47 protein-coding genes and 3 pseudogenes are annotated in these 55,016 nt (G+C 60.1%); 14 read left to right on the forward strand and 36 right to left on the reverse strand.

Going from position 1 to position 55,016, the window contains the following annotated elements:
* The 3 genes from E1N52_RS36755 to E1N52_RS36765 form a co-directional block, all read right to left on the reverse strand.
* The coding region (locus tag E1N52_RS36755) for a transposase (protein ID WP_484217453.1) at positions 1 to 205 on the reverse strand (205 nt) is incomplete at its 3' end.
* A 189-nt stretch (positions 206 to 394) separates the two neighbouring features.
* On the reverse strand, positions 395 to 2,131 hold the full coding sequence (locus E1N52_RS36760; protein WP_133189195.1) for a hypothetical protein: 1,737 nt from the start codon (positions 2,129 to 2,131) through the stop codon (positions 395 to 397).
* Positions 2,132 to 2,348: 217 nt separating this feature from the next.
* The gene (locus E1N52_RS36765) at positions 2,349 to 2,705 is read right to left on the reverse strand and encodes a hypothetical protein (RefSeq protein ID WP_133189197.1); all 357 of its coding nucleotides are present in this window, start codon (positions 2,703 to 2,705) and stop codon (positions 2,349 to 2,351) included.
* Between the two features lie 738 nt (positions 2,706 to 3,443).
* On the opposite strand from E1N52_RS36765, the gene E1N52_RS36770 reads away from it, so the two are divergent.
* From E1N52_RS36770 to E1N52_RS36780, 3 genes are all read left to right on the forward strand, one after another.
* Positions 3,444 to 4,508, forward strand: coding sequence for a trypsin-like serine protease (locus tag E1N52_RS36770; RefSeq protein WP_133189199.1), 1,065 nt, complete (start codon positions 3,444 to 3,446; stop codon positions 4,506 to 4,508).
* 139 nt (positions 4,509 to 4,647) lie between these two features.
* Entirely contained in the window at positions 4,648 to 5,871 is a 1,224-nt protein-coding gene (locus E1N52_RS36775; protein WP_133189201.1) for a hypothetical protein, read from the forward strand.
* 96 nt (positions 5,872 to 5,967) lie between these two features.
* Positions 5,968 to 6,819 (forward strand): glycosyltransferase family 2 protein, encoded by an 852-nt coding sequence (locus tag E1N52_RS36780; protein ID WP_133189203.1) that lies wholly within the window; start codon positions 5,968 to 5,970, stop codon positions 6,817 to 6,819.
* 184 nt (positions 6,820 to 7,003) lie between these two features.
* Here the strand turns inward: E1N52_RS36780 and E1N52_RS36785 are convergent, their stop codons facing one another.
* The 20 genes from E1N52_RS36785 to E1N52_RS36880 form a co-directional block, all read right to left on the reverse strand.
* Positions 7,004 to 10,021, reverse strand: coding sequence for an LPD7 domain-containing protein (locus E1N52_RS36785; protein ID WP_246089380.1), 3,018 nt, complete (start codon positions 10,019 to 10,021; stop codon positions 7,004 to 7,006).
* Between the two features lies 1 nt (position 10,022).
* On the reverse strand, positions 10,023 to 10,424 hold the full coding sequence (locus tag E1N52_RS36790; protein WP_133189207.1) for a plasmid mobilization protein: 402 nt from the start codon (positions 10,422 to 10,424) through the stop codon (positions 10,023 to 10,025).
* A 62-nt stretch (positions 10,425 to 10,486) separates the two neighbouring features.
* Positions 10,487 to 10,822 carry a killer protein gene (locus tag E1N52_RS36795; RefSeq protein WP_246089381.1) on the reverse strand — a complete coding sequence of 112 codons (336 nt, stop codon included), beginning with the start codon at positions 10,820 to 10,822 and terminating at the stop codon, positions 10,487 to 10,489.
* Between the two features lie 39 nt (positions 10,823 to 10,861).
* Entirely contained in the window at positions 10,862 to 11,353 is a 492-nt protein-coding gene (locus tag E1N52_RS36800) for a hypothetical protein (RefSeq protein WP_133189209.1), read from the reverse strand.
* Entirely contained in the window at positions 11,350 to 12,078 is a 729-nt protein-coding gene (stbB, locus tag E1N52_RS36805) for a StbB family protein (protein WP_246089382.1), read from the reverse strand. Before stbB ends, E1N52_RS36800 begins: the two co-directional genes overlap by 4 nt.
* 41 nt (positions 12,079 to 12,119) lie before the next feature.
* On the reverse strand, positions 12,120 to 14,723 hold the full coding sequence (locus tag E1N52_RS36810) for a DUF5710 domain-containing protein (RefSeq protein ID WP_133189211.1): 2,604 nt from the start codon (positions 14,721 to 14,723) through the stop codon (positions 12,120 to 12,122).
* Entirely contained in the window at positions 14,716 to 17,037 is a 2,322-nt protein-coding gene (locus E1N52_RS36815; RefSeq protein ID WP_133189213.1) for a type IV secretory system conjugative DNA transfer family protein, read from the reverse strand. Before E1N52_RS36815 ends, E1N52_RS36810 begins: the two co-directional genes overlap by 8 nt.
* 97 nt (positions 17,038 to 17,134) lie before the next feature.
* Positions 17,135 to 18,286 (reverse strand): ATPase, T2SS/T4P/T4SS family, encoded by a 1,152-nt coding sequence (locus tag E1N52_RS36820; RefSeq protein ID WP_133189215.1) that lies wholly within the window; start codon positions 18,284 to 18,286, stop codon positions 17,135 to 17,137.
* A 21-nt stretch (positions 18,287 to 18,307) separates the two neighbouring features.
* Positions 18,308 to 19,516: a type IV secretion system protein VirB10 gene (gene virB10 / locus E1N52_RS36825; RefSeq protein WP_133189217.1), complete on the reverse strand. Its 1,209-nt coding sequence runs from the start codon at positions 19,514 to 19,516 to the stop codon at positions 18,308 to 18,310.
* Positions 19,509 to 20,345 carry a TrbG/VirB9 family P-type conjugative transfer protein gene (locus E1N52_RS36830; protein ID WP_133189219.1) on the reverse strand — a complete coding sequence of 279 codons (837 nt, stop codon included), beginning with the start codon at positions 20,343 to 20,345 and terminating at the stop codon, positions 19,509 to 19,511. Before E1N52_RS36830 ends, virB10 begins: the two co-directional genes overlap by 8 nt.
* Positions 20,342 to 21,244 carry a VirB8 family type IV secretion system protein gene (locus E1N52_RS36835; protein WP_133189221.1) on the reverse strand — a complete coding sequence of 301 codons (903 nt, stop codon included), beginning with the start codon at positions 21,242 to 21,244 and terminating at the stop codon, positions 20,342 to 20,344. The genes E1N52_RS36830 and E1N52_RS36835 overlap by 4 nt, the downstream gene beginning before the upstream one ends.
* Positions 21,245 to 21,429: 185 nt before the next feature.
* A complete protein-coding gene (locus E1N52_RS36840; RefSeq protein ID WP_246089383.1) occupies positions 21,430 to 21,819 on the reverse strand; it encodes a hypothetical protein in 390 nt (129 codons plus the stop codon).
* The gene (locus tag E1N52_RS36845) at positions 21,812 to 22,744 is read right to left on the reverse strand and encodes a TrbL/VirB6 family protein (protein WP_133189223.1); all 933 of its coding nucleotides are present in this window, start codon (positions 22,742 to 22,744) and stop codon (positions 21,812 to 21,814) included. Before E1N52_RS36845 ends, E1N52_RS36840 begins: the two co-directional genes overlap by 8 nt.
* A gap of 14 nt (positions 22,745 to 22,758) precedes the next feature.
* Positions 22,759 to 23,409, reverse strand: coding sequence for a TrbJ/VirB5 family protein (locus E1N52_RS36850; RefSeq protein WP_133189225.1), 651 nt, complete (start codon positions 23,407 to 23,409; stop codon positions 22,759 to 22,761).
* Positions 23,410 to 23,895: 486 nt separating this feature from the next.
* On the reverse strand, positions 23,896 to 26,295 hold the full coding sequence (locus E1N52_RS36855) for a VirB4 family type IV secretion/conjugal transfer ATPase (protein WP_133189227.1): 2,400 nt from the start codon (positions 26,293 to 26,295) through the stop codon (positions 23,896 to 23,898).
* 180 nt (positions 26,296 to 26,475) lie between these two features.
* Positions 26,476 to 26,904: a VirB3 family type IV secretion system protein gene (locus E1N52_RS36860; protein WP_133189229.1), complete on the reverse strand. Its 429-nt coding sequence runs from the start codon at positions 26,902 to 26,904 to the stop codon at positions 26,476 to 26,478.
* A 6-nt stretch (positions 26,905 to 26,910) separates the two neighbouring features.
* Entirely contained in the window at positions 26,911 to 27,255 is a 345-nt protein-coding gene (locus E1N52_RS36865; protein ID WP_133189231.1) for a hypothetical protein, read from the reverse strand.
* Positions 27,256 to 27,267: 12 nt separating this feature from the next.
* Entirely contained in the window at positions 27,268 to 27,936 is a 669-nt protein-coding gene (locus tag E1N52_RS36870; protein WP_165979535.1) for a lytic transglycosylase domain-containing protein, read from the reverse strand.
* Between the two features lie 40 nt (positions 27,937 to 27,976).
* On the reverse strand, positions 27,977 to 28,195 hold the full coding sequence (locus tag E1N52_RS36875) for a hypothetical protein (RefSeq protein WP_133189235.1): 219 nt from the start codon (positions 28,193 to 28,195) through the stop codon (positions 27,977 to 27,979).
* Between the two features lie 3 nt (positions 28,196 to 28,198).
* The gene (locus E1N52_RS36880; RefSeq protein ID WP_133189237.1) at positions 28,199 to 28,411 is read right to left on the reverse strand and encodes a hypothetical protein; all 213 of its coding nucleotides are present in this window, start codon (positions 28,409 to 28,411) and stop codon (positions 28,199 to 28,201) included.
* 699 nt (positions 28,412 to 29,110) lie between these two features.
* On the opposite strand from E1N52_RS36880, the gene E1N52_RS36885 reads away from it, so the two are divergent.
* Complete coding sequence (locus tag E1N52_RS36885) at positions 29,111 to 29,503, forward strand: helix-turn-helix domain-containing protein (protein WP_133189239.1); 393 nt, start codon at positions 29,111 to 29,113, stop codon at positions 29,501 to 29,503.
* A 13-nt stretch (positions 29,504 to 29,516) separates the two neighbouring features.
* Here E1N52_RS36885 and pxpA read toward each other — a convergent pair whose 3' ends face one another.
* The 4 genes from pxpA to E1N52_RS36905 form a co-directional block, all read right to left on the reverse strand.
* Positions 29,517 to 30,293 carry a 5-oxoprolinase subunit PxpA gene (gene pxpA / locus E1N52_RS36890; RefSeq protein WP_133189241.1) on the reverse strand — a complete coding sequence of 259 codons (777 nt, stop codon included), beginning with the start codon at positions 30,291 to 30,293 and terminating at the stop codon, positions 29,517 to 29,519.
* 129 nt (positions 30,294 to 30,422) lie between these two features.
* A complete protein-coding gene (gene dctP, locus E1N52_RS36895) occupies positions 30,423 to 31,400 on the reverse strand; it encodes a TRAP transporter substrate-binding protein DctP (protein ID WP_165979536.1) in 978 nt (325 codons plus the stop codon).
* A 223-nt stretch (positions 31,401 to 31,623) separates the two neighbouring features.
* Positions 31,624 to 32,664: a helix-turn-helix transcriptional regulator gene (locus E1N52_RS36900; protein WP_133189245.1), complete on the reverse strand. Its 1,041-nt coding sequence runs from the start codon at positions 32,662 to 32,664 to the stop codon at positions 31,624 to 31,626.
* The gene (locus tag E1N52_RS36905; RefSeq protein WP_133189247.1) at positions 32,664 to 34,928 is read right to left on the reverse strand and encodes a bifunctional diguanylate cyclase/phosphodiesterase; all 2,265 of its coding nucleotides are present in this window, start codon (positions 34,926 to 34,928) and stop codon (positions 32,664 to 32,666) included. Before E1N52_RS36905 ends, E1N52_RS36900 begins: the two co-directional genes overlap by 1 nt.
* 730 nt (positions 34,929 to 35,658) lie before the next feature.
* On the opposite strand from E1N52_RS36905, the gene E1N52_RS45055 reads away from it, so the two are divergent.
* Both E1N52_RS45055 and E1N52_RS45385 read left to right on the forward strand, forming a co-directional pair.
* Entirely contained in the window at positions 35,659 to 36,054 is a 396-nt protein-coding gene (locus tag E1N52_RS45055; protein WP_246089384.1) for a PIN domain-containing protein, read from the forward strand.
* A gap of 130 nt (positions 36,055 to 36,184) precedes the next feature.
* Positions 36,185 to 36,307, forward strand: a complete 123-nt coding sequence (locus E1N52_RS45385) for a hypothetical protein (protein ID WP_281282816.1) — start codon at positions 36,185 to 36,187, stop codon at positions 36,305 to 36,307.
* Positions 36,308 to 37,521: 1,214 nt separating this feature from the next.
* On the opposite strand, the gene E1N52_RS36920 is transcribed toward E1N52_RS45385, so the two are convergent.
* Entirely contained in the window at positions 37,522 to 38,511 is a 990-nt protein-coding gene (locus E1N52_RS36920; protein WP_133189249.1) for a ParB/RepB/Spo0J family partition protein, read from the reverse strand.
* Positions 38,508 to 39,713 (reverse strand): ParA family protein, encoded by a 1,206-nt coding sequence (locus E1N52_RS36925; protein ID WP_133189279.1) that lies wholly within the window; start codon positions 39,711 to 39,713, stop codon positions 38,508 to 38,510. Before E1N52_RS36925 ends, E1N52_RS36920 begins: the two co-directional genes overlap by 4 nt.
* Before the next feature lie 1,107 nt (positions 39,714 to 40,820).
* On the opposite strand from E1N52_RS36925, the gene E1N52_RS36930 reads away from it, so the two are divergent.
* Positions 40,821 to 42,215 (forward strand): replication initiation protein, encoded by a 1,395-nt coding sequence (locus tag E1N52_RS36930; protein ID WP_133189251.1) that lies wholly within the window; start codon positions 40,821 to 40,823, stop codon positions 42,213 to 42,215.
* Positions 42,216 to 42,933: 718 nt separating this feature from the next.
* Here the strand turns inward: E1N52_RS36930 and E1N52_RS36935 are convergent.
* The 4 genes and pseudogenes from E1N52_RS36935 to E1N52_RS44375 form a co-directional block, all read right to left on the reverse strand.
* Positions 42,934 to 43,224 carry an XRE family transcriptional regulator gene (locus E1N52_RS36935; protein WP_133189253.1) on the reverse strand — a complete coding sequence of 97 codons (291 nt, stop codon included), beginning with the start codon at positions 43,222 to 43,224 and terminating at the stop codon, positions 42,934 to 42,936.
* A gap of 908 nt (positions 43,225 to 44,132) precedes the next feature.
* A complete protein-coding gene (locus E1N52_RS36940; protein ID WP_133189255.1) occupies positions 44,133 to 44,363 on the reverse strand; it encodes a DUF3717 domain-containing protein in 231 nt (76 codons plus the stop codon).
* 63 nt (positions 44,364 to 44,426) lie between these two features.
* Positions 44,427 to 44,735 (reverse strand): hypothetical protein, encoded by a 309-nt coding sequence (locus E1N52_RS36945; RefSeq protein ID WP_133189257.1) that lies wholly within the window; start codon positions 44,733 to 44,735, stop codon positions 44,427 to 44,429.
* 51 nt (positions 44,736 to 44,786) lie between these two features.
* Positions 44,787 to 44,939: pseudogene (locus E1N52_RS44375) on the reverse strand (DUF932 domain-containing protein); the annotation flags it as partial.
* Positions 44,940 to 45,076: 137 nt separating this feature from the next.
* Between E1N52_RS44375 and E1N52_RS36950 the strand changes: the two are divergent.
* Genes E1N52_RS36950 through E1N52_RS36960 form a run of 3 tightly spaced genes read left to right on the forward strand, consistent with a single transcriptional unit; the run spans position 45,077 to position 48,274 of the window.
* A complete protein-coding gene (locus E1N52_RS36950) occupies positions 45,077 to 46,309 on the forward strand; it encodes a tyrosine-type recombinase/integrase (RefSeq protein ID WP_165979537.1) in 1,233 nt (410 codons plus the stop codon).
* On the forward strand, positions 46,290 to 47,255 hold the full coding sequence (locus E1N52_RS36955) for a tyrosine-type recombinase/integrase (RefSeq protein WP_133189261.1): 966 nt from the start codon (positions 46,290 to 46,292) through the stop codon (positions 47,253 to 47,255). The genes E1N52_RS36950 and E1N52_RS36955 overlap by 20 nt, the downstream gene beginning before the upstream one ends.
* Complete coding sequence (locus tag E1N52_RS36960; protein WP_133189263.1) at positions 47,252 to 48,274, forward strand: tyrosine-type recombinase/integrase; 1,023 nt, start codon at positions 47,252 to 47,254, stop codon at positions 48,272 to 48,274. Before E1N52_RS36955 ends, E1N52_RS36960 begins: the two co-directional genes overlap by 4 nt.
* A gap of 174 nt (positions 48,275 to 48,448) precedes the next feature.
* Here E1N52_RS36960 and E1N52_RS36965 read toward each other — a convergent pair.
* Both E1N52_RS36965 and E1N52_RS36970 read right to left on the reverse strand, forming a co-directional pair.
* Positions 48,449 to 49,129 (reverse strand): annotated as a pseudogene (locus E1N52_RS36965) (DUF932 domain-containing protein); the annotation flags it as partial.
* A gap of 51 nt (positions 49,130 to 49,180) precedes the next feature.
* Complete coding sequence (locus tag E1N52_RS36970; RefSeq protein WP_133189267.1) at positions 49,181 to 49,597, reverse strand: antirestriction protein; 417 nt, start codon at positions 49,595 to 49,597, stop codon at positions 49,181 to 49,183.
* Between the two features lie 218 nt (positions 49,598 to 49,815).
* On the opposite strand from E1N52_RS36970, the gene E1N52_RS36975 reads away from it, so the two are divergent.
* Positions 49,816 to 51,855 carry a ParB/RepB/Spo0J family partition protein gene (locus E1N52_RS36975; RefSeq protein WP_133189269.1) on the forward strand — a complete coding sequence of 680 codons (2,040 nt, stop codon included), beginning with the start codon at positions 49,816 to 49,818 and terminating at the stop codon, positions 51,853 to 51,855.
* 102 nt (positions 51,856 to 51,957) lie between these two features.
* Here the strand turns inward: E1N52_RS36975 and E1N52_RS36980 are convergent, their stop codons facing one another.
* Positions 51,958 to 52,545 (reverse strand): hypothetical protein, encoded by a 588-nt coding sequence (locus E1N52_RS36980; RefSeq protein WP_133189271.1) that lies wholly within the window; start codon positions 52,543 to 52,545, stop codon positions 51,958 to 51,960.
* Positions 52,546 to 52,792: 247 nt separating this feature from the next.
* Here E1N52_RS36980 and E1N52_RS45060 point away from each other — a divergent pair, with 247 nt between their 5' ends.
* The 3 genes and pseudogenes from E1N52_RS45060 to E1N52_RS36995 all read left to right on the forward strand — a co-directional run.
* On the forward strand, positions 52,793 to 53,404 hold the full coding sequence (locus tag E1N52_RS45060; RefSeq protein WP_246089385.1) for a helix-turn-helix domain-containing protein: 612 nt from the start codon (positions 52,793 to 52,795) through the stop codon (positions 53,402 to 53,404).
* A 7-nt stretch (positions 53,405 to 53,411) separates the two neighbouring features.
* Entirely contained in the window at positions 53,412 to 54,746 is a 1,335-nt protein-coding gene (locus E1N52_RS36990) for a hypothetical protein (protein ID WP_133189273.1), read from the forward strand.
* Positions 54,747 to 54,774: 28 nt separating this feature from the next.
* Positions 54,775 to 55,016 (forward strand): annotated as a pseudogene (locus E1N52_RS36995) (IS256 family transposase); the annotation flags it as partial.

The raw sequence follows: 55,016 nt of genomic DNA on the forward strand, positions 1-55,016 counted from the left end.
TGGCTCGCAGCAACTTCTCTGGCGCGATGCTCGGCCGCCCGCCCTTTATGTCCGCTTCGTACATCTGGGCGAACTGTCGATCCATCTTCGCCAGCGCTTCATTCGCCATCACGCGGATCGAACGCAACGGATGCGACTTGGGGACGAAGTCGTCCAGCTTGCGCATGGAAAACAGACTCTCGGTGAATGTGTCGGCGCCGCGCATGATCTCCAGGGGACAAGTAGTGGTCCATCTATCAACGCCTCACGAGCTCTGCGCGATGACGTGTTTAAGCGGTATTTCAGCGGCCTGCTAAGCGACGTTTGTCTGACAGGATGGTGGCCGCGAACGAACGAAATTTTCACGGTTCGTTGATGCCGACGAACTCAGATCCGTAAGCGGCGTGTGAAATCTCTACGCCGCTTTCCGGGAGAATGCGAGCGCTTCTTCGAGGGTCTTGCAGCCTGTCTGCTTCAGGATTGCGTCCCGGTAGCCGTTGATAAGCGGCGTCTTGATGCCCTTTTTCGTGAGTTCTATCAGATAGCTGATACCATCCCGGTTCCCCGTTTTGAGGTGTTTCGCACTAGCAATGGCTCGGGCTGCCAGTTGATCGAGATTCAGTGGTTCAACCGCGCCGTCAAATGTCACGTAAAACACCAGCGGGATCCCGTGGAAATTGACAAGCTCCTGGACGGTAACGTCTTTAACGGACATGATGCCAACCTGTGGATGCTCACGCAGTACTTGGGTTTCCTGCTCAAAGAGCATTTTTACCACCTGCCTTGCATTGACGTCGCGTTTTAGCAATACGATTGTAGCGGGAATCATCGCGCCGCCCTTTTCAACTGGAGCCAATACGGGGCCACCGGCGCGTGCGTGAGAACATCGGGCCAACTCCACAGGGAACGGAGTGAAAACGTTCTCTGTGACGGTACCGACTGCAAATTCCTGAAAGCTTGAGTCGTACGGATTGTCAAGGGCGCCATATCTCAGAAGACCAATACGTGGCTGACCAGGGTCGATCCAGGTTTCGACATAGAACGTGGTAAATGGATCATACGCAATCTGTTTGAAGCAATTCAGTACGGTCGAGTCATCCTGCTTCAGCGTCTTGGCGATGGCTGGTAACGCTTCGCGTGCGCGCTTGCGATCGAGCTCCTGCGCGACCGACAGGTTAGTATCTGGAAGGTCGTAGTGCTTGAGATACCATCGAATCTCACAGGCACCCCTGAGGCCGAATGGTTTGATCAGCGCCAGCTGGTCCCGTAGATATAGCCACGCAATGGCCTGTCCGGCGATATCAGAAATAAAAATGAAGCTCAGGTTCGAACGCATCGCGAGACGAATCGGATCGCAGTACGCAATTTGAGTCACGGTGGTAATGTCCTCCTTTCTGAGTCGTTCGCGGATCTCTCTGTCCACGCCCTCGAGTTTGGAAATGGAGTCTGCCGCTTCATCAGATTCTTGCGCGACGTCAAGCTGCTTTTCGAATCGGCGCTGCATGAAGGAGATCAGGGCTGACAACGGAAAGGCACCCAAGGTGAAGGCGATGAAGGGGCTAATCCTGTCGGTAAAGAGCGAGGCGAAGGCATAGCCCATTGGGATCGCGACGAGCAGCCGCAAGGTACCCCATGCAACATCTGCAGGCGCGAAGTCAAGGCGTCGGGCACGCGAGATGAAGTCATTCGTCACCCACATGTAGGCACCCGTCGCCGCAGCAATAGCGGTGAATGGCAACTGAAAGAACGGATTGTGGATTCCGGTCTCCCGATTGAGTTCGCCAGGCTCACTGAGCACGGAAATAAAAACCAGGAACACAAAGATTAGCGTGACAAAACAGTGGATGATCATCGGTCCGATAAAAAATTTTCGACCGTACCATTTCTCGTAAAAACGCATAAATGCTGCGTTCATATCTGAGCCAGCGTTGAAGGGCTTGTCGAAACCAAAGGGCTCGTCGAAACCAAAGCGCTTGAAATACTCATGGCGCGCATGTTGATCCAGACCACCCATAATGTCCTTGCGCTTGGCGAACCAGCCGTATCGATAGTACCGGACCGGGCCCATCATGTTGAAGAAGACGCCAAGGAATGTCGCGCTCGCAAGCAGCCACCCACAGGGAGAAAGCAAATCGCGGAAAAATGCGTTCATTTGCTGTTTCATCCTCCGATAGTGGAGTGACATGAGGATGCGACATGGGATCTATGGCAAAACAATAGTAGGTCCAGTCAAATGGGGACATGATTTCCCGGTAGCTTTGTGCGCTTTCCCACACAAGCAAGGGCTCTCACTCCCGATTTCCTGAGCGGCAGGCATGGTGTCGATGGCCAGTGCGCGAGCACGAACGTGCCTTGGCCACTAACGGTGGCTATCGGGTTATGGCCCCGTACGGGATGAAGGTGACGATTACATTTTCCTTTGCGCTCAGGGTGCCGTCGGCATTGGCCATAAGTTTCCGTGCGATCCCGAGTTTTGTCGATCGGTCCAGGAGCGTGACCGCATTCAGGTTCTGCGCTCCTCCCAGGCCCGAGGCGACGAAGCTGATCGCATCGTTGCCATAGACGTCCGTCAGGGTCGAGGTGATCGCCGACATCGAGACGGCTCTGGTGAAAATAGCCGGTGGCGTGTAGATGCCTTCAGTAAATAAGGCATCCTTACTTTTAGAATCCTCCCGATCCGTTCGATGACGCAGGCGAAGCGACGGCAAGACCGCCATGCCATCCAAGAGCGAATGCTTCTACGACTAGGCAGTGATGCCTCAGCGTGTCGGACGGACGATCGCTGCAGTTCAGTGGCATCCGCGGAGTATCTGACCTCCCTCCCCTTTGCCGATCGGTTTATGGCGAAGCGGTCGAGTCAGACAGGCCGCCTGCGGGTTCGTTGTATCTGACGGCGCTGATGTGAAATTGTTCATTCATTGCGTTCCCAGTGAAAACGAAAGTGTCGCCGCGATCTCTCAGTACCGTGTGCTTCCGGAACAGCGGCAGTGACACGTTCACTGCGGCTTACATCTATCCGTGATTTTTGGTCTAACTAAGATTCCAGATCAATTTAACATAAGCTTTAATATCTCTGGAGAAAAGACGATTAGCTGACTCGCACATACCTGCTAGTGCTGGCCGTCTTCAGCATTCTCGGCATCAAGGAATATGTCAGCTTGTCACTTCGCATACGCAGCAATTTCTCAGTCGAATCAACTGTGAGCTTGATGCGAGGCATCAACTCATCGGTACAGCGGATGCCGGATATATATAGTCGTTTGTATTCATTCCTGCCAAGCGCAAGCGCTTCGAAAGACTACGAAAATCGAGATGGCTTTAATCGATAAACTGTGCGCTACACAACATAACCATTGTGCTTTCTCTATCGCCTCCGGCATTATCCGCTAGCTTTCCTATTAGTAGACTCCGACGCTTCAACAACGAAGCAAGGGCAAGCCCCTCCAATACTGGCGCTTCGGATCATGAAAATACTCAACTATCTCGCCGTCACTGCATTGATGCTGGCACTAGTGCCTGGCATCGCAATGAGTGATGCAATCGCCCCTCCCCTTACTAATCTCCCGACTACGCCCAGCGAAGCGAAAGCGCAAGCGCTCGCCGTTGCCAAGAAGTTTGCTACCCCGGGGACTCCCGCCTATCTCGACGCAGTCATGGCGGCGTATCAGCACCTGAAAGAGAACAAATCTCTCAATACACTTACGAAAGCCGAAGTGAGTCAGACGCGATTCTCGGCTGCGATCAAGAACCCGCAGGTCCTAAAGGAACTCATCTACAAGCCGGAAATGATCAATCCGGATCTGTCAGTTGACACCGATCAGGACTACCCTACTGTCGTAAAAATTGTCGCGCCTTCTGGCGCCTGGTGTACCGGTACGTTGATTGGCCATCATGCGGTATTAACCGCCAACCACTGTAGCTGCATCGGTTTGCCAGCGCAGATTGAGACAGGTGCGTCGCCGACTGTCGTTGGAAACGTGACTGCATCACATCAGTTCAAACCGCTTGATTGCGCGAGTTTCATGAGTCTCACCGGACCGCAGCAAGTGGCCGCTCTAGATAAGTTGGGCGGAGACATCGCGGTCTTGACCGGAAGTGACGAATTGAATCCAGGAAGTTATCCCCTCTATCAATTGGGATGGAGTGCCGGTGACGGCCCACAGTTCACGATGGTTAGTTATGGCACCGTCTTCCCGGCGTCATCCGAAGCGAAATGGCAAGGTACCGTGATTGCCGCGCCATGCGTACCGCCGACAGGTACACAGGCAGGTTGCGGCCAGAGTGAACTACTGGGACACCCCACTCGCTTGGCGTCTGCCAATGGAGGCGCAATCGCAGACATCTGCTCGGGTGACAGTGGAGCGGGCTTATTGACCGGTCCTTTAAGTCAACCAAATCGCATCAGTGCGATCGTGTCCCGTTCCGCATCGGGAGTTCCAGCGATCAACAATCAATGTGCTGGTGGAGGCGGGGTATACGAGGAGATTACCCCGGCGGTAGTGAGCTGGTTAAAACAATTTACGAACTGAGAGAAAGGCTATGAAGACAATAATGGCCGTCATATTCTTCACGTGCGCAGTGCTTGCTGGCTGCGCAAGCGGGCCTAAAAAGGCAGACCCGAGGGTTGTCTACATATGGCCCATGGACAGGTGCCCCAGTGAGGCCGCCGTGGGTGGTGCAGCGCCGAAGTTTGCAGCGGCGCCGGCGATACTCGCCGCACTTGGTGGTGACTTAATCAACGCGGCACTGGCAGTCCCCTTCGCTGCATTGAATAAAGCCGCGCAGGCAGATGCTGGGGGATTCTCTGTCAGCAACTCGGAGAATCGCAACTTTTATACCCTTAATACAAAAGCCACAGTAACAGCGCCGGGCTGCTTTATCGTCGCATATGCCGCTCCCGGTGGAGGAAAGAGTTGGTGCGACGATCCCAATTTCAGTGCTTCGGTACCCCGATGCAAAACCGCAGACCAGGCAACTCCGGAATTTGATATCTTACCTGTGCGCGAGCCATTGTTCATTGCGTCTGATAGCGGTGGGGCACCAAACTACGCGTTGGATCCGCTTCTGGCGACTGGGAACGATATCAAATCACATCTCGCGTTACCGGAATTCTATGTCGAACTTGCAATAAGAAGTTCTCCTGGAGCCAGCAACATTGTGGCGTTGGAGCCAGTCGCTATGTTCTACCCACATAGCCTCTTAACTGGTGATAGTTGCTCGCAGGAGAATGGGCAAGATTGCAGTCGTCGACTGCTGACGGTGACGATTTCGCTCCTGGGTGCAACAGCCGGGTCCTCAACTACAGCTGCCAAGTTTGGCGTCGTATTCCCGGCGATAGCGCCAAGCCCGCAGCTAACGAATACTACCTGGTCACTTTCTAGCTCGCTTGCGTGGTCAGCACTCCCCTCATTTGATGCAACGGCAATCGAGAAAAGCTTTACAGACGCCAGCTTCCAATCGTTGGCAGGTGCCTATCCGAAAGGGAATTCTATCCGCGTCTATCCCATTATCCTTAGCGTGGTTCTTTCAGAGGCAAAAGATCCGAACATATATCTGCAGGCGCTAAACGGGGCATTCAATCAACAAGCACAAACTCAGCTGGCTACCGCCATCACTAATGGCATTCCCTATGGTGGTATGCCTTCCGTAGATGCCCAGGCAACGGCGAAAGCAGCAGGCCTGGTATTGACCGACCAAGCCAGTGTAGCCACAGCGCAAGCTGCCCTTTACAAGGATTGCGCAACACCTCAGGTTGCGAATACCGATCTCGCCATCCTGATTACGAAGGAAAAACAAGCGAATCTCGATGCCACACTCGCCGGCCAGCCGCAGCCGTACCCGGATCTACAGAAGGCTGGTACTGAAGCATGCAAGACAGCAAAGGCCGAATGAACGTTGCTTCGCCGCAGCATGCTCTGATATTTCACTCGAGATGCTACGGTGCTGCTTTCGCGCGCCATTCGGCCTGCAAACCCACCACACTTCGCCATGCCTACCGTTTCCATCGTTGTCCCCTGCTTCGATCAGGAGGCGTTCATCGCTGAGGCCCTTGATTCCTTGCTCGCGCAGTCATACACCGACTGGGAGTGCATCGTCGTGAATGACAGCTCGACCGACGGCTCCAGGGCCATCGTCGACGCCTACGCGCAGAAAGACAGCCGCATCCTGGCATTGACCAAGGAAAACGGCGGCGTCGCGGCGGCGCGCAACTTCGGTTTCTTCCAGGCGAGAGGCTCGCTCTTTGTGCCGCTCGATGGTAACGACAAAATCCACCCTGACTACCTCAAGCGCGCCGTCGAGTGTTTCGAGGCGTTCCCCAATACCGTGCTTGTGCATACCGGTACGCAGAGCTTCGGTGAAAAGCGCAAGGTCTGGCGGTCGCCGGAGTACAGCTACGAAAAGCTCCTCTGGCAAAACCTGATCGTCAACACGACCATGTACCGCCGCGAGGCGTTTCAGCGCGCGGGTGGCTATGCGCCGGAAATGGTGCATGGGTTCGAGTACTGGGAATTCTATGTGCGCCTGCTCGGCCCGGATGCGCATGTGCAGTACATCCGGGAGCCGCTTTACCTCCACCGCATCACGAAAAGCTCGCGCTCGACCGAACTGGTGGAACAGGGCAAGGTCGAGGAGTCGCAACGCCTCATTTACGAGCGCAACCGCGAACGGTATGCCGATCACAATGCGAACCCGATCAGCATATTCGACAAGCGCATGAAAGACTTCGCACCCATGCACGCCACGCGCTACAAGCGGCAGGCCCGCTATCTGCACGCCGGATATGGCGTGCTCGTCGTGGTTCTGCTTGGCGTTATCGGCTTGCTCGTCGCGGCAGGCTAGAACAACGATTCGGGTGTGGATGCCACGTCGACGTAGCCAGCATGTGATAGGGCCGCAAGGAAAAGGCTCGCCAGGCTTGAGTCGCTGTAACCAGAAAAATGCACGAAACGCAAAGGGACCCCTTAACAACGGCGTCGCACACTCAGAACGGCGTTTGGGCAAACGGGTTGTGGCCGTTCGAGCATCAGAGGGTCGGCTTGCCGTCGTCGGAGGGCTTCGGCCAATCCTGTGCCAGTCGATCGGGCTGCGGCTGTGGCAGTGGATCGGCGGGTGGGCGGGCACCAGGCGTCGCGAGCATGTGCTGCACCTGCTGGTCGACGCGCGCGTGGCGATAATGATCCATCGCCCGGTTCAGTCGCTCGTCGCTGAACTGCACGCGTAGCCCGGCATCCACGGCCACCCTCGCGGCCGCCAACTGGTGTGCGTCTTCGCCAGTCAGTTCGAGCGTGCGACCGAACTTGCTCTGCGCAAGCCGCAGCCCGGTTTCGATGGCGGACCGCTCCGCCTGCAGCACCTGAACACTGGTGCCACGATCACGAACAATGTCGCGGCCATCATACCGATAGGTGACGTGGCCACGCTCGTTGACCGACCAGGACAGACCAGGCGAGCGGAAAATGATCGCGTTGTATTCGTCCTGTGCGTGACGCCGCGGCGTGTTCGGCCGGATCACATTGAAGGCTTCGCCGCTGAGGTCGGCATTGACCTCGACCGCACCCGATACACGCTCCGGGCCCGCAGTGCGTTGCAACTCCTCGAGCGCGCGCTCATCGCCCTGCTCCGCCCGTGTGCGCAGCCAGCCGGAAAAGCTCGGGCCGCCTGCGGCTCCGAATTTTTCCTTGAGTGCCGCCCGCTCGCGTGCGATCGACTCCCGCAGCGCGTCGTCGCGGCCCAGTTGCCCGGCGCGTGCGAGTGACGTCGCCGCTCGTCGGCCAACCGGTGTGAGCCGCACATCCTGCCGGATTTCCGCGCGCCTGGCGTCGAACGCTGCGCGGATCTCAGCGCGGCGCCACTGTTCATTTGCGCGCTGTGTGAGCCACGCGTCGCTTCGGGCCAAGACATGCGCTTCGCGCGCGACCGAGTATTCGCGCCAAAGTGCCGCGCGTGGCAGCTCGCGCGGATCCGGAACCGGCTCACCGGCCTGCTGTCGCTCATACACTGCGCGTAGCAATGGTGCGGCTTCACGCCACGACAGATTCAGTTCTTTAGTCAGGAAGTCCGACACGTTGAGGTTGCGCGAGCCCGCGCGGATGCGATCGGCGCCGTCGCGGCCCGTCGTGACCGCATATTTCGCGGGCCGCACGCCGTGCGTGTGCGACAGTTCGGCAAGCAGGCGACTGGCATCGAGACCCTGGCGAATCTCACGAAACTCAGCGTGCTGACTACCTGACTCATCGCGCTGCCGAAGCTCGCGCGCGAGTTGCGAGACCACACTGTCCGAGACGCGGCCAGTGTGTCGCGGTGTGGCATACGTGGCGTCGTCGGCGCGAGAGCGGCGCGACCGGTACGGTGGAACATCAACCGCGAATGCGTGCGGCGTCCGCAGCATTGGCAGGCTTGCCTCGAACTCGAACGACGCGTCGATCGAGTCGAACCGGTCTGGAAACGCGTCTCGCCGGTTGCCGGAAAACCAGCCTGGCGGCGACGTGCCGGATGGTGTCCATGCCGGATGCTTCCGCATCACTGGCAGGGTGTCGAACGGATCGCCGAACGCATAGTGCCTCTCAAGCGCACGGTGGTACGCGTCCAGCCCGACTGGGGGAGCTGCGTGCCCTACTCGTTGCGCTGCAGGCTCTCCATCGCGATCTGTAGCCCGTCGCAGGCCGTGCGCGGATACGGCGCCGTCTGGCTCCAGCTGGTGAAACGCATGATGCGGCAATAGCACTGCAGATCGATGTCCGATGCCGTCCACAGGGCGGCCGGGCACGTTTCGCACAGCGTTGAAGGGTTCGGGCGCCGGGTACGCCCCACCTGGGATAAGGTCAAACTCGGCATCGAGCCCGCCGTATCCATCGTCGAAGGGTTCGGACGTGTCGAGTTCTGTTTCGCGCCCGCCTGGCCCGTCGACTGAGTCGGGCGGCTGGGCGCCGAATTCAAATGCGCGTCCGCTTCTGTGAAGATGTCCTCCGAGGCTTGGGAGGGAGTCGTCTGCTCGTTCATGATGTGCCTTCAGATGTTGTGCGTAAAAGCCGCGTTCAAGATCCACAAGCATCAGCTCGCGGTCGTGGGGAGAGGATTCCTGATAACGCTGGTACTGACGGCTGCCGCTGTTGAGATACTTCACTTCGCGCGCGCGGGTGGTGTACCACTCATCCAGCACGGCCGCTATGTGCGCTGGTGTGCGTCTGGGCGCAACGCCAGCCTCATAACGGTCGGCCGCATCTGCCGACAGCGCCTGCAGCTTTTCGGCGGTCGGCAGTGCGATGAATTCAGGCGTGAATACATATTCCTTGAGGTTCACCCCCTTGGCGGCGCCAGCCGGCTTCACATTCAGGTAGGCGCTGTCGAGACCGGCATTGCGCATGCGCACGGCACCGTGCTCGTGCAGCAGCGCCATGAAATCCGCATGGGTCTCTATCTGGCGATCCAGCACCGCGTCAAGAATCTGTTCCTTCAGCTCGCGACTGTTGGCACGGAACAGGTCGCCACGGTAGCGGCTGATCATTTCCGATGCGTCGGTCAGCAGCGTGCGCCGGTTGTCTTTCGGACTCGCAAGGCCATACTGGGCGTTTACATGCTCCTGGAACGCGTCGATGAAGCTCAGGTTGGAGCGCACGTAGCCGAGCGGTTCCAGGTGCCTTTCAGCCAGCAGGTTCCAGCGCGGAATGACGATATGGATGTGCGGCTTGCGCTCAACCAGTTCGCCAGTGCGCTGGTCCACATAGCTCTTGATCCGGGGCAGGTGTGCCTCGGCATAGAAGCTGTATTCGTCCGGGCGGTAGGCGTGCAGCGCGAACGCCTCGAACTCCCGCACGATCTGAAACATCGTTTCCCGGGCGACGTGATCCTCCTTGAAGGAGAGCGTGATGGACAGGTAACGTTCGACACCGGGTGCGGCATTGATCGACTGGATCACTGCGTCGGTCAGGTCGAGATCACCGGCGAGCACCACACGTTCATCAAGGTCGTCGCGATCCAGGTCGCGGCCAACCTTGCGGCCTTCCTCGAGGTACTGCTTCACGCCGTCGTGACGGCCGTCCACTCTAATCAACACGATGGAGATGGGCCTTCAGCAGTTGCGTGATCAACTCCAGCTCGTCGACCAGGGCGACAAACGTGGATTCGGATAGCCGACCAGCCACGCGCGCCGTGTTCGCCACGTGCACAAGCTGGTTGAGGTTGTTGCCAGTCTTGTTGATCACGTACATGATTCGTTGCCGCTCAATGGTCGCGGGTGGGCGCGCGACGATCTGCGTGCGGTTCGTCAGGATGCATTCGCGCAAAAAAACAGACGGACTCATGCCGGAGCGTTCGACCTTTTCATTGAAGACCTGCCACTGTTCTTCGGTGAGCCGCGTGCTGACCGGCCTGCCGAGCGCCTTTTGCGCTTTTTTGCGACCACGGCGCCTGGCTTGCGCCACAACATTGAGATCGTCTGCGCTCATCGCATGTTTTCCGTTACCAGAGAGACATCGGGCAGCGAACTGCCGCCACCGGCGTGCAACAGTCAGGGGCCGTACTGGGTTCGCCCGTATTGCGAATTGACTGGCCCCTTCACGTCACTCCCGGCTGACTGGCACTGGTTCAGGAAATCGCCTCGCGCGTTGGCCGTGCCGCCCTCATCGAAGTGACCGTGATGAAAACGGACGATGGAAAAGTAGCCCGTCTCGTATTCGGCGCACGTTTTGCCGCCATTGCCACCCATGATCAACCCGGCGAGACAGAGCACCGCGCCACACGCGTCCTGGTTATCATCGGCGTGCGCCCGCGGCGTGGCGAGCGCACAGGCCAGTGCCGCGCTGCACAGCGCGGCCGCAATCGACCGTCGTTTCATTGCGTTCATGATCTAACGTTCCCCTCCAGGAGATGCGGTGGTTTTCGGCTACGTGAGCGTGTGTGCCAGACGGGCAACGACCCAGATGAGCGCGGCGCCCGCGCAGAACGCAATGCCCATGAAGGCGACGAGCGAACCGGTTGCTGCAACTGCCGGATTCGTGGGTACGACGCGACCACGCGATTCAACGGCAGCCCGCAGCCGCGCCAGTTCGTCCACGACATCCGCGGTTGCCGCACGTCGCGCCTGGTCAGCCGCCTTCGCGGCCACCTCGCCGATGAACGCCTGGCGCGATTGCGTGAGCAGCTTCGTCAGTTGCGTGTTCTCCTCGCGCAGCGCCTGCACCGTCGCGGTCAGTTTCTGGTCGGTGGACTCCATTAGCGCGACAACATGGTGTTGTGCATCCACGACCTTCATCTGCTCGATCAGGATCTCCGCGAGCACGGCCAGCTCGTTCGACGCCGGCATCGTGGCGATCACCTGGCCCAGGCGCTCAGACGCACGCCCGGCGTGATCCGGCTGCGGCGTCGGCTCGTTCATGCATCGACCCCTGCCATCAGTGCGGTAAACGCCTGATCCATCAACGGCTGGATCGACAGCGCCTTGCGCTTGAGGCCAACCAGCCTCACGAGACGGTCCTTCTCCGGAGCGCTGGCAGCGTCGACCAGCTGCGCCTTGTAGTCCATCCCGTCGGTCGCGATATCGTGGATCGTGCGACCGGCGGCCGCCGCAAGCGTAAACACGTCGTTCCTTGGGATCAGCGCATCCTGATTCAGTTCGAAAGTCCGCTTACGCTCATGCAGTTCGAACAGTTGCCCGAAGTGCCGGCGCAGCGTCAGCTCGCGTTCCTCGCTCCTGACCAGATCGACCTTGTTGAGCAGCACACGGATGCGCCCAGGCTCGACACCGAGATCCGCGAGCATGTCGATCGTCTTGATGGTGTCCTTCATCTGCTTGCTCTCCGGTTCGACCGGCACAATGAAGCACGCGTAATCCTCCTGTGCCCCTTCGGCACCATCGAGGCGCTTGAGATACTCCTCGACGTTCGATGCACCGATATCGACCAGCAGATCACGGCCGCGCATCAGGTCGTCATGCAGTTCATCAAAGCGCGCGGCAATCATCACCTCGACCTTCGGGCCGGCCGAGTCATCCGTATTGATTGACTCAATCTGGCGTACCGACATGGACGGCAGCCTTGGCGCGAGCAGTTCGCGGGTCACGGTAGTCTTGCCGACGTTGCCCGAGCAGTTCACGATAGCCATACTCATTTCGAAATCCTCATCAATATTGGGAGTTTCGCCACTTACATCACCTTCGGCGCCAGGCCGCCTGTCTGCGCTTGCGCGGGCAGCCGGCTGTTCGACGGGCCCGATGCAGGCGCGGCCTTCGGCGCCGTCCACGCCGCATGCAGCTCGGCCGCGCGCCTGTCGACCTCGGCCGGGCCGGCGTCACGACCCAGTTCGCCGCGTGCAATCCGGGCCTCGATCTCCGTGCCCGCCTGCATGCGAGCGTCGAACCGGCGAATCACCTCGGCACGCATGCGCGCGGGTGCCCGCTCAAGTGACTTTTCAAGGACTTCGCGCAACTGCGCGACGGTTTTGGGTGCTTCAGGCGTGGGGGGTGCCGCCATGTCCGCTGCAGGCGAGAAACGCGCAGCGCGCAGTGCCTTCGACGGCGCGGCCGCTGGATTCTCCGTCGCCGGGTTCGCCTTCTGCGCGACATCCGGCGAGGGTGACGTTCCGGCCTTGATCGTTAGTGCCGCACGTTCACGCTTCGCGGCCTCAAGCAATGCCTCGTCGCTTTCGGCCGGCTTGAAGCCCTTTACGTCCACATCCGCGAGGGACGCTTCGATCCACGCGTTGCGGCAGAACGTTTCGCTGCCGCGCACGACGATTGAATCCCAGTTCTTGGCCTTCGCCACCGCCACCATGTCGGCAATCGTTGCGCGATCGTTCTGCCGGGAGTTCAGGCGTGTCCCCACGTCCTCGAAGTGCGGCTGAGTGGTCGCTCCTGGAGCCCGCTGCGCGCCCGGCTTATCTTCCATGCCTTCGAGCTTCCAGAACCGCCCATCCTTCACCAGGTAGCGCGAGGCGACGTGAGCGGGCACGTCGTAGCCGTCTTTCGTCACGACCGGCTTGCGTGAGGCAGGATCGACGCCGATCTGGTTGTCGCGGCTGTCGGCGACACCGGCAACGCCAGCCTCGTGCGCGTCTGCCGCTGCACCGGCGTCGCCCGCGTGCTGCCCTGGCATCGGCTTGCCCTGTTCGCGCAGCAACCGCTCGGCGGCCGCCCGCTCGCCGTCGCGCACCGTTCGCACGCGCTCCAGATCCTGCGTCGACACGGAATCGAACACCGGACGCTCGGGTTCGTTCGCCGGATTTTTTGCGTCCGTTTCATTCTGTGCGGACGTCTGCGTGCGCTGGATCTGCGTGTCGATCATGCCCGACACCGCCGGTGCGTCCATCGACGTATCGTTCGCAGCGCGGCCGGGCTGAACGACAGGTTCGTTAGCCGCCGCCGCGTTGACAGTCGGGCGAGCGACGTCCTCGTTGCCGGGCACGGCGTTTCCCGTGATGCCACGCAGCCGCATTGCGTCGTCGATTGCCGCTGCATCGCCGACGTCGGCAAAGGTCACCGCATAGCCATCCGTCTTGACGTCCGGCTGCGCCTGCGAGGCTGGAGATTGCGCCGGTGATGCATCGACCTGCCTGTCGAGTGCTTCACGCACGTGGGTCACGAACGGCTCGCGGGCGGCCGGCGACAGAAACGCAAGCTCTTGATCGAGTGCGGCGGCAACTTCGGGCGCGATCTTGCCTTTCCCGAACTCCTCGCTGATGCGCCCTGTCAGCTCGCGAAAGTCGGCCAGGTCTTTCGCCACCATCGACCAGTCCGTTCTGTCCTCGTGCTCACGACCGGTCGCAGGCATCGTGGCCACAGGTTCGAGCGCTTCGGCGATGTCAGCGAAGGTGGCAATGCCGTCGTTGCGCTCTGGCTCGCGATGGCGATGCCGGTGTTGCGGCGCGACGCTTGCCCCGTCAACCGGAGGCGCGTCGTCCACCGGGTCGGAATCCGTCACGTCGCGCGCAGGCGTGCGCTCGTCGATTTCCATCGGACTCAAGCCCGCTTCATCGCGAAGTTTGGCCAGCGCTGCGGCTGCCCGTGGCGGCAGGGTCCCGGCCGCAAAGCCAGTGCGGTTGCGGATCTGCTCGCCAATCGCGCGCTCGCCATCGACAGCGTTGCCGGACATGCGCCACGCTTCACGATGGATCGACTCCAGCCGCTGCTCAAGCGCGAGCGTATGGTTGACCTCGTTGCCTCGCAGCGTGATCGCCGTCGTAATCGACTGGATCATTTCACGAAAGCGCCGGCCGAGCGCCGCGTCGTCCAGCTTCGGCTGAGCAGCGTGCCGGCCAACGCGCGCGCCCTGCACATACAGATGTTGCCGGTCGGCGAAATACTGGTGCCGCGCCTGGACACTGGCGTCCCGCACTCCGTCAATCATCTCGAACGCGGAGGCACCCTGCGCGCGCAAGCGGTCCCGTGCCTCCAGCCCCGCCTTTTCCGCGGCGGCCTGAAGGGAGTCCCGCACGAAGGCGTGGGACTCATCGAGCGGTTGACCCATTAGCTCGCTCAGCCGTACGGCTTCCCGCTCGATGTCGGCTTCACTGCCGAACAGCGTCTGCTGCTGCCCGCGTACTGGTTGACGTGCCGGCCGGCCGTCCTGCGCTGTCTGCGGCTCATGCGCTGGAATCCACCGCGCAAACGGCCCAACGTCAGTGCCACCCGGCACGTACCATTTTTTCGATCGCCGGTCGAACCTGGCGCCCAGATCGTGCGCCGCGTCCTTCTCCCTGAACGGGACGTCCAGATACGTCCGTTTGCCTTTCGGCCTTTTCGGGTCAGCCATTTAATACCTCCTTTGCCTCGTTGTCCGCCGGCGCGACAGACGCGAGCGCCGGTTCAATCCCGTCCTGGACAGCGTCATCCCCGCCTGCCACGTTGAAATCGATGCGGATACCCCCGAGCATTTCGCGCACGTCCGCGCGCATCACGACGCCGAGCTCGGCCAGGTCAGCCTCGAAGCCTGCGAGCGCCATGCCGGTCGCGAGTGGCCCGGGTGTGCGCTGGTCGAGCGCGAGAAGCTCGGCCGCGGTCAACGGCTTCGCACCGGCCTGACGTGCAAGACGGATCTCGCCAGCGGCCCTCGCCGACAGCGCCGCGTGATACGTCTCGGGGCTGTGCGTCGGGATACCGTTCGCGCGCAGCTCACCGGCACGCCAGGCCGCCTTGATTTCGTCTTCGGTGGGCAGGCGCTTGTTGATTGCAGCGAGCATCGGACTGACCGAGCGCATGCGGTCGATGAACAGGTCATCCTCGTAATAGGTCGCCTTCTCGCACAGGATCGGACGCTGGAAACCAAGCACGATTTCCTGGTCCTGCTCCATGCGCTTCAGTTCCTGATCGAGCATCAACGCGCGGCCCTGATCTGACGTGTTCGTGCCGGTCGACGTGTTGCGGCCGTGATTACGGCTTTTCGAGGTTGCCTTCTCGGTGAACGTGCCCAGCGTCTCGGACAGTTCCTTTGCATCCTGCTGGTTGCCAGGCGCATACGCCACCAGCACTGCGTGGTTGGTGATCAGCGTGCGCGCCCCGGCCGGCCCGTACAGATCGTTCGGCTCCAGCTGCGCCTTCGACTGCAGGATCGTGAGCAGGCGAATCCAGTAGCCCGCGATGAACGCGTTGCCCTTGTCGAGTACCTCGATGCGACCGAGCGCAGTAAATTCGTCCCCCACGCCAAGACACTGATATTTGATGGCCGGATCGTCGCCCGGCAGCACGTCGAGGTTGTCCTCGATCCACTGCGTGTAGAACAGGTTGCCGAGCAGGCTCGCGACGGCAAGCTCACGCACCGGCAGCACAACGTAGATCGACATCAGCTCGCGCCGCACGCGGTCGAGCTCGAAGTCGCATGCGCTCGTCGCCTGGTCGACGATCGGGTTACTGAACAGGCGCAGACCGGCGTTAAACGTCGCAACAATGTTCAGCATCGTCTCGTCGGGCGAGGCCAGCACGCGCGAGAGCGCGCCCAGGCAGTCGCCCGACAGCGGCACCCCCTTCTGCGGCTCGTGCTGCATCAGGTCCGACAGGTGCTCACGCACTTTCCTGTCGGGCGTGCTCGCGAGCCGCAACACCTGTCCGAACGTACACTCACCCGTCATCTCCATCAGGTAGAGCGCGAGGCCCATGAACAGGTCACTCGCCTGCTCATAGAAGAACTTGTTGCGACCGTCGGTCGTGTGATACAGGCGCGCTGCAATCGCCTGCAGGCGACCGACCCGCACGAAGGATGCACTCTTCGCAATCCTGAAAAGCGGATTCCAGCGGTGCGTGTAGCCAGTCTGATCAAATGGCGCCCAGCGAAACACCTGCTGGCCGCAGGCCTGCCGGTACCGCGACGTCAGGTCGTAGTTCTCTCCCTTCACATCGAGTACGACCACCGAATCCGGAAAGGTGAGCAGATTCGGGATCACAATGGCTGCACCTTTGCGTGAACGCGTTCGCGCAGCAACCATCACGAACTCCGTTCCGCGAAACGTCAGGTACTTGCCCTTGTAGCGCCCGACGATGATCGACGGGTCGCGGTGATCGCCCTTGCGGCCGCCCCTGTTTCGACTGCGCCCGTTAGCCTCATCGAGCAGGCCGTACCGCCGAACCTCGTAGCTGTAGGCGAAGCGGGCATCGCCATGCAGCTCGCGCTTCGGCTTCATGACCAGCGCCGCGACGATCGCCGCTACCGGCACAAGCGGTACGATGACCGATGCCGCTGTCGCCATTTGCAGCGAGCGTTTCACCGCCTTCACGTCGCCAAAGGCGCGCCAGTAGTCGTGCAGCGTCCACAGCCCGATTGCGGAGTCCGGCAACTTTTCCAGCTTCGCAAACAGCATCGCGCCGACGTACTGGCCGGCCGCAGCGAGACCGATCAGAACCACCAGTGCGAGCAGACCGGCCGCGATGATCCGGTCGGCAAGCGTCGCGGTTTTTAGCAGCACGGCGCTCGCACACACGCCCCACAACGCGCACGTCACGACGACAAGAGCAATCACGGCCCCCATTTCGACAGGATCGCTGATTGCGTCGAGATGAAGCAGACGGCCGACGGCGAACACGACTGCGCCGGACACAAGGCCAAGCAGGCCGCCAACAAGGAGACGGGCTTTCATGCTGACGTTCCCACTGCCGCGTGCGTCTGCCGCTCCTGGGGTTCCCGGCCGGTTTGCCTGCCACTGTCACCAATGGCGGAATCGTTCGGTCGCGCTCTCATGCATCACCTCGCAGCAGCCTGTTTTTCGTCGCCGGATCGAACCAGATTTCCGTCAGATCGCGGTTCTCCATGAACAGCACCACGTCGACCGTCGTGCGAATCTCGCGCATCAGGTAATCGAACGGGAGCGTCTGGCCGACCGGGCTTTGCTTGACCAGCGTGGCGATGCGCGTGAGTGTCGCGATCGAGTCGTTCGCGTGCACCGTCGTCAACCCGCCCTGGTGTCCGGTGTTGAGCAGCGTCAGGTAGTCCCAGGTTTCGTCGCCGCGCAACTCCGCAAGCAGCACGCGATCGAACTTCATGCGCAACGTCGCCTTCACCAGGCGTCGCGCTGGAATCGCCTCGCTGTAGAAGAGGTGAACGTGATTTCGATGCAGTGGCAACGGCAGCTCGTGGGTATCCTCGATCGTCGCCAGACGCGCCTCGCGCGGAATGATGGGGATCAGGTCGGCCAGCGCCTTCATCAGCGTGGTCTTGCCGGAGCCCGTGCCGCCCACGAGCACGATGTTCAGCCGGTTCAGGATGGCCAGCTTCAGAAACCGCACGACATCGCGCTGCGCGAGCGCGTCGAGCATCTCATGCTGGAAGCGCGCCAGGCCATTGGCGCCCAGCGCCCGGGACGGATTGAACACCGCAGTGGCACGACTGACGTCCATGCCCTCTGAGCCTGCCCGTGCCGCCGCAGCATCGATCTCGCCCGGCGTCATTGCGCTACTACCGCCGGGTGCGCCCCGGACCACATCACGGAACCTGGCGAACCGTCCGGCGTCCGACCACTGCTGTACCGAAAGGCGCGTTGTATTCGGCACGCGAATTGTCAGCGACACAGTGCCCGGCTCGCACGCCGGTGGAATCACGATCTGGCCGCGCTCGCCGTCGGGCAGGCGCACCGGCTTTTCCGGCTCGGCCGCCGATAGCGGCGGCTTCGCCTTGTTGTAGATGGCCAGCGCCGGTGCGAACTGGTTCAGCATTTCCAGCGACGCATTCGGAAGATCATGGCGCTGCCAGCCGTCGAGCGTTTCGGTCCAGCCTTCATAAGGCCGGTTAATCGCAAACTCGGTGACGCCGGGCATCGCCAGCATTGCGGCGATGCCGAGTGTCTTGAGGTGACTGCGTACCGTAAGACTGTCGTCGTATTGCATACTCATAAGCACCTCGAATTAAATGAATCAAGGCGTCGCCAGTTCGTACACGTCGGAGAAGTCCACATCGCGCGCAACGAAGATTGTCGTCATCGACCCGTACTGCGAATACGCGGTCGGCGGTACGTTGATGGTGTTGCGCAGTGCTTCGGCCGCTACCTCACCACCGGCATTCGTGGTGTTGTTAAACTGGATGCCGCTACTGCCCGAGTTCGCGGCCAGTGTCGACAGCGCCTGACCGGCATCGCTGATCAGGCTGACCATCATGGCGCCGCCAAACCGCGTCCAGAAGTGGTTGTCGACGTAGGCCGGCAGGCCACTGCCGCCGAGCGCATCGGCCGCCGGCGAATCGAGTTGCACCTTTACGCCGTCAGGCGTCGTCAGCCGCGTCCAGATCACGAAGATCCGCGCCTGACCCTGCATCAGCGCCTGCCGCTGCTCGCCCACGACCTCGGAGCCACGCTCGACCAGCAGCACCTTGCCGTTCGCCGAGTACACATCTTTCGCCACGTGGCAGGTGGTCATGCCCGGGTAGTCGGTCACGATCTCCGCACCCTGCACGCACGGGATCGTCGTCCCCGCAATCAGCAGGAAGTCTCGCGACGGCATCAGTTCCGCCTTAACCGTTTCCAGCTTCGATGGCTGCAGCTTGCTGTCCAGTCCATCCTTCGCGAATCCGGCATGCGAACCGGTCAACCCGGGCGTGCCACCAGGGGCTGCCGCGTCAGTCGTCCTCTCATCCTTTGATGTGAGCAGCACGTCGCCATCGAGCTTGCGTTGCGCCGGCGTCTCGACCGCGCTGGCCGCCGTCGCTGCAGCGGCGCCGTTTCCATTCACTGCACTGGCTACGTTCGCATGCGCAGGTGTAGCAAGCGCCGCGCTAGCTGCAGCCGCTTCCGACGCCATCGCCGCTTCCTCTGCCCGCTGCTTTTCGATCTTTGCCTTGTCGCGCGCAAAGTCGTGCCGGTCATCTGACGGCTTGTCCTTTGCCGCTTCCGCCCTTGCCGCCTCGGACTCTGCGTGATGCTGCGCCGACCACCGTTTGATCGCGACACCCACTGCGATCGCACCGAACAGCAGGATCAGCACCATCCCAATGACGATCGGTAGCATCCGGAACGGGCTCTTGCGCCTCGTGCGGCCAACACCCGGCACCCCGCGCTCGCCTATGCCGGCGGGCTCGACCGGTGTCGGGTTCGCCAGGTTCGGACCGTTCAGATTGATATCGTCACTCACCGGCCGCCTCCTTTTGCCTCACGAGCCTCACCGTGCCCGGAATCGTCGTGCCCGTCGGGTTCAGCTGGCCGTCTGGCCGGTATGCATTGTTGCGGATGCCGAGCACGGCGTCCCCGACGCGCAGGTTGAAGCGCTGCGCCGTGTCGTGCACCACCAGCACGGGGCCGCGCACGTCATCAGGATTGACGAGCGCTTCCTTGCCGTCCCCGTACACGCGATAGATCTGTGGCAGGTCGCGGCTCGTACTGAACTCGAAGTAGGTAAAGCGGCCGTCATCCCACAGCGCCGTTGGCGCGAGTGTCGTGTCACCATGCATGTCGTAATTGAAGTTGCCCACGCCAGGCGTGCTGACGGTTTCCGCCAGTAGTGCCTGCGCTTCGGCCGAGCGCACCGCGGCCGCCGCCGACGCCTTTGCACGCGTGTCCGGATAATCGAAGGTCAGCGACCAGACTGCTTCCTCGTGCCTCCTGACCGGGACCAGCTTGAGCACATAGCGACGTCTGTTCGTGAGCAGAATCAGGTTGGTTGCCGCCTGCGGTGCCTTCGGCTTGAAGAAGAAACCGTTGCCGGCTGGGCCGGCCGTCCATGCCTTGCCGTCGCCCATGCCGCCGCCGTCGATCTTTTCGCCTTTCTCGAAGACGAGGACAGTCGCCTCGCCCGGGCGATAGGCGATCCGGTACGTCTCATTCGGGTCATACACGGCGCACGCAATGTGCCGGTCACTGCCGCACGCACCGGGCACGACTTCGGCGACAGCCGGTAGCGACATACCGAATAGCGCGGCAGCGATCGACGCTGCAGCAAGCGCTTTCGGGAACCGGATGGTCATGGGTTGGCCCCTCCGGCCGGTGCGCTCAACGACATACTCGACGGTGCCGACTGGGACGATGTGGCCGCCGACGGCATCGGTGTCGCGCCGTCTGCGGTGCTGCGCGTCCAGTCGCGGTCGACCGAGTAGCTGGTGACACGAAAGCCCGTTGGATTGAGCTCCTGTTCGTCGCTGCGGGTCGGCAGATCGCCTATCTCGTAGGTGATCGTCGCGACCCAGTATTCGGTTTTAGGTGGTGCTGGCGTCGAGCCACCCTGCGACGACAAAGAAATCATCGTCTTCGAGAAGAACACCTGTGCAGTGGATCCGACGAACGTAATTGCACCCGGACGCACGATCACGCGATATTTGTCGGTGAGCACGTTTTGCGGCGAGTTCTTGCGGTTGTAGAGCGCCGCGTACAACGCCTGCTCGCGTGGCGAGTTCATCAGCGTCACGGTGTCGTACGCATCCTGGATCGTGTACCAGTCGTACTTCTCACGCAGCTTGACATACGTGCGCAGTGCTGCCCGCACCTCGAGTTCACCGAACGTCACGGATCCGCTGTGCGCGACATCAATCACCTGCACGTCGCCGGTCGCGGTGTTGTCCTTGATAATCACCGGTGGTGACGGTCTCTTTAGTTCTACTAAGGCTGACGAGCCAAGAATAGAAATCAGTGCGACGAACATGGCCCCGCCCGCAACACGCCATGCAATCTTGGTCATGTTTTCCTGCAGCTGCTGCCGGGACTTCTCGAACGAGAGCGCTTCCCTGAAATACATCCGCGCCATCTCGCGTGGATCGGCGTCGGCGAGTTTCGCCGCAATGTGCTGCAGCGCGGTCGCGCAATTGCCGTCGACGGCAGCCACGACTGGCTCAGCCTGCGCCCGCGCCGGCTTCCACGACATCCATTTCATGGCGCACTCCCCTGTGTCGTATGGTTGACGGGCATCCACGGCCCCTCCGGTTGCGTTGGCTTTGGCGCCGACGAGCACGCAGCAAGGAGCGCGGCGCAGCAAAGCACGACGATTAATTTCACGTCAGTCTCCGGTTGGGGTGTACCGTCCGCCGTCACTGGCTGCTCCGACGGACAGCCCATCATTTACTTCGAGCGTTCAAACTCAGCACCGGGAACAACAAGATGTCCAGTTGCCTTGTCGATCGTGATGACGTACGGAACCCCACCACTTACAACCATCTTTCCGTCCTGCGCTACTGCTGGTTCTCGCACGATTTTCCATTTATCCGCTTCGCCGTCGGCACCGAGATTGGGAACCTTGTGTGAAACGTAGAAGTCGTCTCCATCACCATTCCGTGCAATGTTCACTTCGAACCAGCCGTTCTGGCTGACGCGTTTCCATGTGCCCACAAATTCGTTGCCGTCATGCTTACCGCAACCGAATTGTGTCAATGACACAATGACCACAACTGCCGCGGTCATAAACCGGATGGCCCTCATCGATTCCTCCAGGTAGTAGTCAAGATCAAGCACGGCCGATCGAGTTAGTGGACGCTGACGATGCGTCACCTCTGGAACCACCCATCAGCATCATCGCCCTCATGGCTCCACTGGCCGCGTTGCCGATCTTACCGACCATCGATGAGATGCCTACGCCACCTGCCAATTGCGATGCAAGTGACGGCATGCTCAGCGACACCACGATGAACACCAGCCCTGCAGCGATAATCTTTCCTTCAATGGCGTAGGTCAGCATGACATCGCTGACACTGAAGCTCTTCGGCAGCACCGAGGTCATAAAGCTCACCTCGATTGCACCCACTGCACCGAACAGCGCAACGAGCAGACCATAGTTCAGGCATTGCCCAACCCAGTTTTGGAAAAATTGCCGTGTCGGGGGAAAGAGCGCCGCGACGATGAACGCGGGCCCGAGCGCAAGCAGCAATCCAAGTGCGAACTTCGCAAGGATGATGTAGGCCGCAGCAATAGCAAGAAATGGCACGCCGACTAGGAGGATGCAGAGTGCGAGCACTGAGACCTCGACGTATAGCCCAACGTCAGTAACGCCTAATCCGTTGTACATGCTCTTGATAGCGGATATATAGAGATTCAACAGCGTATCGAGCCCACTACTCAGGCTGTTGCCCCCCATCAAGGCACTACTTAGATCGTCCCCGAGGCCATTGAAGAATGGCACCACATACTCGCTGTAGTAGCTGATATTCATCCCGAGCGTGAGCACAGCCGCCCACCCTGCCATCTTCAGGAGGAAGTCGGATATCGGGCTGTCGTTGTGGCCACGCCAGTACGACACGAGTACGAGCAGGACATAGAGACTAAAGCAGGCAGCGACCAGTGGGCTGATCAGTGAGATCATCCGGGCCGAGCCGGTATTGATCGTGTTCAGCACGTTCTGATCGAACGAGTTGAACATTTCGGTAAAGATCTGCAGTTCCATGATCGCACTCCGCGTTATTGATCGGCGTTGTCGTCGCCGTTCAGCCGTTGCTGCATGTCGTTATGGGCAGCCTGTTGCGCGAAATCCTTCTCCGCATCCTGAAGTCGCGCCGCGAGATCGAGGCGCATCTTTTCCGCGTTGATCGACGAGTTCTCTGCCGCCCACCGGTTTTGCAAATCGGCCTTCGCCGCCGGATCCTGCGTGAGATTAGACTGCTGCATCAGCTGCTGGATGTTCGTCAGCCGGTCGATCGATGCCTGATACGAGCGCATCGCCATTGCCTTGTTGGCGGCCAGAGTATCGTTCAGACGTTGCTGCCCGGGCGTGTACGCGGTCATCCCCTCCTGGCTCTCGATACTGCTGGCGAGGCCGCTGATGCCGTTCAACTGCCCGCTCTTCACTTCGTCGTAGACCGACTGCCACTGATCCGGCAGATAGTTGCGCAGCGACGGGTCATTGAAGATGTTTCCGAGGCCGCGATTGCCGATCGTCGACTGGTACTGCTCCGAGAGCAGGCTGTATTGCTGCTCCAGCTGCTTGACAGTCGAGATCGCCTGCGCGATCGCCTGCAGGTCGATCACCGGGACACCCTGCGCGTGCGCTGCCTGCATCGAGAACGTGGCCACGATCAATGCGGCGCCCGTCAAATTGCAGATGATTTTCATCGCCATGCTCCCAAGCTGGACTGCTGCTGTCGGCAAACCATAGCCAGCACGTCGAGGTCGTGCGGCACAATCGGCCGGTGCCTGATGGTGACTGACATTGACATACGCACGCTCCACGCGTGCCGCGCAGATCCGCGAGTGAAATGTCGATCGGCCTATATGGCTTGACCAGAAAACGGTCAAGCCGATGGACGTAGACGCACCACAACCCAAGGATGACGAGCAGGCAGGTCTCCGCGACCGGTGTCCCGCGCGCCCGACCACGCGTGCTGGCCGTACTGCCTTCCCACATACCCAGACCGGGAAGGCCGAAATACAGTGTGGCGGCGGCCAGTCCCGCGCAGCCAGTCGCGCAAGCCACAAGCGAAACGCGCGCGGCGCCCACTCTCCAGCGCCAGCGCCAGTCGTGCTCGTCCGCCCGCTCCTTGAGGTGTTCGCGCGTCGCTGGCTCGATCGCCGACGAAAGGTGAAGAGCGTGTGTCGTCGTCATTCGGTTTCCTCCACAACCTCGGCCTCGTGCCTGCGATCGCGTTTGCCCTTGCGGCGAGCCAGGAACAGCTGCATTCTCAGATCCGTGTCGCCATGTGCGTCGCGCGTGCATTCTTCCCAGATCGCAACGTTGTCCAGACTGCTGGAAAGCACCGCGATCTCGTCGTTCATGCCGCCCAGGTCCAGTGTTGCAAACGCCGACTGGTTGCTCTGCTTGATCAGGAACGTGCGAGACTCCTTCGACAGCCTCTTGAGCGTGTCGAATTCGCGGTCGGTCAGGTTCAGGAGCTTGTAACCGTCGCGCGTCGCGTCCGGATTCGGCAGATAGATCTTTGTCGCCGTCAGGTCGCGGATCTCAGCGAACACCGGACACTGGATTGCGTCCTCCGGCGACTGCGAATCCAGGATCAGGAATTCGTCTGCCTTGCGGCCCGTCTTGAGCGACTTGCGGATCAGCTCCTGCGTGGTGGGGTAGCTGGCCGGCAGCCAGAATTCGGCAATCACCGTCGCGAGCAGGCCGCCCCTCTTCTGCATCTGGTCCTTGAGGTACAGCAGGTGTGCAAGCAGCGGCTCCGTGGCGGCATAGTCTTTCTTCAGGAAGTCAGTGACGTCGAAGCCGATCCGGCGCACGTCGGTAATGTTCGTCAGCGCATCGGGTACGTTGTCCAGCGCCCATGCGAATCGACCGTTAGTTGCTCCACACCACTGGCTCAGACGGACCCATAGACCGCTCTCGTCGCCCGTATCCGGAATCGACTCCAGCAGGCGGCTGAAAGTCCTGTGCTCGATGTTCTCCAGCTTCATGACGGTGTCGACCGCGTGCTTGATCTGCCGCTGGTCGTCAGCACTGAGTTTGCCGCTCTCGTCGCGGCAGCACGCACCCACCAGGTCGTAAAGGTGCGCGAGGTTGCGCTTCGTCTCGGGCAAGCCAAAAGGCGCAAGACCGGTCGGCTCGCCTTCGCGCAGCGTGTAGTAGACAGCGCCCATCTCCTCGAGGAAGATCCGCAGACCCTGATCGAGATCGAGCGCGAAGATCTTCGGGTCGAACCGCTCGAGGAAGGCGAGCAGCATCGTCTCGAGGGTGGTCTTGCCCGTGCCGGTCGAGCCGAGAATCAGCGTATGGCCGGCAACCTTCTCGCCCACGCTGTCCTCATCCAGGCGCGAAGCGTGACAGTTCAGGCTGAACAGGCTTTTCGCAACGGTCTGCACCGGCATGAGGGCCGAACCGTCGCCGAGCGGATTGCCGCGTGCCTTGCCGGCCGAATAGGTATGCATCGAAAACGACGACGCGAGACTGCGGGTCGATTTCGGCATCGGCCGCGGCTTCGTCCTGAATCCCGGCACCTGGCTCATGTACGTGAATGGCGCCGATGCCGTCGCCTTCACGAACTTGAAGCCGCAATCGTTCAGCGCCCGACTTGTTACGTATGCGCCGTTACTGATTGCCTTCTCCGGCGTGTCGCCGTACACGACGAGTGCACCGTGATAGTCGCCGAATGCGAGATCGCGACCGGCGATCAGCGCCACCGCATCCTCCAGTTCCTTGATCTGGTGCTTCGCCTTGTCTTCGACCGACCTCAGCTGATTGATCTGGTCTTCGATCGCCTTCATCGCTTCGGCAGTGCTCAGACAGCCCAGGCTCTGTGTGAAGGTGAATTCGACGGGCAGCGACAGCAGCGGATTCGTCTGCCCCCAGCCGGCCTTCGGAAAATCCTTCAGGTCGTAGCAGACCGCGAACCGGGTTGAGCGATCGGTGCGGATCTCAACCGTGTCGTAGTGGAAGTGCAGGTGCGACGTCGGGATCAGGTCGCGTCCGGTTGCCTGCGTGACCGGCACGCGCTCGTCGACGCCATTCACGAGCTCGCCAATGAACTGATACGCCTCCGAGAACAGGATGCCGTTGTGCCCGTATGCTTCGAGCAGTTGAGGATCGTAGGCAACGAGAGCCTTCATCAGCCCCTCGCCCAGCTCCTCGAGCTCGCGCACCGTCTCGTCCAGGTCGTCGCCCTGCAGGATCGCGGTGATGTAGAAACTGTTCTCGAAGTGATCGTGCCTGCGGAAACGCCGCAGGTATTTGTCGACGGCCTGCTGGATGAACGGATTGCAGAAACGGTACTCGTCGCCGAACGAGACGCTGCGCCGGCGAAACGTGGTCCACAGCGACAGGCGATTGCCTTTCTCCAGCGTCATCGCTGCCAGCTGACGGTTCCAGCTGTCGTAGCGCGCTTCGATCTCGCCACGGCTCACCGATTCGAATGGGACGCCGTTCACGCGCATCACGAGGAAAGCGCCGCCGTTGTCGATGCCCGTCGCCGTTTCCGACACCGGACGGCCGATGCGCGGCAGCTTGTCCTCCGCGGACGCAACGAGCCGGTTCAATTCGTTGCTCACGCGCATGCTTCGTCTCCCGCGTACGGCATGTCGTCCGCGCCGCGAATGCGACGGCGCTCCTCCGCGGGCCGGCGAAACACGTCATACATTGTCTTGCCCGAACCCTGAGCACCAACCGTCATGGTGTGGCCCACAATGGACGGGCACGCACTGGCAGCGCCATCTGACGACGGCGCAGGATTATGGTCATTCATCTTCGTCGTCCTCTGCTTGCGCAAGCAGACGCTGACGCAGCGCCTCGAAGCGCTCAAGGTCCCGGCCGCGCGAAAACGAGCGGGTGTACACGTTCAGGTCGCGGCCATACCGCATCGGTGCGAGCGTGTATGTTCTGCCGAATACCGACACACGACGGCGGTCCAGCCAGCAGCGAAATTCCAGCCACGTCAGGCGCAGTGCCTGGTCATCTGTCTCGCAGACATGCCGGAAAAACAGGAACACGGGCACGCCAGCCGAGCCGATCAACAGACCGCCGGGACCGAGCACGAAGCCACCGACCATACTGGTGATCAGCGATGTGCAGCCAATGATCAGCGCCGGGAACATCGGGACGCCGCCGATCATCGCGGTACGGTTCAGACCCGCGTAGGAGGGGTAAAGCGTGCGTTCGTCGTCCATGGTGATTCAGGCGAAGAGTCCGAAAGCCCAACCTGCGAGCACGAGTGCCGAACCCACGCCGGCCACCTTCGCGATGCCGCCACCAAAGTCATGAATCCAGTCGGCCTTGTTGGACCAGCACTGAACCCCAACCCACAGGAGATACGAACCGGCCATCACGCCACAGAATCCGTAAAACCATAGCGTGAAGGTGTTGGCCGCCGACGTGCCCGCTGCCAGGCCACCGCCCGCCCAGGCTCCGCGGGCGGCCATCGACATGGCCACTGCGCCGATGCGCCTCGCATTCCTGCCACGCAAACGCACCAAAGCCGCGGCACGGCCGGTCAAGGGTTCGAGAAGAATCTTCTTCATCTGCCTGCTCCGTCAAAAATCGCCCAGGGCGTCCCAGGCTGGATGGTGATTGACCGGTTGGGCGTTGTCGGCCCCGGTGTCGGTGCTCACTGCATCATCGGCCCGCCGCACACGGGCCGGGTGCACTGCTGCGCGCGATGCTGTGTGCACAACGGGTGCGTTGCCCACCGGTACGACGACGATCGGCGGCACGACAGCAGCGCTGGCTTCGCTATCGGGCACGTTCGCAGCCACGCGCTGGACATAACTCGTACCACCCACATCCGGTTTGAAGCCGCGCGTGAAATTGCCGCTGTAGTAGCAGCTAAGCGCCGCACGCACGGCATCCTGCGGCACGCGCCCGCCGGCGGCCGCGCGGGTGTAGCAATCGGCGAGGATGACGCCGCCCGCGCGGAGGTTCGCGCACGGATCGAACGCGGTTTCAGGGGTAAGGCCATAGACCCGCAGGTTCGCGCGATTGACCTGGGCCAGGCCCATGCTGTAGTTCCAGCCAGCCGCCTCAAGCGCGCGCACGGTCGCCACCGCCTCGTCGCGGTTGCGCGGTTGGCGCACCAGGTGGCCGCCGACCACGCCGATGGCGAAGGGATTGAAGCCGGATTCCACCTTGACGAGCGCCTGCAGGGTGGTCGGATAGACGGCCGGGGCGCATTGCTGCGCGAGCATCGCGAAGTCGACTGGCATCACGACCGCTCCGTTGCGGGCCCAAACGCGAGACGGGTCTTCATGTGGCGTCTCGGTCGCGCCTGAGCCGATGTGCGAGGCCTTCGGCGACGGAAACCGCGACCGCAGGCAACTGGGGCGTCACGCGCTGGTCGACCCAAGGTACGTAGTGTTCGAGAAGCCAGCCCAGACCGCCGCAACCCCAATCGGCGAGCACGCCCAGCTGCAACAGGCCAATTGCGGCCCGCTTTGCAAGACGAAATCCAAAGAGGTTTTGCATGGCTCACGCCCTCCGCTTCTCGCGCGGCCAACCGCGCCTGTAGGCCACGCAGCCGATCGCGGCCCAACCCAAACCCACGATCGCCACAGCAATCAGCTCACGGGGCGATGAACGCCGCTCAACCAACCAGTACGCGAAGCCAAGGAACGACGTCGCCGCCACGAACAGCAGCAGTGCGCACACGCCCTTTTGAATCAACCCAAGAACTGTGCCCATTTCCGTGCCCTCCGATGTGGTCAGCTCCCACTGGCACGCTATCGGCCCGGGGAGCCCTCCCTGCTATCTCTCCTGCCCAGCGTCACACGCACGAACGAAGCCGCGACAGGCCAACTCGTGCATCTGCTCGTCGAAGAAGCGGCGAGTTGCGATTTCGACGTGTGATACGCATACGGATGGGCTGCGCAATTCATTTCGATTGGCGCACCGACCTCATTCAGGTGTCCATATCATAAAATTAGGAATACTTTATATATAAAGCGACCGAAGACTCGCACTGCACGCTCCTTCGATAGAGATCACTCAATGGCGACAACTAAGGCCGTGCGCGTTTGCCACGATGCGCGGACCGTAGCGCGTGCCGTCAGCTTCAGCAACGAAGCCCGCTTGAAGTCGCCGCTTTAGTCGCTCACCGTCGCCTACCTCCCTTTCGGGTGGTACTGCGTCGGATACGGGCTGCCGCTCAATGAGCATGTCCTCACTTGCCTTTGAGCTTTCCTGCAACACTCCGCTTACGATAGATTGGGCTGCATCTGCGTTGACTCCCTCAGCTTGATACCGGGACGCCGCATCGATCGAATTCATCCGAGCCTCGTCTAGGGTTTTGAGTGCCATTCAAGCGCCTCTATACTCAGCATGTTTGATCACATTTGAAGAATATAGGCACGTTTGTGCCACTTGTCAACTTTAAGAACATTTATGCCAGAAACCTTTGGCTCGCGACTTATTGCGGAACGCGAACGGCTCGGACTCTCCCAAGGCGAGATGCATGCAATTTCCGGTGCCAGTCGTCGTGCGCAATTCAACTACGAACAGGGCGTGCGTCTGCCCGATGTCGGGTATCTGGCGGCTCTCGCTCAGCGCGGCTTCGACATCCTGTACCTGGTGACGGGGACCCGCGTGATGCGCCACGGTGCTGTCGATGAACATATGCTGTGCCGCGTCCTCGTCTCGGTCGATACCGCTCTTGAAAAGCGTCCCATCGACGCAGAGAAGAAATCCAAACTGGTCGCCCTCATTTACCAAAGTGCGGCCGACTCCGGTCAGGTCGATCTTTTGCTCGTCAAGAAAGCAATCGATCTCGCCTTTTAGGCGGCCCCGCTTTTCAAGCGTGCTCCGGAACGTGCCGCGCAGTGTCCGGCGCCCTGACAGCAATGCCGGCGTCGCGTAAGGCATCGCCGATCTGGTTCGCAAACGCCACAGCATGGGCACCGTCGCCGTGAAGGCACAGTGTCCCCGGCTGAATGTTGATGCAGCGGCCATCAATTGCCTTGATCCGGCCATCACGCACCATGCCCAGCGCCTGCTGACACGCCGCTACATCGCTTTCCAACACGGCGTTCGCCTGCGATCGCGGTACGAGCTTGCCTTCCGGCGTGTATGCGCGATCAGCAAAGCCTTCATCAACTGCAAGCAATCCCGCTTCACGGGCCAGGCGTACGAGCAGACCACCAGCGAGTCCGTAGATAAGCAGCCCCGGGTCGTAGTCTTTTATCGCCCGCACGATGGCGAAGGCGAGCTCGTCATTCGCCTCTGCCATGTTGTACAGTGCCCCATGGGGCTTCACATGCACCAAGCGGCCGTTGAGGCCCGCCACGACAGCCGCCAAGGCACCCACTTGATACTGCACGCCGGCATAAACTTCGTCAGCCGGTAGGTACATCGGCGCGCGGCCGAAGTTCTCGCGATCAGGAAAACTCGGGTGCGCTCCGATTGCGACGCCTTGTCGAATCGCCTCGGTCGTGACTCGTCGCATCGTCAACGGGTCGCCAGCATGCCAGCCGCAGGCGATGTTGACCGAACTCGCGAGCTTGATCAGCTCGAAGTCATGCTCAAACCCTTCGCCGAGATCGACGTTCAGATCGATTGACTTTGCATTCATTTCTTCCCTCACATCAAGCCTTACAGTATTCTCGCAGTGCGTATCAACTGATATCGCACCATCACCAACCACCTCATTCCTCGAGTTGCACACCTCGCTGCCGCGACAACGAAAGCAATCCTGGCTCGTTTAATCATCCCAGGCCGCCGCGTCGAGGGTTTCCACCACTCCCGATCGGCAGCCAGTGCCGGCCGGAGCAGTCTGACGATTAATGTAGGCATCAAGAATGGCCTGACCAGCTGGCCCCACCCTACCCAGCCACTCCCGCGCCCTAGCCCGGCCTTCGTTCTGCAGCGTCGCGCGCAGCTCTGGCGAAATCGGATCCTCGATGACCACGCCGTTATTCCTCATGTGCACATAGTTGATCGCCATCCGTTCAGGAAGTGCTTGCCATTCCGCACTCTGCACATCACGAGCAGCAGCTGTGATTTGCCGCTGCCGCTGGGCCGACTGCGCTTTGAAGCGGCTCTCGCTCATCACAAGAAACGAAACCGGGAAGGCGTATCGAACTGCAGCGAAATTCGGAAGTATGCCGGCGAGGGTGTTACCGACCGATCCGTCCCCGGAAGACAGCACTGCATTGATACCACCCTCGCCAACTAACGACTTGACCTGCTCCATAGGCAAACTGGCCGCCTGTGCACCCACGTTGCCCAGCACGGTCGCCGACGTTTCGTCATAGGTCCGAACTTTCAGATGCGTGATATCGCTCGCGCTCTTGAGAGGCGTGAGCGACCAGAGCCCCGTGGGCGGCCAGGGCGACACCACCAGCAGATGCAAACCGGCTTTCGCAAGCGCGCGACGATAGGCTGGCTCCGCAATGCACGCCAATGCTTTCGCGTCCGCTTCGCTACGCGCCAGAAATGGCAACGTTGACAGTTCGAACAGCGGATCGAGCGCGGCCAGATTGCCACCGAAGATGTCTGCTGCGTCGACACCGCCCGCTCGTACGTCGTCGACCAGCTGTGCCGCGCGCCTGCTCGTCCGATACTGGATGTGCGGCGCTATGTAACCTTGCGTTTCCGTTGCGACGTGTTCGGCGAACGAGCGAAGACCGTGGCCTGATACGGTGTCCTCAGGGTATGACGTGACCATCGACCAGTACACGTGCTTATCTCCGAGAGCTGCGCGTGACTCACCAGCGACCAGCAGGCACGCTACCGTGAAGCAAACGGATCGAGCGAGAATCGTAGTTTTCATCGTCAGGAATAGAAGAACCTGCTCGCAAACTTGGAGTCAATTTAGCCGACAAGCCTGCGTAAATTCCACTTTCTATTTTCTATTCCCAACATCTGAAAAATATGATAAGCCTATATGCGCGACCAATTGTTTAGTTAATCAATCCGCATTTAAAAGCAAGTGCTACCGCTTCCTTGATGTGAGAGACACCCATTTTTCGAGTAATTCTTGGGTATACGACCTGTCTGACGTGGCGCGCACGCATATCCAGTGCGGTAGCGATCGTCTCTGCAGAGCTGTCCTTCCAATGCAATAGGGCACGCAACACGGTCAACTCCTCACCAACGAGCTGAAACTGTCCTGCAAACTCGCGCAGCTGATTCAGCCGCCAGTCCGACAGGGCGCCAGCGGCGCTACGCCACCTGTTCTGATTGCGCGAAAGGATCCCATCGCCATCCGCGCAGTTCGCCCCGACAGCTGCCTGCAGAATTGTTAATGTCGATCTCGCGGGCTCGTGCACTGGACACGTGAGCATGCTGTACAAACCATGGCCCTGCGCTTCCTGAAGTAACCAGTGTTCTGTCGCTCCGTTTTGAAGATCAGATGTCGTTACCGGAGATGCGTTTCGCTTCGCATATTCGAGCAATGGGTCATTCATGTAGCCCGATCGATAGACGTACTTCTGCATCCAGGCAGGATCGCATCCGACGAGATACCGATGCTCCGCCCTGTCGCCACGACTATCGAAATCGATCCAGGTGATGCAGTATTGTTCGGCACCAAGCGAACTGGAAAGGTCATCCAACAGCGCTGCGAGATCGTATTCGTTGGTGCAGGCAGGCATGCTTGCCAGCACATCGTCGACGCTCACGGATCGAATGCGCCGTGGCGAGCGCTTCCTCCCATTGAACGTCTGTAGGCACGCACTCTTGATCGCATCGTAGGCCGGCGCGAGAATGTCGCCCCACGGATCAGCGCCCGAAAATTCCTGCAGCGCCCGCTCGCCCCGCAGCGGTAGAAGGAGCGTAAGACTCACATCATCCGGACGGGAGATCACCCGCTCGAGGATCAAGCGTCCCTCGCCATAATCCCGCAGGCGCAAAATGACGCTATCCGACCCGCCCCTCTCACGTCGTTGATACACGACGTTCGCGCGAGCATTTGGTAACTTTTCGACCACCGAGCCGAACATTACTGACCTACCTTGAGCATTGCCGTTAGTTCAGTGATCGGTGCCGGACGACCATAAAGGTATCCTTGAAGTGACACGTCCTTGAAACGCGATAACCATGCTGCCTGCTCCCGGGTCTCGACACCTTCAACCACCAACGATAGCCCGACGTCCCGCGCAAGCCGAACAAGATTTTCAACCAGGGCCGCTGCCATCTTCTGGCCCGGCGCTGCTTCGGTGAATTGCCGGTCGACCTTGATACCGTCTACGGTCTGCGAGGTCAGATGCGATAGCGACGATTGACCGGTGCCAAAATCATCCAGCACAACCCTGACGCCCAGTCGGCGAATATCCTGAAGCCGTGATCGCAGTTCGCGGCTTCCGGAAAGCACCGCCGTTTCAGTTATCTCGAGCTGGAGTACATCGGGATCCATCAGATTGTCGTTAAGGCATTCCTTGATGGTGTGCGCCAACCCTCCCCGGGCGAGTTGAACCGGCGACACATTGACCGACAGAAAGAGCCGGTTGTCACTCGCTTCCTGCCAGGCCTGGAACTCGCGGCACGCCTGCCGCAAGACGTACTCACCAAGCTGCACTATCAGACTGGAGGATTCAGCGAGGGGGATGAACTGGTCGGGTTTCAATACGCCCTTCTGCGGATGCCTCCATCGGACAAGCGCCTCTACGCCGCGTAGCGTACCTTCGACGCTAACAATCGGTTGATAGAGCACGAAAAATTCACGATTGGTGATTGCGTATTGCAACGCCTGCTGTCGCTCGATCAGCGATAGCGCGCGATCAGAAAGGTCACGGGTATAGATATGAAACCGACTTTCCCCGCCCTGGCGACCACGTTCTTTGGCCGCATACATCGCCAAGTCTGCTTTCGACAGTAGTCCAAACTCGCTGTCATCCGGATCGCTATGCAAGGCAATACCGATGCTGACGTTGACTGTGTAGTCGTGCCCACGCATGACGAATACACGTTTGAACGCCTGAATGATATCGACAGCTATCCGTTCGGCGTGCGCGAGTGCGTGCTCGCCACGCAGGACGTACGCGAACTCGTCGCCGCCTATCCGCGCCAGCAAATCTTCTGAAGCCGCACACTCTTGAAGACGAAAGGCAACGTTACGCAACAGATCGTCCCCAACCTTATGTCCCAACGTATCGTTGATGGCCTTGAAGTTATCCAGGTCGACGTAGAGGAGCCCGACCATGCCTGGTTCTTCATTGCGCATCCATCGGCGCGCCGTTTGCAGCATGAGGTGCCGATTCGGCAGCCCAGTTAGTGAGTCCGTCTCGGCCAGTTTCCGAAATCGACGGGTCACTACCACCTGCCAAGCAGCAGCAGCCAAAAGCGACAGGCTCAAAAAGGAGGCGATCACACAGTAGAGTACCTTGGCTCGGCGATACGGAGTCAGTGCGTCTTCGGCCGAAACGCCCGCGACTACTGAGACGGGATACGCAGACAGATGGCGATATGAAACTACACGCTGAACACCATCCACGGGGTCCTTAACGACCTTTCCCTTCGCTCCGGTCATTGCCGAATAGGCCGAGGCGGGTGGCCCATTGGGCGACGCAGGCTCCCCACCGGCCAGTCGCGATAGCAAATAGCCATTGTCGGACAGCACAGCCAGCATCCCGTGGAGGCCAAGGCCATCAAGGTTGTAGAACCCGTCAGTTAGAGAATTTGGATCTTCTGAGACAACGACCACCCCTGCGAATGAACCGTCAAGATGACTGAGTCGGCGGGTGAACTGAAGGGTCCAGTGTGACGAAACGCGTCCGAGCACTGGCTGGCTGATATAGAGCCCGATGTTCCCTTTCTCATGAACCCGGAAGTGCAGCCGATCTGATAGGTTCACGGCGCGTGCGTCCGGCGTCGTTGTTTGCACAACCTGTCCGGCCGCGTCGACGATCGTTACCTGTAACGCCGTATCGGCCGAGACAAGCCCTCGCTGCTTGTAGTCGGAGAGCGAAAATGTCGCCGGCGAGCGCTCGTACTCATACTTGACCCACTGCACGACTACATCGGCGTCGTGCACAGTTTTGGCGATGTGCGCCGCGAAGGCGCTGGCCAGCTGTGAGCTCGTGACAGCTGCGGCAGTACGGGCCTGCTCACCTTCGTCTTGAATACGTTGAACCGTAACTGCCCAGATCGTCGCAATTAACACCAGCGCGACAAGCGGGAACGTGAAAGTGCGATCCGCGTAGGCGCTCAATACTTCGGCCAGACGACCAGGAGCCAAGGCAGCTCTCCGCGATTTCGACAAGGCCATCGCTGGTTCTCCCGAGACTTCAACGACACGAATAGTCTGAGGAAGAACCTGTTCAAATCGTGGAACGGTTACAAACTGTTTCTCATTATGTGAAATGGATATCTGCTGCTCCCGCGGTCTTTCACGCCGCCGGCAAGGCGGCTAGTACCGTTGACGACGGCGCGCGCCGGCCAATGTTCCGCTGCCGGAATGGGTCATCTGACGGCCGCGGCAAGTTCGCCCGTCCCGCCGGCAGTTTCCGGAGACCGGCAGCCAGCGATCATGCACCACACATGGGCGCGCGGGAATGCTACAAATTACGTTCTTTTTGCTACAACGTGCAGGCGAATGGGGACAAAAGCACTGTCGCTCATCGGTCAAGGGCGGAATGGCGATCGGGCCACACGCCGGCACCCTGTTTTTCGTGAAACATTCCTCGGCGATCACTGTGCGAGCCTTGCCAGACAACGATTTTCGCCGACACGGCATGCGCCCTGGAATGTTTCACGGGGACGACAGATTGGCCCTATTATCACCTGAAGGTTCCCTAGCTTTCTTAGGCCCTCATCGCGATCGAGTTTCGCAAAGTGCCGCCTAGAGCGGATCTCAACAACCGGTTTTTGTCGTTCATCGCAGATTACCGGAGAACGCAGCCCAAGTCAGAAGGAGTCCTGAATGATGTTTGATGCTTGATGCGAACCCGACGATCCTGACGGGTGTGAAACAACCGGGTATCTGCGGAGGCCCCTGTATGCGAACCACCCTCGATATAGATGACGAGGTGCTCGCCCTCGCCCGCGCGCGCGCCGACCGCGAGCACGTGTCGATCGGCCGCGTCATCTCGCAGCTCGCCCGCACGGCGCTGCAGCACCCTTCAGTCGCAGCCACCACGCGCGACGGCCTGCCGGTATTGCCATGCTCACACCGCCGGCTCCGTCACGCCCGAACCCGTCAACCAGATGCGCGACGAGGCACCCTGATGGCGTATCTGCTTGACATCAACGTACTGATTGCGCTACTCGACGCCGGGCACGTACAGCACGAAGCTGCACACGAATGGTTCGGTCGGGTCAACCACCCGGCGTGGGCAACCTGCCCGTTGATCGAAAACGGCGTGCGCATCATCGCGCTACCCGAAAGCAATTGAGAAGCCGGCCGCGGTCGCGCCACTCGTCGCAAAGCTGCGCGCGCCTCCTAGCCACATCTTTTGGTCTAACGGCCTGAGCCTGCTCGATCGGGAGCACGTCGCCGCGAGCCGCATCCTCGCGACCGACCAGGTGACCGACACGTACCTGCTCGCGCTCGCGCGCCTGCATGAGGGCGCCTTGGCCACCTTCGACCGCCGGCTGGTGGTCGATGCGGTGCCGGACGGTGCGCGCCACCTCGAAGTTATTAGTTGATGCTGGCGTGGAGGCTTGATGAATGATATTTCCTGCTCATGCCAAACGATCACTTCCGGGCCAACACCACGATTCGCACCCGCACACCGCAGGCAAGACTGAACCGCGGCATCTCGGCCGCCCCGACCGCCGGCGGCGCGCGACCATCCCCGCGCAAAACAGGCTGCTAACGACTTGCAGCTCGCCTCGCACGGCTCACGGTAAATGCCGGCACCTCCTTCTCCGGTCAGTTTCAACGACATCATGCAAAGTTGCCGGCGCGCTGAACCGGCGGGTCTCTGATACGCCAAGCCAGAAGCTCCACGGGCCCGCGTGGCTTCGCCGACACCGTGCCGGCGAAGGGCCGGCGGCGGCGCTTTGAATTAGCATTTGGCGGACGGCGATGCACTAGCTGGGCGCGCCTAGCGACCGACCTCAAGTCAGGATGACGGGAACACTGGAGGCCATGGATACTGGCGTTCGAGTTGCTTGGCGTGTTCTTCCGTCACATGGTCTATTCGACGGAATGTCTTCCAGACAGTCAGGCCTCGTTTAAGCCTGTTCTCATTCAGGCAACACCTAACCTGCAGTCGACGTAAGCATAGGTCGCCAAAGTGTCGGTACTACTGACACATCACGACGTTGCCTGAGCCATGGCGCTATCCGGAGGTTCAGCGTGTCAGTAATACTGACACCTGGACATCCGCTTGAGGTACAACGTGCAGCGCGGGTCAGGCCGCAACGAAAGACCGAAGTGTCGGTACTACTGACACCGCACGACGTCGCCCGAGCCATGGCGCTATCCGGAGGTTCCCCGCGTCAGTAATACTGACACCTCGACATCCGCTCGAGGTACAACGTGCAGCGCGGGTCAGGCCGCAACGAAAGACCGAAGTGTCGGTACTACTGACACCGCACGACGTCGCCCGAGCCATGGCGCTATCCGGAGGTTCAGCGCGTCAGTAATACTGACACCTCGACATCCGCTCGAGGTACAACGTGCAGCGCGGGTCAGGTCGCAACGAAAGACCGAAGTGTCGGTACTACTGACACCGCACGACGTCGCCCGAGTCGTGGCGCCATCTGGGGTTCAGCGCGTCGAAACCTCGCGGGCACGCGCTCTCCGAGCGCTCCCTGTAACTTCCCTTATTGCCGACACTCTAGTGTTACGGGCGTATCGCTTTGGGGACGAAAAAAAACCCGCAAAGTTGCGGGCTTCTGTCCAATAAGTTCGATTACTGCTGCGCGCTTGGTTCTTCCCTGTAAAGCTCGCTGATAAGTTGCCGGATTCGAGTCTCTTGAACTTCGCTAAGCGACCCGGTCTTGATTTTGACGGTGAACGAGTTCACGTCCTTCGTAATGCTCCCGGCCTGTTCCTTTCCCGAAAAGAACTTCGCGATGCTCCGCTCGCGGGCCGCCGCTCTCGAACCCTGACGGGTGGCTTGCGCTACGATCGCGGCAGCATATCGTCCCTGAAGAATTTCTCCTTTGACAACGTCTGACCACAAGTCCTTTGCCGCAGCCAAACCGGCAGCGCCATGCTTTTTGATAGCCGACACAATTTCTTCTGCAGCATTGCACCCAAGCAGCGCGGGCTGCAAGTCCAATTGATCCTTAATGAAATCAGGCAGCTTGTCGAACGCCAAGAACTGATACAGTCCGGTGCGAGACATACCGAGGGACTCAGCGAGCCGCTTTCGATTCGGAAACTCTGCTTCCGCACGACGCAGCGATATCGCAATTTCATAGTCGGCTAGGTTGGATCGCCCGATGTTCTCTACCAACGCGAGAACAACCATATCCTCATCGGAGCACTCGACTATGACGGCCTTGATTTGCTCCATGCCCAAGATTTTGTGCGCACGCAATCGCCGCTCACCAGCAACCAGCTGATAGCCGGAGTCAACGCGCCGAACTGCCACCGGCTGAACCAACCCCTTTTCGCGAATAGACTCGGCAAGATCCGAAAGCTCAGCCTCGACAAAAATCCGCCGCGGTTGCCATGGATTCGGCACAACCTCCGCAACGGGAATCGTTGCCTGGCCACCGCTCGCTTCCAACTCTTGAATTTTGAGTTGTGCAGCTGCCAAGGCTCCTGCCATCCCAGGCCCTGTCTTCGGCTTCTCAACCACAGGCTTAGCCGCGTCCATCTCATCGTCAGAGATTGAGGACGTCTTCCGGAGGTTGGCGGTTTGGAGAGCCATCCGGTCACGAATACTGCTCATTGTGCGAGACTCCATTCGTCGACGTACGTGTTGTCAATCCACCTGCAGTATTCAACCAACGGTTGGCGTACACGCTGCACCGTCTTTGAGACCCCGTCGGATTTGCTGAGGTCAAACACTGTCGAGAGAGCGAGCGCGCCGTTGCTCATCACCGAACTCGCCGGAATCTCAGTCGTGGTCAGCCAGTCTTCGTAGGCGCGTTGCGTCCACGAGCGAACGATGGGTGCTGACGACGTCGGGCTTGTATCCACCTTCGACAGAATGACGGAGATGAAATCGTAGACCTTGTCTGACTCCTTCTCCATGAAGTTCGCGGCAATATCCGAGAACAGCCCCCAGAACGATACCGAGCTGATGAAGTCTAGACTCTCCGGCACCAAGGGCATCACCATCGAATCTGCCGCCATCAATGCGTTCAATGTGAGGTACGAGAGGGAGGGAGCTGTGTCCAGAATGATGTAGTCGTACTTCTTGCGCAGCGGCTCCAGGCCTTTCCGCAGGATTGCCCAAAACTGATAGCTCGGGCGAGTCTTAAGCATCGAGGGGATGAAGAACTCAGCACTGAACAGCGATGGATGCGCGGGAATTACATCCAAGCCGTCCCAATAAGTTTCCTTGATTGCAGATTCCAGACCGCCTTCCATCTCCTCGTTATAGATAAAAGGCAGAACGGTCGAATCCTCGTCGACCTCGTTCTCGGCATAGAGTCCACAGAGTTCAGACAGAGAGGCCTGCGGGTCCAAGTCAACCACGAGCACCTTCCGTCCGCGCAACGACAACCCTTGCGAGATGCACATCGTCGTCGTGGTCTTCGTCGACCCACCCTTGAAGTTGGCAACCAGAAGAATCTTGCCGTCGGCGTCGCGACCAGTCACGAGCGGCGACTGATAGATTTCCGACAACTGTTGTACGTAGGTACGCGCCTCGGCCAAAGTGAACAGGCGGCTACGGCCCGTGCCGTGCGCAACGCCCGGCGGCAACGCACTTCCTTCCCGCGTCGCTTGGTAGTGGAGCTTGGTTCGGTCCAAGCCGCACAGGTCTGCCACTTCGGCAGTCGTAAAGTTTGGCGGCGCCTTTCGCGGCCTCGGCGTGAGAATTTGCTCGCGCAGCTCCGCCGTCAGCCCGTCCAGTTTTTTCGCAAATTTGGCGATCTTCGCGAGGGGAACCTTGCGTGTGATAGCAGGAAATTCGGCTTTAGACATGGTTTTTACACTTTCACCGGAAATCGGGACGAAGCGTAGAATACTCGAAAACTTTAGAAAAATCGCTTCCAGATAAGCGAGTTTCTTAAATTTTCCACCTAACCCCTTGGAAAACAACACAAAAAGATTGAACGAAAGAACGGAAGGGCCAGAATTGCCGGTTCGTGCGCAAGCATTCCGACGTTTCATGGTGAGAGAAATTGTTGAAATGCGTTGAAGGAGTCGGTGGAGGAGGGGGTGAAGGTGGGTGAGAAGAATTGTTGAAGTCTGCCAATTGATTCGCCCTGCCGCGCATTTTCAACAATTTCTCTCACCATCCAATGCCAGGCATATCGCCTTGGCACACAACGCGAGGCACCTTTGCCCCAGAAGCTTCCTCCGCAGCCTGGTCGTAAGTCTCCCGGCAGCCCATAACCTAAGCGTTGCAGCGGCGTTGAACGCAGGGTCGACGGCAACTCGCCTACAAAAGTGCTCACCATCGTCCACCGGCTATCGACTTATCCACAGTGCCCTGACCGCAACCTGCCGCGCGGCGAACCTTGTTACGGTTCATGCCGGTAAACCGAGCAGCCCTGCGGCTGCCGCGCCACAAAAGCACTCACCATGCTTCAACAAAACGACTCACCCATTTCGAGCGGTTTTCGGCCGAAGACCCCGCCAGGTAAGGCTTTACGCAATCGGGGGCAACATTCAACAAAAATGCTCACCGTCAATCTTCAGCCACAGAATCACTCACCTGGCGCTGGTAAACTTCTCACGCTCGCAATGGATTTCCCCTCACTTTCGGCCAACAAAAGTCCTCACCTCAAGCACAAAATCGCTCACCTACACGTGTCTAACCCATTGTTTTTACGAATCTTTGCTTTTCCCTGTTGTTTGTTCGTTGGTTTTGCTTTTTAAAAGACTTTGAAAAACATACAACCGTCGCCCGGGACCCTGAGCCTCTCGAAACCAGAAAGGTGAGCAGATTTGTTGAACGGGCATGTGCCTAGAGGATGGTGATCAAAATTGTTGAAACGATCCACGTCATGGTGAGTCTTTTTGTTTTGACATCTCACCTACGCGTGCTACAGTCTGCGCGACTGGCAACTAGGGACAGGGACCTCGATGGCAAACAACATCATGACGCGCGCAACCTCGCGCCAGCTGTCGTTTGAGCTGTTCGAGGAGATGCTCGGCACCGATACGCCAATCAATGAATCAACGAAGGAGATTGGCTATCAGCGTAATAACGTTTTTATCGACATTACCGATGTGGGCATTACAGCCAGGCGACTCCTGGATGCAGCGCACTTCATCGTGGCGCAGGAGCCGACCACCCCAAAGGTCTATGATGTCGAGCTGAGCTACTTCCGATGGCTCATGCGTTATGACAGCTACAACTACAAGCACCTGCGAACAGTGGTGTCCGAGGCTCAAAAAGCCTTAATTCAGGTTTCGGCCTCGCCCCCTGGCAGTACGTCCGCGGAGGACGAGAAGTGGGTGTCCGTACAGCTCATCGGTATCGTCGGTATCGACAAAGGGCGCATCACTTTTGCGGTTCCTGAGCCGCTCATTCCGCACATCAAGGACCCGGTCAAGTCGCACTGGTTGAGCCTGAGAATCACCTCTGCCTTCACGCTCACCTATGCTCGAGCCATTTACGACCACGTCATCGGTTACGTGGCAGAAGGCATAACCGAGTGGATCGAAGTCGATGTGGTACGTGGTTGGCCAGGGAGGGCTGCGTCGACTGCAACCGAATTCAAGTATTTCAAACGCGACAACCTCGACAAGGCGGTTAAGCAGATAAACGCAGTCTCGGACATCGATCTGAGCTACGAGACTCGCACCGTGAGCCCGAAGTCGAAAAAGATTGACCGGATTCGTTTCAGGCTGACGCGAAAGGAAACCGCTGGAGCCATTCGAGCGAGCCTGCTTGGCGCACAAGAGATATACACGACGCTGAAGAACGAATTCGGCTTCACAGAAAAGCAGTTCAACACCATCTCGCAAAACCGAGCCGTGTGGTCGGATGAGCGCATTCTCCAGGCAATCGAGTACACCCGCGCCAAGGTCGACTCCGGCCAAGTCAAGAAGAGTCCGGGCGCATACCTGCTAAAAGCTATCACTGATGGCTACAAGCTATCGGATGCTGACCGCAAAATGCTAACGGTACAGCAACAGCAGCGGGAGCAGGAGAGGTCGGAATCCAGCGCGAAGCAACTGGCGACCGCGGCCGTCGCCGCAAGCACCGAGGCGGCAGAGGAGCGCAGCAAAACACAGACCGTCGAGAATGCTGACCTCGGTCGTGAGGCGTATCACAAGGCAGACGGTAAGGCGCAAAAGGACTTCATGCGCGCCTTTATCGCCTCCGCGGCCGGTAAACTGGCCATCAAGCGGGTGAAGCTCAACCCGGCGACGATTCATGAGTCGGAAGTGCTGGCACATAAGGATCTATCCTTTGCGCTCTACTCGTTCGTGTTTCTGCGCACCAAAGCGAAGGCCGTCTCCAAGGCTTAACGGTACGCGAGCTCTCGGCTTCACACCTTGTAGACCTGCTCAAGCATTTCCCTCTAGCTCGCATTCGCGGTCGTTGCGTTAACCGAGGCCGTTTCACCACCATGCTTCTCGTGCGGCCGCTGAAGGTGCCGCGTCGCGGATGCACCTCCGCGCTTTGCCTTTCGATTGGAGACGACTAGCTGATTGATAGCGAGCACATCGATCTGCCATTCGATCTCGCTTCATGACGGGTATTCACCTTTCACAACAATTCGTTCGTATTGCCGAGTTATAGGTCGGGTGCGTGAGAGACCTGATCGATTGGCATTGAAAATAGAATGCCGATTTTTCCTGGCTGAGATTTCGCATCGCGTGCACGCGAAATTCCGCATCAGTATAGTCGGCATCACCAGGGATCGATTCGATAGCTGTTAGAACGCGCCGCATTGCGATCGCCGCTATGCGTTACGGAACCCGCGCGTCGTGAAGCAGGAGGCAAGACGCGCCCAGGCAGGCGAGAATGGCGCCGACCTGCTTGTTTCAAGCGCGATGGATCACATGCCGCAAATCTCGGGGGTCGTCACCAGCGGGTGAGTGACTTCCGCCTCGCAATCCGCCGACGCGCGGCGGGTGTCGATGAGATCGTGCGTCACCCACCCGCTTTCCCGTTCTCGCTTCCCGATTGCCAACTGCATCTATAAAGCATCCCCTCGAGTCGGTTCGGGCGAAAGGTGCACGGTCATGGGAGTGGATCCGGCCCGGCGCGGTCTGCTGCCGGGCGCCAGATACACCCGAGCCCGGCCCGGTCGCATAACAAGGCCCAAGCCGAGTAAGGGATTGCGGCGTCTTCGCTGATCCAGCGGCGCACCTGCCGACCGCCGTTATCCGACAAGCCGAGATAACGAGCAACCGCGCGTCCCGGCAAGCCGGTGCGACGGATAACCTCCTGAATTTCGGCTCCGTTCGGCTGTTCCCAGCCGTCCTCCGCCGATCGCAGGCAGGCGGCCCGGATTTCAATTTGATAGCTCATCCTTCCCTCGAACCGCTTATTTTTCCATGTACTTCGTGACGATTAAGTCCCGACGGCTTACACCGCGGGGGATACACGCGCCCGGCTGGTGGCCGCCCTGGGCTATACCGCATCGTCCCGCCGCTTACGCGGCGCTCCGGTGCTCTTCCCATTTTCGACAATGCGACTATGGGGACCCGTGCGCCTCGATCCGGGCGCGCGGCGCGCGCGACACTGCCGTGATTATCCAGCCCCCACGGCTCACGCCGCGGGGATACACGCGCCCTGTGGGCGCTTGACGACCCGGCTGGTGGTCAGCTTGGGCTATACCGGATCGTCCCGCCGCTGACGCGGCGCGCCGGCGCTCTCCCCATGTCCGACGACGCGGCCATGGGGGACCCGTGCGCCTCGATCCGGGCGCGCGGCGCGCGCGACACTGCCGTGATTATCCAGCCCCCACGGCTCACGCCGCGGGGATACACGCGCCCTGTGGGCGCTTGACGACCCGGCTGGTGGTCAGCCTGGGCTATACCGGATCGTCCCGCCGCTTACGCGGCGCGCCGGCGCTCTCCCCATGTCCGACGACGCGGCCATGGGGGACCCCGTGCGCCTCGATCCGGGCGCGCGGCGCGCGCGACACTGCCGTGATCATCCAGCCCCCACGGCTCACGCCGTGGGGGATACACGCGCCCTGTGGGCGCTTGACGACCCGGTTGGTGGTCAGCCCGGGCTGACCCGGATCGTCCCGCCGCTGACGCGGCGCGCCGGCGCTCTCCCCATGTCCGACGATGCGGCCATGGGGGACCCCGTGCGCCTCGATCCGGGCGCGCGGCGCGCGCGACACTCCCGCAATTATCCAACCTCCTGGCATGCAAGGGGAGGGGCGCCAGCGCGCGGCCGTCCGATTAGCTTCGCGACAGATCGCGAAGCTAACGCGGTGGCGGTTGCTGGTTTCCATGCGCCGTGCGGATGGCGTCCACCTGTTCGGGCGTTAGTCGCGACACCGCTACAGACGTGGCGCGCTCGTAGATCATCAGGCCGTACACGTGAGCCAGGGGGCGCGCTTTCGCACACAGCGCCGCGCCCTGGCCACGCGATTCCTGTGCGCACCAGTAGTTGATTGCCTGTTCGATTTCAGCAATGGTTAGGACGGCAGTCATGGTTGCCTCACGGGCCCGCGCGATTTCTACGCGGGCGTTGAATACTACTAAGGATGCCGAAGCTTAATGCAGATTCCCGTCGTGCTCCATGAGCATGGCAACAGGCGCGCAGGGCGGCACTCGCTCGAAACCAGCGAGGGCGACGCGGGCGATGGCGCGCAACTCATCGCTACGCATCTCTGCCGGATTGCCGTTGTGATCGAGCATGCTGGCAATGCGCCGGAGCGCATCGGCGGATTGTGCCGCCGCGTCAGCAGACAGGGCCATGCGGTACAGTTCGCCGCGAACGATGCCACGGTCTCCGTACTGCCAGACAGCCAGGAGCGGCAGCAGGGCGGACAGCCACGTGGGACGGGTATTGAGCGGATCCATGTAAATTCCCCTTTATGGGTGCGCCCCGACCGGGAGGCCGGGGCGGTCCGGTTAGCCGCGCAGGCGGCGCAGTTCGTCAGCCAGCACCCACAAGGCACGATTCAGACGGATGTTTTGATCGATGCCCGCGACCGCTCGGGTCGTGGTCGCCTTGCCCTTCGCGTTCCGACCATGCAGCCCACCGCGAATCATGTTTTCCTGCACTTATGTGGCGATGCCGCTTACGTGGAGCAATTCAACAGACCCTGCGTCGGTCGGGAATTTCTCTCGCTACATCTGCACATTACTTTTCAGATCGCGCTAGCGTTGAGATCCCTCATCCATTTCAAGAGGTGATCGTCATGCTTGAAGAACTCTTTGTTCGCGTCCACGCGAGATACACGTCCTCACCGCATGCCGCCGAGCTCAACGAGTTCGCGCTATGGTTGATCAGCCACGGGTACGGGCAGCGCTACGCCCAGCGACTCGTTTTCCGTGCCATGCGCTCTCTGGATGCCTTCGATCTTCCCTCGGCTAGTCAATGGACTGATCAGCAAATCGACCGTGCGTTCCGCAATCGCCGCCACCCTCGACTGTATCGCCACGCCAGCCACGCTTTTCGTGCTTTCCTCGTCTCTGTCGATAGACTTTTACCGACGCCAGCGGAGGACCCGAGGGCGGTACTGATTGAGCAGTTCGCCGATTATCTCAAAGAGGTTCGGGGGTTGCACCAACATACCGTCTCGCAATATGTCAGCGAAGTTCGTTCGTTTCTGAATGCTACGCTCGCCAATAGCTCATCGATGGATTCGATCAACGTCGACGACATAGAACGTTACGTTAGTCGACGGTCACGTTCCGTGAACCGCCACACGCTTCATTACGTACTGGCTCAGATACGTGTCTTTCTGGACTACTGCTCGGAGCGAGGCGTACTTCCACGGCCGATTCAATCAATCGACCTTCCTCGCGCGTTTCGACGTGATCAGCCGCCCCGTGCACTTACATCGGATCTCATTGAGCGATTCCTCGACTCTATTGACCGACGTGACCGTTGCGGCTGGCGCGACTTCATGCTCTTCCACCTGATGGCCCGCTATGGTCTGAGAACAGGTGAGACGACGCGACTGACGATCGATTCGATCGACTGGGCTGCAAGGGCGCTCCGTGTCGAACAGTACAAGACGCGAAGCTGGCTCACTCTGCCGCTGGCAAGTGAGACGATTGAGCTGCTTCACCGCTATCTTGCGGACCGCCGACGGACCAGCCCATGTGGAGCACTCTTTCTCACTGCGACGGCGCCGGATCGGCCAATGACGAACGCGGCGGTGAGCGTTGCGTTCAAGTTTCGAGCCCGCCGCAGTGGTCTTCCAATCGCCGATGCCTCTTCCTATGCCCTGCGTCATTCATTTGCAATGAGGCTGTTCGAGAGCGGCGTGAACATCAAGACTATTGGCGACCTGATGGGTCATCAAAGCCTGGAGAGTACGGCTGTTTACCTCCGGCTGCACATGAACGCGTTGAGAGACGTCCCATTGCCAGTTCCACAGCCACAACCAGGATCAGGAGGCCACCATGTGCGCCTTGAATCTTGAGCAGGCTGTCGAGGGTTATCTCGAGTATAAGATCTCGCTTGGTCTAAATTTTAAGCAGGAGTCCTGGTTATTGAGGCATATAAAGAAACAAATTCTCGAGGACGGCCGCGTCGAGCTAGACGCAATTGCGTATGAGCACTGGAACAACAGCATCAAGGATCGGCACAACAATACGCGGCGTAAGTGGCAACAGATCGTCTACAACTTCTGCCTCTATCGACGGCGCAGTGATCCCACTGCTTTTGTACCGGAAGCCGAAGGATTTGTCAGGAAGCGACCATATGTCACGCCAGTGATCGTTGAGCCCGAACAGATCAGTCGAATGCTCGTTGTGGCCACGGGACTCTCGTCAAACCGAAACTTTCCGTTGCGTGGACCGTGCATGCGACTCGCCGTTGTACTGCTCTACACCTGCGGACTGCGCCTGGGCGAGCTGCTACGACTCAGGCTTTCCGACGTGGAAGAAGGCGGTCGTGTGCTGCGTATCCGCGAATCCAAATTCCATAGGTCCCGGCTCACCCCGTTGTCCGAGAGCGCAGCGGGAGAATTGCGAGCCTATCTGGACACGCGTCGTGCCATGGCCAGTACCAAAGCTGATGCGCCGCTTTTGTGCAATCGCTTTGGAGGCGCCGTGCATCCATACAGTCATCCAGGTATGCAAGCCGCGCTGATCAATCTGTTTGACGCCGCCGGCGTTCGCGACGAATACGGCCGACGTCCGCGCGTGCATGACCTTCGCCACAGTTTTGCCCTGCAGGCGTTGATTCGGTGGTATCGGCAACGGGCCGACGTGCAATCAAAGTTGCCGATGCTCGCGCTGTACATGGGACACGCATCGATCGAATCGTCCGCATATTACCTGAAGTGGGTGCCAACGCTGCGACAGCTGGCAAGCACGCGCTTCGAAGAACGATTCGGCTATCTCGTAGAGGGAGATTCGCTATGAAACGCCAACTTCCAACTGACCTTGCGCAGGCCATATTCCGCTTCTTTCAGGACTACCTTCCCGCCCAGCGAGGGATGAGTCTACATACGATCCATAGTTACCGCGACAGCGTGATATTGTTTTTACGCTACCTTACTGAGGATACCGATAGGACGACAGATAGACTGCAATTGCGTGACTTCACGGCTGATCACGTGATTCGTTTCCTTGCCCATCTGGAAGCGGAGCGCAAGAACACTATTGCCACCCGGAACGTACGGTTGGCGGCACTGCATACGCTCGCCCGCTTCCTCTGCGGGCACGACCCCGAACACATGCTCATTTTTCAGGGCGTACTCAATATTCCGTTCAAACGTGGTGCGCCGCGTGTACCGATCGATTATCTTGACGCGCATGAGGTCGAAGCGCTGCTTGCTGCGATAGACCGAACCACCGCAACTGGTCGACGCGATTACGCATTGTTCGCGACGATGCTCAATACCGGCGCACGGGTGCAGGAGGTCCTGAATCTGAAGGCGCAAGATATTCGATTCGATCCTCCCCATCAGGTTCGCCTCTCGGGTAAGGGCAACAAGGTACGCCTGTGTCCCATCTGGGAAAGCACTGCGCAGTTGCTGCACCAACTGGTACGCGATGGTGATTTGAAGCAGTCCGATCAGTTTGTGTTTCGAAACCGCCGTAATGAACCGCTTACACGGTTTGGCGTTCGCTACCTTTTGCACAAGTACTTGCCTGTGTGCAACGGACAAGGATCGCGCGAAGGAGCGAGACGGCCCCATCCCCACTGCCTGCGGCATACGACAGCCGTTTTCCTGCTGAAGGCCGGCGTCGATTTCGCAACGATCAGCCAGTGGTTGGGGCATGCCCAGCTCAACACTACGATGCGATACGCAAAGGCCGATATGGATCTGAAGCGGCAAGCGCTCTGTCAGGTGTTCCCCGAGGTGCTGGGCGCACCCGCTATATCAGCAGTTCCGCTTGACGGTAGTCGATTGACCAGTTGGCTACGGCGACTCTAGTTTTCGCGAACCCTGCGCGGCGCGCTGCATGAACGCGGCCGCGCTAGCCCAGCTGGCCACCCGGAAATAATGTGCAATGAATCCGCCATCAACATGGATCTCACTCTCGAAAGCGACGCTACTCAACGTAAGCGACAAGGCAACATAAGTGCAGTAACGTTATGTGTAACGTTACTGCACACGGTTGAAGGTGGTCCAGATATCGGAGCCCTGATCCTCGACACGACGCGGCGCGAGAATCTGCCGTTCCGTCACTGGCACAGGCGCGCCCTCGTCGTAGCGCAACGCGAGCGCTGCGCGGGCGAAGGCGACCTGTTCGCCCTCATCGAGCACCGTTTCCGCCATCCCTTCGCGTTGCTCTGCCGTCTCATCAAAGCTTTTCACCACCTTGAATGCGCCTTCGATGACCTCGCCAATCACATCACCCTTGTGCGGGATGCGGATATCATTAGTCACGTTGCCGCATACGATGCCGTTCTGGCAGGCCCAGCGAATCATTCCGGCGATCATCTGGTAGCTCGATGCGCCATTGTGCGAGTTGACCAGGATAACCTCGTTGGCTTCGCGGCCGCCGATCTGGTCGGCGTGGCGCAGGCGGATCATGTGCTTGGTGAAATCGCGCATGTCCTCATTGCGCACACGGGTCTGGCAGACCATGAAAGGCTGAAACCCTTCCTTGCGCAGGGCGTCGAGTACATCGACCGTCGGAATGTAGCTGTAGCGCGCCGAGCGGCTTTCGTGCGCGGTGTGGGCAAGAATGGAAGGCGCGACTTCTGCAATCTGGTCATTTGTCAAAGGATGCTGCGAACGCAGTGCGACGGCATTCCCGCTAAAACGGGTTGCAAGCTTGTTCATTTGATTCCCCAATGAAGGAGCCAACCCGGCCCGGGGGCCGGGGCCGGTCAGTTAGTCGATGGCGCGCAGGATGTTGGCCGCTTCCACGTGCTGCGTAGCGAACTCACGTAGCTGGTGGTAACGCTCGATGATCGTGTCATCAAGCGTCTTTTCCGCGAGGTGGCAAAGAGCGAAAAGGGTGACGGTAATGCCGAAGGCATCCGCGCCCATCATGTCGCTGTAGCCGTTCATATGCCAGCGCACATGCACGCGGCCCATATCGGCCGGAGCCATGTAAAAGCCGTCATTGGAGAGGGAGAAGAAATGCCAGAAACCTCCCTCGTATCTGCTGCACAGACGCGCGGCCCAGTCATACACCATGGATTCGCCGGTGAGGTAGTGACGACCGAGGTAGCGCGGTAGCACGTTCAGGCGCAACTCGTCGGGGACGACAGAAGAAGTAACGCGGTTTTGAACTTCAGTGGTCATCGGATTTCTCCGGTTCGGCCATCGCTTCATTGCGAGGCACATATTTAGTTTAGGACTAAAAGACCTATATATCAATGAAGGAGTTCGGATTTTAAATTGGATATGTATACTGAAAACGGGAATCAATTAGATTTTTCAATCGTCGTTATTCGGTCTAAAAGACCTATATAATTTACTTGTGCCGCGCAATGAAGCGATGGCCGAACCGGAGAAATCTGATGACCGAACCCACCTCGAACACGGCCGGTGGAATTCAGTACGTTCCATACAACCGCCTTTGTCTGTCATCCCTGAACGTGCGCAAGAAAGCGCCGACCGGCATCGACGCCCTGTCGGCGACCATCGCCGAAAAGGGCTTGATCCAGAACCTGGTGGTACATGAAATGAAGGGCAGCGCGAAGCCGCCGAAGCTTGGCGTCTGTGCTGGCCAGCGCCGCCTGGCAGCACTTGACCTGCTGGTTGAGCATGGACGAATTACGAAGGACTACCAGGTGCCGGTGCTGATCGTCAGCGAAGGCGAGGCGGTGGCCGCGTCGCTGATCGAAAACCGCGAACGCGAGGCGATGAGTCTGGCGGATGAGTGCGTGGCGTTCCGGCTGCTGACGGAGGAAGGCAGGAGCGTGGCGCATATCGCGGCCCTGTTCGCGGTGCCGGATGTTGCGGTACGCCGCGCGCTAAAAATCGCCAACCTTTCGCCGTCACTGCTCGACCTGTTGCGCGATGACAGGCTCGACTACGAACAGGCGAAGGTGCTGGCCCTGGCTGATGACCACGCGACGCAGGAGCGCGTATGGGGCGAAGCCGTCAATAACTGGCAGCGTCGACCGGACGAGTTGCGTAAGGCCATCACGCGCGCGGAAGTCGATGCACGCGAAAGCGCCCTGGCGCGGTTTGTTGGCCTGGACGCTTACGAGGCGTCAGGCGGACGTGTGAGGCGCGACCTGTTCAGCGACGACGCAAACGCCGGATACCTGGAAGATGCCGAACTGTTGCACCGGCTCGCAACGGAACGGCTGATCGAGCTTACCCAGGCGGTCGGAAACGAGGGCTGGCATTGGATCGAGGCGCGGACGCAGTATCCGGCAATGGAAATCCTGCGTTGTGGCCGCATTGGCTCGACCACGCGCAAGCCTACGAAGGCCGAGAAAGCCGAAATGGCCGCGCTCACCGCAACGAACGACGCCGCCCAGGCCGCGCTCAATGCGTACTACGACGAGGACGGCGAGCCGGACGAGGAACGGGGCGAGCGTCTGGAGGCTCAGGCCACGGCGGCGACGTTTGCGGTGGACCAGTACGCGGAGCGCTTCGAGGCGTTCGACCCGGAAGAGATGAAACAGGCAGGCGCGTATGTCTATCTCGATGACGATGGGCGGGTCTGCATTGAGCGCGGGCTGGTGCGACGCGAGGCGGCAGCGACTGCGCAGGCAGGCGCAACGCACGCCGTGAGCGCACGTGCGGCGAGCGCACCGAAGGAGCGCCCGTTGCACGGAGAGAAGCTGTGCAAACGATTGACCGCGCACCGTACCGCCGCCGTCCAGATCGAGCTTGCGCAGCAACCGACCGTAGCCCTTGCTGTGCTGATGCAGCGCATGATTCCGGTCGTTTTCGACGACGTGTACCGGCGCGCGTATTTGGACTATGCGGTCAGGATCGACGTGCACACGACGCGCGAGGCGCTGGTATCGAGTGCCGACGACATGGGCGAGAGCGTGGCCTGGAAGGCACTGGAAGGCGAGCGTGAGAAGTGGTCGCGCATGCTGCCCAGGCGCGCGGCAGACCTGCTGCCATGGCTGCTGGAACAGGACGAGGACGTGCTGTCGAATCTCTTCGCGTTCTGCGTGGCGGCGACGGTGGACGGTATCAGCGGCGCAGACCGCCCGCACGCGGTGAACGAGATCTCGAACACGCTTGCGGTGGATCTGTCGCGCTACTGGAAGCCGACGCGCTCCGGGTATTTCGAACACGTGGCGAAAGACCGGATTGCTGCCGTTGTGGGCGAAAGCGTATCGCCCCAGGCGGCAAGCGAAGTGCGCGGCATGAAGAAAGACGCCGCAGCGGAGGCGGCAGAGCTTCGCATGTCGGACTCGGGTTGGCTGCCGGAAGTGCTGCGTAACCGGGAGGTTCCGGAGCGCGTCACGTACGGCTACCACGAGGACGACGAGGGGGAACATGACGAAAACGGCGACGCCGCCGCCGAAGCGGACGGAGTGTCCGAAGCGCAGGCCTCGCCTGGCGAGGAGGCAGGCGAGCCGTACTGAGCGCGCGTCGCGCGTATTCGAGTAGTCCATACGAGGCCGTCCGGATGCATGTCCGGGCGGCTTTTCATTGCACGCGCGATTGCAGGGCCAAGTTACCGGCGCTCATGCCGGTTTGTCTTTTTCGGGGGGCACCGGGTCGAACGGGTTGGGCCACAGGCTTTTAACGGTGGCCTCTGCGCGCGCTATGCGCTGTTCGTGCGTCAACAGGCGTTTTTGTTCGCGCGTCAGTTCTGCGGTGAGCCAGTCGTCGGGCAACCTTTCACCGACAGGCGCAATCGGGCGACGCTCACGCACGGCGGGGCGCGCGGCTGCCTCAGTCGGGGCCGCGCCGGTTTCACTGTCGGGGACACCGCGTTCGGCTGCTACCGGGTTGGCCGCCTGCCCTGGCACATCTGCGGGAGCACGGCTGACTGCCGGGCCAGTTTCCGCCTGTGACGCGCGCGCGAGGCGGGACACGATGCCCCGTTCGCGCCGGATTCTTTTGAGTGTCAGAGCGAAGGTCTGATAGGTGAAGACGAGTCCGGTTGCGGCGAGTTCCTGGATGATTGCGGCGTACCGGACGCCCGAGCGAATGGCACGTTCGACGCTCTCGAACACGTCGCGAAGCTGGGCGGTCTTGGACCGGCCATCAGATGCAGCCGCGAGGACATCAAGGCGTTGTGCGCGTTGTACTGCAATCAGGGCGTCCATTTTGAGCGCTCACGTCAGGGGGAACGGGCACAGTATGGCGCGAATGATCGAAGGCTGCATCCTATCTGTTAGGTATGCGATCTTTCATGATCCGCAGGCTATCCAGAAATGATTGAGCGTTGATTCATCGTGATCCATGGGTGATCTATCAAACGGCGCTGGATTGCAGGTCGAGGCACGACGTATATGTAGACGGAAATGCTAACGCATTTCCGTCTACATATACCGTGCTCCAAGGGGATACCCCTTGGAGAACCCGGCGGCCGCCGCCGACGAGCGTGCCCGTGTCGCTTTGCAGACAGACCGGCGGCACGTGCGTCTGGATGCAGCAGCAGTTTTGCACCGAAGGAATTGCATGCGCATCTCCGCAAAGGCGTCGGTGCGCGCGATGCCCGTGAGCGCGAAACTGGCTTGCTCGCAGCTATGCACCTCGGGTTTTTTCATGCGCAGGCGGCGACGGGACCCTGGCAATGGCAGTACATTCTCAGCATTGTTCCTGGGGAATCCGATGAAACTCACATCTGCAAAAATGCTTGAGATCATGGAGTCGAGCCGCGAGTACCTGGCGGGCGAGCTGGCCAGGCGATTCGATACGTCGATGGCGCAGATCAACGACATGCTTTGCACTCTTGCCGAAGAAGGTCTTGTGCGCATGAGCAGTCATTCATCACGCATCGTCCGCCTTGAACGGCTGTCGTTCGCGCCTCTGCCACCGACACCGCTTGTATCAGACACGGCTACACGGGCACCTGTATCCACCCCACCGTTCGCCCGCCAGATGCATGGCTGGTCGCGGAACTGCGAGGCGTCGCTCCTGGGCGTGCACAGCTTCGCGATGCCCGTCCGACCTTCACGCTGAGCGCAGCATGGAACTTGTCGAGCGGGATCACCCCGGGACGGTGAGGCGACATCTGGGTGCTGAAGAAGCCGCAGCTGTGCGGCGGTTCTGTGGCGACGGACAGCAAGTGCGGCCTGAGGACGTCAGACTCGTGGAAGCGGTGCTCGAAGAGATGCACGACGGACGACATGTGCGTTTGTGGCTCGAGTGCGACTGCGTCAGAGCACCCGGTGGCCGGCCGCGGTTGACTGCCCGGATGCGTGAAGACGGTCCGCGTCATTTCGTGCGCATGCATCAATACGGCGAGCACCACTGCGCCCTGGCGTCGTTCCGGCAGATGCCGGAGCCGGAAGACGTTGAGCCGGGCGATGATCGCGCGCGCCCTGGCCAGCACAATCCGCTCAGACCAGTGCGCGACGCGCTTGACTATCTGGTCGATCTGAACGAAGGCGCGGCACGGCCGGGTGGCTCGACTGGATCAGAGGGCGGCGTGGGCGAGCGGGGCCGTCGCCTGCCGCGCCTCGGACGCATCCTGCATACGCTTCTTGAGGACGCCGACTTTGCACGGCTGCACGTCGAAGCGCTGAACGAAAAGTTCAGATCGTGGGAACGGCTTGAGGCATATGCAGCGGATCAGGCGCTGAGCCCGCAGCTATCGCTCTCGCAGATACTCTATTTCAAGCCGTGGACGCCTCTTAACGAGAAGATGACAGCGGTCGACGCCATGGCATGGCCGAAAAGGAAGGCACGCAGTGCGCTCCTGCTGTTCGTCGCCGACGAGCTTCGCGCGGGCGCTGCAATCAAGAAAACGAGCATGGGAGAGTGTATTCTTCGCCCGGAAAAGGGTATTCGCGCCGGAGGCCGCGATCAGCGACTGACGCAGCCACCTTACTGGGTGCTCGGCGTGGTCGACCGCGATCGCGACGGCAACGCGCGCGTTCGGGAAGCGTTCGCGCAGCAGGCGTATTCGTTTGCGCGTCCCGTACCTCTGGACAGCCGGTATGAGCGCGTCACGCTGAAATTGCTGTTCGACGTCATGGCGTGGGTCAAAAAGCACGGCGTTGAGGTGACGCTCTGGAAGCCGCTCTTTGATCGGGAAGTGAGACAGACCGACGCGCCGAGCCAGTGGTGCCGACCCGACTTTGAACTGACGTTCCGATCGGTGGCAGCCGCTGGCGTTGCGGCACGGCCGCACCGTGTCATCATCGAGACGATGGGCGTCGACGATCCTGACTATCTCGAACGCAAGTTGCGGACTCAGGAAATCATGAAGCGTCGCGGCATCCTCATCGAGCATCGGGTCGCTGATGATGCCGCCCAGAAAGAACGGGACGACGGGGCCTGTCATAAATTTTGTGTGTAAGGCATAACATGTAGCTCAAGGAGCATGTATGCCACGCAAACCCAAGACGTCCCCCGAGGCCCTGACGGCGTTGCCGTCCATTCCGAAGGAACTGATCGACCAGTTCGTGAAGGGGCCGATGACGGCCGAAGCGGTGCATGCCGCCTCAGCGGCGTTCAAGAAGGCGCTGATCGAGCGGGCGCTGGGCGCCGAACTTGGACACCATCTGGGCTATCCGGCCGGCGCCGTGCGGCCCGAGAACGCGACCAACCAGCGCAACGGCAAGAGCGG

Source organism: Paraburkholderia guartelaensis, assembly GCF_004353905.1.
GTDB lineage: Bacteria > Pseudomonadota > Gammaproteobacteria > Burkholderiales > Burkholderiaceae > Paraburkholderia > Paraburkholderia guartelaensis.

Excerpts from the sequence above, each read along its gene's own strand:
- E1N52_RS36780 (WP_133189203.1), top strand. The coding sequence starts at position 5,968 with ATGCCTACCGTTTCCATCGTTGTCCCCTGCTTCGATCAGGAGGCGTTC.
- E1N52_RS45055 (WP_246089384.1), top strand. The coding sequence starts at position 35,659 with ATGCGAACCACCCTCGATATAGATGACGAGGTGCTCGCCCTCGCCCGC.
- E1N52_RS36770 (WP_133189199.1), top strand. The coding sequence starts at position 3,444 with ATGAAAATACTCAACTATCTCGCCGTCACTGCATTGATGCTGGCACTA.
- E1N52_RS36790 (WP_133189207.1), bottom strand. The coding sequence starts at position 10,424 with ATGAGCGCAGACGATCTCAATGTTGTGGCGCAAGCCAGGCGCCGTGGT.
- E1N52_RS36880 (WP_133189237.1), bottom strand. The coding sequence starts at position 28,411 with ATGGGCACAGTTCTTGGGTTGATTCAAAAGGGCGTGTGCGCACTGCTG.
- E1N52_RS36820 (WP_133189215.1), bottom strand. The coding sequence starts at position 18,286 with ATGAGTATGCAATACGACGACAGTCTTACGGTACGCAGTCACCTCAAG.
- pxpA (WP_133189241.1), bottom strand. The coding sequence starts at position 30,293 with ATGAATGCAAAGTCAATCGATCTGAACGTCGATCTCGGCGAAGGGTTT.
- E1N52_RS36860 (WP_133189229.1), bottom strand. The coding sequence starts at position 26,904 with ATGGACGACGAACGCACGCTTTACCCCTCCTACGCGGGTCTGAACCGT.
- E1N52_RS36835 (WP_133189221.1), bottom strand. The coding sequence starts at position 21,244 with ATGAAATGGATGTCGTGGAAGCCGGCGCGGGCGCAGGCTGAGCCAGTC.
- E1N52_RS36970 (WP_133189267.1), bottom strand. The coding sequence starts at position 49,597 with ATGACCACTGAAGTTCAAAACCGCGTTACTTCTTCTGTCGTCCCCGAC.
- E1N52_RS36960 (WP_133189263.1), top strand. The coding sequence starts at position 47,252 with ATGAAACGCCAACTTCCAACTGACCTTGCGCAGGCCATATTCCGCTTC.
- E1N52_RS36865 (WP_133189231.1), bottom strand. The coding sequence starts at position 27,255 with ATGAAGAAGATTCTTCTCGAACCCTTGACCGGCCGTGCCGCGGCTTTG.
- E1N52_RS36815 (WP_133189213.1), bottom strand. The coding sequence starts at position 17,037 with ATGAAAGCCCGTCTCCTTGTTGGCGGCCTGCTTGGCCTTGTGTCCGGC.
- E1N52_RS36855 (WP_133189227.1), bottom strand. The coding sequence starts at position 26,295 with ATGCGCGTGAGCAACGAATTGAACCGGCTCGTTGCGTCCGCGGAGGAC.
- E1N52_RS36870 (WP_165979535.1), bottom strand. The coding sequence starts at position 27,936 with ATGCCAGTCGACTTCGCGATGCTCGCGCAGCAATGCGCCCCGGCCGTC.
- stbB (WP_246089382.1), bottom strand. The coding sequence starts at position 12,078 with ATGGCTATCGTGAACTGCTCGGGCAACGTCGGCAAGACTACCGTGACC.
- E1N52_RS36955 (WP_133189261.1), top strand. The coding sequence starts at position 46,290 with ATGTGCGCCTTGAATCTTGAGCAGGCTGTCGAGGGTTATCTCGAGTAT.
- E1N52_RS36830 (WP_133189219.1), bottom strand. The coding sequence starts at position 20,345 with ATGACCATCCGGTTCCCGAAAGCGCTTGCTGCAGCGTCGATCGCTGCC.
- E1N52_RS36795 (WP_246089381.1), bottom strand. The coding sequence starts at position 10,822 with ATGAACGCAATGAAACGACGGTCGATTGCGGCCGCGCTGTGCAGCGCG.
- E1N52_RS36885 (WP_133189239.1), top strand. The coding sequence starts at position 29,111 with ATGCCAGAAACCTTTGGCTCGCGACTTATTGCGGAACGCGAACGGCTC.
- E1N52_RS36945 (WP_133189257.1), bottom strand. The coding sequence starts at position 44,735 with ATGGATCCGCTCAATACCCGTCCCACGTGGCTGTCCGCCCTGCTGCCG.
- E1N52_RS36980 (WP_133189271.1), bottom strand. The coding sequence starts at position 52,545 with ATGGACGCCCTGATTGCAGTACAACGCGCACAACGCCTTGATGTCCTC.
- E1N52_RS36850 (WP_133189225.1), bottom strand. The coding sequence starts at position 23,409 with ATGAAAATCATCTGCAATTTGACGGGCGCCGCATTGATCGTGGCCACG.
- E1N52_RS36800 (WP_133189209.1), bottom strand. The coding sequence starts at position 11,353 with ATGAACGAGCCGACGCCGCAGCCGGATCACGCCGGGCGTGCGTCTGAG.
- E1N52_RS36925 (WP_133189279.1), bottom strand. The coding sequence starts at position 39,713 with ATGTCTAAAGCCGAATTTCCTGCTATCACACGCAAGGTTCCCCTCGCG.
- E1N52_RS36760 (WP_133189195.1), bottom strand. The coding sequence starts at position 2,131 with ATGAACGCATTTTTCCGCGATTTGCTTTCTCCCTGTGGGTGGCTGCTT.
- E1N52_RS36990 (WP_133189273.1), top strand. The coding sequence starts at position 53,412 with ATGGAACTTGTCGAGCGGGATCACCCCGGGACGGTGAGGCGACATCTG.
- E1N52_RS36845 (WP_133189223.1), bottom strand. The coding sequence starts at position 22,744 with ATGGAACTGCAGATCTTTACCGAAATGTTCAACTCGTTCGATCAGAAC.
- E1N52_RS36940 (WP_133189255.1), bottom strand. The coding sequence starts at position 44,363 with ATGACTGCCGTCCTAACCATTGCTGAAATCGAACAGGCAATCAACTAC.
- E1N52_RS36930 (WP_133189251.1), top strand. The coding sequence starts at position 40,821 with ATGGCAAACAACATCATGACGCGCGCAACCTCGCGCCAGCTGTCGTTT.
- E1N52_RS36810 (WP_133189211.1), bottom strand. The coding sequence starts at position 14,723 with ATGGCTGACCCGAAAAGGCCGAAAGGCAAACGGACGTATCTGGACGTC.
- E1N52_RS36900 (WP_133189245.1), bottom strand. The coding sequence starts at position 32,664 with ATGTTCGGCTCGGTGGTCGAAAAGTTACCAAATGCTCGCGCGAACGTC.
- E1N52_RS36875 (WP_133189235.1), bottom strand. The coding sequence starts at position 28,195 with ATGCAAAACCTCTTTGGATTTCGTCTTGCAAAGCGGGCCGCAATTGGC.
- E1N52_RS36975 (WP_133189269.1), top strand. The coding sequence starts at position 49,816 with ATGACCGAACCCACCTCGAACACGGCCGGTGGAATTCAGTACGTTCCA.
- E1N52_RS36905 (WP_133189247.1), bottom strand. The coding sequence starts at position 34,928 with ATGGCCTTGTCGAAATCGCGGAGAGCTGCCTTGGCTCCTGGTCGTCTG.
- E1N52_RS36935 (WP_133189253.1), bottom strand. The coding sequence starts at position 43,224 with ATGAGCTATCAAATTGAAATCCGGGCCGCCTGCCTGCGATCGGCGGAG.
- E1N52_RS36950 (WP_165979537.1), top strand. The coding sequence starts at position 45,077 with ATGCTTGAAGAACTCTTTGTTCGCGTCCACGCGAGATACACGTCCTCA.
- E1N52_RS36920 (WP_133189249.1), bottom strand. The coding sequence starts at position 38,511 with ATGAGCAGTATTCGTGACCGGATGGCTCTCCAAACCGCCAACCTCCGG.